The sequence below is a fragment of the Candidatus Pelagibacter sp. HIMB1623 genome (assembly GCF_052047695.1).
GTDB lineage: Bacteria > Pseudomonadota > Alphaproteobacteria > Pelagibacterales > Pelagibacteraceae > Pelagibacter.
The window spans coordinates 459,847-511,039 of the sequence record NZ_JBNAJN010000013.1 but is presented as its reverse complement, the minus strand read 5'-3'; the positions used below and the strand labels follow the sequence as shown (position 1 = coordinate 511,039).

At 28.4% G+C, this 51,193-nt stretch carries 48 protein-coding genes, 2 tRNA genes and 1 other RNA gene (1 of these 51 cut by a window edge); 21 read left to right on the top strand and 30 right to left on the bottom strand.

What is annotated here, in order from left to right; translation table 11 throughout:
- Nucleotides 1–136: 136 nt before the first annotated feature.
- From ACTTBN_RS07145 to ACTTBN_RS07070, 16 genes are all read right to left on the bottom strand, one after another.
- A complete protein-coding gene (locus ACTTBN_RS07145) occupies nt 137–805 on the bottom strand; it encodes a cell division protein FtsQ/DivIB (protein WP_440681718.1) in 669 nt (222 codons plus the stop codon).
- Nucleotides 786–1,700: a D-alanine--D-alanine ligase gene (locus tag ACTTBN_RS07140; RefSeq protein WP_440681716.1), complete on the bottom strand. Its 915-nt coding sequence runs from the start codon at nt 1,698–1,700 to the stop codon at nt 786–788. Before ACTTBN_RS07140 ends, ACTTBN_RS07145 begins: the two co-directional genes overlap by 20 nt.
- 1 nt (nt 1,701) lies before the next feature.
- Nucleotides 1,702–2,607: a UDP-N-acetylmuramate dehydrogenase gene (gene murB, locus ACTTBN_RS07135; RefSeq protein WP_440681715.1), complete on the bottom strand. Its 906-nt coding sequence runs from the start codon at nt 2,605–2,607 to the stop codon at nt 1,702–1,704.
- Nucleotides 2,607–4,001, bottom strand: a complete 1,395-nt coding sequence (gene murC / locus ACTTBN_RS07130) for a UDP-N-acetylmuramate--L-alanine ligase (protein WP_440681713.1) — start codon at nt 3,999–4,001, stop codon at nt 2,607–2,609. The genes murB and murC overlap by 1 nt, the downstream gene beginning before the upstream one ends.
- Nucleotides 3,991–5,058, bottom strand: coding sequence for a UDP-N-acetylglucosamine--N-acetylmuramyl-(pentapeptide) pyrophosphoryl-undecaprenol N-acetylglucosamine transferase (locus ACTTBN_RS07125; RefSeq protein ID WP_440681711.1), 1,068 nt, complete (start codon nt 5,056–5,058; stop codon nt 3,991–3,993). The genes murC and ACTTBN_RS07125 overlap by 11 nt, the downstream gene beginning before the upstream one ends.
- Before the next feature lie 3 nt (nt 5,059–5,061).
- Nucleotides 5,062–6,183 carry an FtsW/RodA/SpoVE family cell cycle protein gene (locus tag ACTTBN_RS07120; protein WP_440681710.1) on the bottom strand — a complete coding sequence of 374 codons (1,122 nt, stop codon included), beginning with the start codon at nt 6,181–6,183 and terminating at the stop codon, nt 5,062–5,064.
- Nucleotides 6,173–7,456, bottom strand: a complete 1,284-nt coding sequence (gene murD / locus ACTTBN_RS07115; protein WP_440681709.1) for a UDP-N-acetylmuramoyl-L-alanine--D-glutamate ligase — start codon at nt 7,454–7,456, stop codon at nt 6,173–6,175. Before murD ends, ACTTBN_RS07120 begins: the two co-directional genes overlap by 11 nt.
- Complete coding sequence (gene mraY, locus ACTTBN_RS07110; RefSeq protein ID WP_440681708.1) at nt 7,456–8,541, bottom strand: phospho-N-acetylmuramoyl-pentapeptide-transferase; 1,086 nt, start codon at nt 8,539–8,541, stop codon at nt 7,456–7,458. The genes murD and mraY overlap by 1 nt, the downstream gene beginning before the upstream one ends.
- Nucleotides 8,542–11,385 carry a UDP-N-acetylmuramoyl-L-alanyl-D-glutamate--2,6-diaminopimelate ligase gene (locus ACTTBN_RS07105; protein ID WP_440681706.1) on the bottom strand — a complete coding sequence of 948 codons (2,844 nt, stop codon included), beginning with the start codon at nt 11,383–11,385 and terminating at the stop codon, nt 8,542–8,544.
- Between the two features lie 2 nt (nt 11,386–11,387).
- Nucleotides 11,388–13,076: a peptidoglycan D,D-transpeptidase FtsI family protein gene (locus tag ACTTBN_RS07100; RefSeq protein ID WP_440681704.1), complete on the bottom strand. Its 1,689-nt coding sequence runs from the start codon at nt 13,074–13,076 to the stop codon at nt 11,388–11,390.
- The gene (locus ACTTBN_RS07095; RefSeq protein WP_440681702.1) at nt 13,073–13,381 is read right to left on the bottom strand and encodes a cell division protein FtsL; all 309 of its coding nucleotides are present in this window, start codon (nt 13,379–13,381) and stop codon (nt 13,073–13,075) included. The genes ACTTBN_RS07100 and ACTTBN_RS07095 overlap by 4 nt, the downstream gene beginning before the upstream one ends.
- A complete protein-coding gene (gene rsmH, locus ACTTBN_RS07090) occupies nt 13,378–14,388 on the bottom strand; it encodes a 16S rRNA (cytosine(1402)-N(4))-methyltransferase RsmH (RefSeq protein WP_440681700.1) in 1,011 nt (336 codons plus the stop codon). The genes ACTTBN_RS07095 and rsmH overlap by 4 nt, the downstream gene beginning before the upstream one ends.
- A gap of 18 nt (nt 14,389–14,406) precedes the next feature.
- Entirely contained in the window at nt 14,407–15,882 is a 1,476-nt protein-coding gene (gene ftsZ / locus ACTTBN_RS07085) for a cell division protein FtsZ (protein ID WP_440681699.1), read from the bottom strand.
- 1 nt (nt 15,883) lies between these two features.
- Complete coding sequence (gene mraZ, locus ACTTBN_RS07080; protein ID WP_440681697.1) at nt 15,884–16,351, bottom strand: division/cell wall cluster transcriptional repressor MraZ; 468 nt, start codon at nt 16,349–16,351, stop codon at nt 15,884–15,886.
- Between the two features lie 257 nt (nt 16,352–16,608).
- Nucleotides 16,609–16,965: RNase P RNA component class A (rnpB, locus tag ACTTBN_RS07075), an RNA gene on the bottom strand.
- Nucleotides 16,966–17,011: 46 nt separating this feature from the next.
- Complete coding sequence (locus ACTTBN_RS07070; protein WP_440681696.1) at nt 17,012–17,737, bottom strand: N-acetylmuramoyl-L-alanine amidase; 726 nt, start codon at nt 17,735–17,737, stop codon at nt 17,012–17,014.
- A 106-nt stretch (nt 17,738–17,843) separates the two neighbouring features.
- Here ACTTBN_RS07070 and ACTTBN_RS07065 point away from each other — a divergent pair, with 106 nt between their 5' ends.
- Both ACTTBN_RS07065 and ACTTBN_RS07060 read left to right on the top strand, forming a co-directional pair.
- Entirely contained in the window at nt 17,844–18,644 is an 801-nt protein-coding gene (locus ACTTBN_RS07065) for an MlaA family lipoprotein (RefSeq protein WP_440681694.1), read from the top strand.
- Nucleotides 18,645–18,652: 8 nt separating this feature from the next.
- Nucleotides 18,653–19,237, top strand: coding sequence for an MlaC/ttg2D family ABC transporter substrate-binding protein (locus ACTTBN_RS07060; RefSeq protein ID WP_440681693.1), 585 nt, complete (start codon nt 18,653–18,655; stop codon nt 19,235–19,237).
- Between the two features lie 5 nt (nt 19,238–19,242).
- Here ACTTBN_RS07060 and ACTTBN_RS07055 read toward each other — a convergent pair.
- The 5 genes from ACTTBN_RS07055 to ACTTBN_RS07035 all read right to left on the bottom strand — a co-directional run bounded on the left by ACTTBN_RS07055 (nt 19,243) and on the right by ACTTBN_RS07035 (nt 23,585).
- Nucleotides 19,243–19,319 (bottom strand) — tRNA-Ile (locus ACTTBN_RS07055).
- 59 nt (nt 19,320–19,378) lie between these two features.
- Nucleotides 19,379–19,453, bottom strand: a tRNA-Val gene (locus ACTTBN_RS07050).
- 4 nt (nt 19,454–19,457) lie between these two features.
- Entirely contained in the window at nt 19,458–21,281 is a 1,824-nt protein-coding gene (gene rpoD, locus ACTTBN_RS07045) for an RNA polymerase sigma factor RpoD (protein ID WP_440681692.1), read from the bottom strand.
- Between the two features lie 67 nt (nt 21,282–21,348).
- The gene (gene dnaG / locus ACTTBN_RS07040; protein ID WP_440681691.1) at nt 21,349–23,124 is read right to left on the bottom strand and encodes a DNA primase; all 1,776 of its coding nucleotides are present in this window, start codon (nt 23,122–23,124) and stop codon (nt 21,349–21,351) included.
- A complete protein-coding gene (locus ACTTBN_RS07035; protein WP_440681690.1) occupies nt 23,124–23,585 on the bottom strand; it encodes a GatB/YqeY domain-containing protein in 462 nt (153 codons plus the stop codon). The genes dnaG and ACTTBN_RS07035 overlap by 1 nt, the downstream gene beginning before the upstream one ends.
- A gap of 127 nt (nt 23,586–23,712) precedes the next feature.
- Between ACTTBN_RS07035 and carA the strand changes: the two genes are divergently transcribed.
- Complete coding sequence (gene carA / locus ACTTBN_RS07030) at nt 23,713–24,909, top strand: glutamine-hydrolyzing carbamoyl-phosphate synthase small subunit (protein ID WP_440681689.1); 1,197 nt, start codon at nt 23,713–23,715, stop codon at nt 24,907–24,909.
- A complete protein-coding gene (gene carB / locus ACTTBN_RS07025; protein WP_440681688.1) occupies nt 24,887–28,111 on the top strand; it encodes a carbamoyl-phosphate synthase large subunit in 3,225 nt (1,074 codons plus the stop codon). The genes carA and carB overlap by 23 nt, the downstream gene beginning before the upstream one ends.
- Here carB and ACTTBN_RS07020 read toward each other — a convergent pair.
- Together ACTTBN_RS07020 and ACTTBN_RS07015 are read right to left on the bottom strand one after the other, a co-directional pair.
- On the bottom strand, nt 28,108–28,773 hold the full coding sequence (locus ACTTBN_RS07020; protein ID WP_440681687.1) for a hypothetical protein: 666 nt from the start codon (nt 28,771–28,773) through the stop codon (nt 28,108–28,110). The two genes, carB and ACTTBN_RS07020, sit on opposite strands and share 4 nt — an antisense overlap.
- Nucleotides 28,773–29,717, bottom strand: coding sequence for a mitochondrial fission ELM1 family protein (locus ACTTBN_RS07015; RefSeq protein WP_440681686.1), 945 nt, complete (start codon nt 29,715–29,717; stop codon nt 28,773–28,775). The genes ACTTBN_RS07020 and ACTTBN_RS07015 overlap by 1 nt, the downstream gene beginning before the upstream one ends.
- A gap of 21 nt (nt 29,718–29,738) precedes the next feature.
- Here ACTTBN_RS07015 and trxB point away from each other — a divergent pair, with 21 nt between their 5' ends.
- Entirely contained in the window at nt 29,739–30,683 is a 945-nt protein-coding gene (gene trxB, locus ACTTBN_RS07010) for a thioredoxin-disulfide reductase (protein WP_075506369.1), read from the top strand.
- Between the two features lie 41 nt (nt 30,684–30,724).
- The gene (locus ACTTBN_RS07005) at nt 30,725–31,747 is read left to right on the top strand and encodes an NAD-dependent epimerase/dehydratase family protein (RefSeq protein WP_440681685.1); all 1,023 of its coding nucleotides are present in this window, start codon (nt 30,725–30,727) and stop codon (nt 31,745–31,747) included.
- A 3-nt stretch (nt 31,748–31,750) separates the two neighbouring features.
- Here the strand turns inward: ACTTBN_RS07005 and ACTTBN_RS07000 are convergent, their stop codons facing one another.
- Nucleotides 31,751–32,404 carry an NmrA family NAD(P)-binding protein gene (locus ACTTBN_RS07000; protein ID WP_440681684.1) on the bottom strand — a complete coding sequence of 218 codons (654 nt, stop codon included), beginning with the start codon at nt 32,402–32,404 and terminating at the stop codon, nt 31,751–31,753.
- A 3-nt stretch (nt 32,405–32,407) separates the two neighbouring features.
- The gene (locus ACTTBN_RS06995; RefSeq protein WP_440681683.1) at nt 32,408–33,595 is read right to left on the bottom strand and encodes a pyridoxal phosphate-dependent aminotransferase; all 1,188 of its coding nucleotides are present in this window, start codon (nt 33,593–33,595) and stop codon (nt 32,408–32,410) included.
- 36 nt (nt 33,596–33,631) lie between these two features.
- Here ACTTBN_RS06995 and uvrB point away from each other — a divergent pair, with 36 nt between their 5' ends.
- Genes uvrB through pgsA form a run of 5 tightly spaced genes read left to right on the top strand, consistent with a single transcriptional unit; the run spans nt 33,632 to nt 39,371 of the window.
- A complete protein-coding gene (uvrB, locus tag ACTTBN_RS06990; RefSeq protein WP_440681682.1) occupies nt 33,632–35,806 on the top strand; it encodes an excinuclease ABC subunit UvrB in 2,175 nt (724 codons plus the stop codon).
- Nucleotides 35,788–36,540 (top strand): SDR family oxidoreductase, encoded by a 753-nt coding sequence (locus ACTTBN_RS06985; RefSeq protein ID WP_440681681.1) that lies wholly within the window; start codon nt 35,788–35,790, stop codon nt 36,538–36,540. Before uvrB ends, ACTTBN_RS06985 begins: the two co-directional genes overlap by 19 nt.
- Nucleotides 36,537–36,962 carry a dihydroneopterin aldolase gene (locus ACTTBN_RS06980; RefSeq protein ID WP_440681680.1) on the top strand — a complete coding sequence of 142 codons (426 nt, stop codon included), beginning with the start codon at nt 36,537–36,539 and terminating at the stop codon, nt 36,960–36,962. The genes ACTTBN_RS06985 and ACTTBN_RS06980 overlap by 4 nt, the downstream gene beginning before the upstream one ends.
- A complete protein-coding gene (gene uvrC / locus ACTTBN_RS06975; protein WP_440681679.1) occupies nt 36,949–38,784 on the top strand; it encodes an excinuclease ABC subunit UvrC in 1,836 nt (611 codons plus the stop codon). Before ACTTBN_RS06980 ends, uvrC begins: the two co-directional genes overlap by 14 nt.
- Nucleotides 38,785–38,786: 2 nt before the next feature.
- A complete protein-coding gene (pgsA, locus tag ACTTBN_RS06970; RefSeq protein WP_440613807.1) occupies nt 38,787–39,371 on the top strand; it encodes a CDP-diacylglycerol--glycerol-3-phosphate 3-phosphatidyltransferase in 585 nt (194 codons plus the stop codon).
- Here the strand turns inward: pgsA and ACTTBN_RS06965 are convergent.
- Entirely contained in the window at nt 39,368–40,249 is an 882-nt protein-coding gene (locus ACTTBN_RS06965) for a branched-chain amino acid aminotransferase (protein WP_440681677.1), read from the bottom strand. The genes pgsA and ACTTBN_RS06965 overlap by 4 nt on opposite strands.
- Before the next feature lie 72 nt (nt 40,250–40,321).
- Here ACTTBN_RS06965 and ACTTBN_RS06960 point away from each other — a divergent pair, with 72 nt between their 5' ends.
- Genes ACTTBN_RS06960 through ACTTBN_RS06950 form a run of 3 tightly spaced genes read left to right on the top strand, consistent with a single transcriptional unit; the run spans nt 40,322 to nt 42,729 of the window.
- Nucleotides 40,322–40,759: a MarR family winged helix-turn-helix transcriptional regulator gene (locus ACTTBN_RS06960; RefSeq protein WP_428080895.1), complete on the top strand. Its 438-nt coding sequence runs from the start codon at nt 40,322–40,324 to the stop codon at nt 40,757–40,759.
- Nucleotides 40,752–41,429, top strand: coding sequence for a response regulator (locus ACTTBN_RS06955; protein ID WP_440681676.1), 678 nt, complete (start codon nt 40,752–40,754; stop codon nt 41,427–41,429). Before ACTTBN_RS06960 ends, ACTTBN_RS06955 begins: the two co-directional genes overlap by 8 nt.
- Nucleotides 41,410–42,729, top strand: a complete 1,320-nt coding sequence (locus tag ACTTBN_RS06950; RefSeq protein WP_440681675.1) for an ATP-binding protein — start codon at nt 41,410–41,412, stop codon at nt 42,727–42,729. The genes ACTTBN_RS06955 and ACTTBN_RS06950 overlap by 20 nt, the downstream gene beginning before the upstream one ends.
- Here the strand turns inward: ACTTBN_RS06950 and ACTTBN_RS06945 are convergent.
- Nucleotides 42,707–42,958 carry a hypothetical protein gene (locus tag ACTTBN_RS06945; protein WP_075506383.1) on the bottom strand — a complete coding sequence of 84 codons (252 nt, stop codon included), beginning with the start codon at nt 42,956–42,958 and terminating at the stop codon, nt 42,707–42,709. The genes ACTTBN_RS06950 and ACTTBN_RS06945 overlap by 23 nt on opposite strands.
- Nucleotides 42,959–42,990: 32 nt before the next feature.
- On the opposite strand from ACTTBN_RS06945, the gene lgt reads away from it, so the two are divergent.
- The 7 genes from lgt to ychF are packed head-to-tail and all read left to right on the top strand — an operon-like array spanning nt 42,991 to nt 48,908.
- Nucleotides 42,991–43,770, top strand: coding sequence for a prolipoprotein diacylglyceryl transferase (gene lgt / locus ACTTBN_RS06940; protein WP_440681674.1), 780 nt, complete (start codon nt 42,991–42,993; stop codon nt 43,768–43,770).
- Nucleotides 43,754–44,803, top strand: a complete 1,050-nt coding sequence (locus ACTTBN_RS06935; RefSeq protein ID WP_440681673.1) for an SAM-dependent methyltransferase — start codon at nt 43,754–43,756, stop codon at nt 44,801–44,803. Before lgt ends, ACTTBN_RS06935 begins: the two co-directional genes overlap by 17 nt.
- Nucleotides 44,796–45,554: a peptidoglycan editing factor PgeF gene (gene pgeF, locus ACTTBN_RS06930; RefSeq protein WP_440681672.1), complete on the top strand. Its 759-nt coding sequence runs from the start codon at nt 44,796–44,798 to the stop codon at nt 45,552–45,554. Before ACTTBN_RS06935 ends, pgeF begins: the two co-directional genes overlap by 8 nt.
- 9 nt (nt 45,555–45,563) lie before the next feature.
- Nucleotides 45,564–46,496 carry a ribose-phosphate pyrophosphokinase gene (locus ACTTBN_RS06925; protein ID WP_440618924.1) on the top strand — a complete coding sequence of 311 codons (933 nt, stop codon included), beginning with the start codon at nt 45,564–45,566 and terminating at the stop codon, nt 46,494–46,496.
- A 45-nt stretch (nt 46,497–46,541) separates the two neighbouring features.
- The gene (locus ACTTBN_RS06920) at nt 46,542–47,234 is read left to right on the top strand and encodes a 50S ribosomal protein L25/general stress protein Ctc (RefSeq protein WP_440681671.1); all 693 of its coding nucleotides are present in this window, start codon (nt 46,542–46,544) and stop codon (nt 47,232–47,234) included.
- Between the two features lie 40 nt (nt 47,235–47,274).
- Nucleotides 47,275–47,835 (top strand): aminoacyl-tRNA hydrolase, encoded by a 561-nt coding sequence (pth, locus tag ACTTBN_RS06915; RefSeq protein WP_440681670.1) that lies wholly within the window; start codon nt 47,275–47,277, stop codon nt 47,833–47,835.
- The gene (gene ychF / locus ACTTBN_RS06910; protein WP_440681669.1) at nt 47,835–48,908 is read left to right on the top strand and encodes a redox-regulated ATPase YchF; all 1,074 of its coding nucleotides are present in this window, start codon (nt 47,835–47,837) and stop codon (nt 48,906–48,908) included. The genes pth and ychF overlap by 1 nt, the downstream gene beginning before the upstream one ends.
- On the opposite strand, the gene ACTTBN_RS06905 is transcribed toward ychF, so the two are convergent.
- The 3 genes in view from ACTTBN_RS06905 to petA are tightly spaced (at most 22 nt apart) and all read right to left on the bottom strand, a layout consistent with a single transcriptional unit that may run on beyond the window.
- Nucleotides 48,885–49,643 carry a cytochrome c1 gene (locus tag ACTTBN_RS06905; protein WP_440681724.1) on the bottom strand — a complete coding sequence of 253 codons (759 nt, stop codon included), beginning with the start codon at nt 49,641–49,643 and terminating at the stop codon, nt 48,885–48,887. The genes ychF and ACTTBN_RS06905 overlap by 24 nt on opposite strands.
- Before the next feature lie 22 nt (nt 49,644–49,665).
- Nucleotides 49,666–50,928, bottom strand: a complete 1,263-nt coding sequence (locus ACTTBN_RS06900) for a cytochrome b (protein ID WP_440681668.1) — start codon at nt 50,926–50,928, stop codon at nt 49,666–49,668.
- Nucleotides 50,929–50,938: 10 nt separating this feature from the next.
- Nucleotides 50,939–51,193 carry the 3' portion of a ubiquinol-cytochrome c reductase iron-sulfur subunit gene (gene petA, locus ACTTBN_RS06895; RefSeq protein WP_440681667.1) on the bottom strand. 258 nt of this gene lie beyond the right edge of the window, so 255 of the gene's 513 nt are visible here — the last part of the coding sequence; the start codon falls outside the window, past its right edge — the gene reads right to left on this strand; the stop codon is at nt 50,939–50,941.

The window sequence follows — 51,193 nt, the reverse complement described above, 5'->3', positions numbered from 1 at the left end:
AAATCTAAATCATTAATTTTATTTTCTAAGTCTAACTTTTCATAATATAAAGTTTTCAATTTTTTTTTATCAAATAAATAAATAACAAAATTTTTTTTTGATATTATTAAATAAGTTTGTACTTCTGAAACATCAATCATTTTATAGTTATCTGATTTTTAATTCTTGCATCAATTAATTTAATTTCTTTAAAATTAGTATTATTAAAAAATTCGAATGCTTGATTTAAAGACTCTTTAATATTTTTTTTTGATAGCTTTAGAAGTACCTTGTTATTTAGCTCCACATCCCATCTTTTGGAGGGAAAGAAATATAAATTTTTAATTTGATCATAGGAAAATTTTGATTCATCAATTAATTTTTTAAATTTAAGAAATTCATCAATTTCTGGTTTGCCAAATATGAATGGTAAATTATCATTTTTATAATTATTATTTATTAGTTTTCCATTTGAGCCAACTATATAAATTTTATTATTTACGTTTATCTTTGCCAAAAAGTTTGTATCTTTAATTTGAATTGTAAGATTAGAGGGATATTTTTTAAATACACTATAATTTTCTACTAAAGTGTCTGACTCAATTACTTCAGAAATTTTTGATTTATTTAAAAAAAAAATATTTTTAATTTTTAAATTATTTAAGTTTTTAGTCATGTTTAAAATATTTGAGTTATCCAACCCTACAATAGTAAATTGGACTTTTTTGAAAGAATTAAAACTAATTAAATGATAATTACCTATAGAACTTACTAAAAAAAAAATTAAAAGATAAATTACAATTTTTCTACTTATTCGTTGATGCATCTTTTAAAATCCATTCAATTAATTTTATAAAATTAATTCCTTTATAAGCTGCAATTTCTGGAACTAGAGACAATTTAGTCATTCCAGGCTGAGTATTAATTTCAAGTAAATAAAATTTTCCTCTATAAAATTTAAAATCTGATCTAGTCACACCACGACATCCAATCAACTTGTGAGCTTTAAATGCTATATCCATCAATTCTCTAAATTTTTTATCTGGAAGCTTCACTGGAATTATATGTTCTGTTTTTGCTTTTGAATTATACTTTGCCTGATAATCGTAAAATTTTCTTTTTGGTTTAAGTTCAATCGCTCCTAATTTTTTATTTCCCAAAATTGCAGCTTGAATTTCCCTGCCACCTATAAATTCTTCAATCATTATCTTTTTATATTCTCTAAGTAAATCTAAGTTTTTAATAATATTTTTTTCATTACAAATATAAACATTTACACTCGAACCTTCATTTAAAGGTTTGATAACAATAGGAAATTTTAATTTTTTTTTTATTTTTTTTATTAATTCAAATTTATGTAAATCATAAGAATAAATAAAATATTTAGGTGTCTTAATTTTATATTTAATGAATATTTTTTTTGACAAATCTTTATCCATTGCAATAGATGAAGAAACTGGACCTGAGTGAGTGTATGGAATTTTAAATTTTTCAAGAATCGTTTGAATGTAGCCATCTTCTCCAAACTGACCGTGTAATGCATTGAAAATTATATTAGGTTCAAAGTTTTTAATATTTTTTACCAAATCAATGTTGGGTTCAGAGATTTTAGCTTTATACCCATATCTTTTTAGTTCTTTATAAACTTGTAATCCTGTATCAAGACTTATTAATCTTTCTTTTGAAACCCCTCCAGAAATTATAAGTATTTTTTTTTTCAATTTACTCTAATATTTTTATTTCTTTTTCTAACTTAATACCTGTTTTCTCAAAAACACTATTTGATACATATTCAATTAGTTTTTTCATATCTTCAAATTTTGCATTTCCATTATTTACAAAAAAATTACAATGTTTTTCTGAAATAGATGCATCACCAAATGATTTGTTTATTGGAACTGATTCTTTAATTAATTGCCAAACTTTTTTATCAGTTTGATCTATAGGATTTTTAAAAGTGCTCCCACTTGTTTTTATTCTAGTAGGTTGAGCTTTTTCTTTTTTAACTTTTAAGATTTCCATTTCTTTTTTTATTAAAGTTTTTTCCTTTTTATATCCTTTCAAAGATGCACTTAAAAAAATCAGATCATCTGGTAATCTACTATCTCTATATTTAAAATTAATGTCTTTTGCTGGTATTGTTAATACTTGCCCTGATTTATTTACCGCCTGTATTGATATTAGAATATCTTTAAATTCTCTATTAAAACAACCAGCATTCATTTTAATTCCACCTCCAACTGTTCCTGGAATACAGGATAAAAATTCAAAACCACCTATCTCATTTTCCATCGCAAATTCTGATAAAGATTTATCAGTAACCGCACTACCTGCTATTAAAATTTCTTCAGACAATTTTGAAATATTATTAAAATTTTTTGAGAGTTTTATTACTATTCCATTATATGTTTGATCAGATATTAAAGTATTAGAACCTCCACCCAGGATAAATACTTTTTCTTTATTTTGGATTTTTTTTAAAAATTTTATTAATTCTTTTAAATCATCTGCTTTAAAATAAATTTTTGTTTTTCCACCTATATTGAACCAATTTTTATTTTTTAAGTCATAATCTAATTTTATGTTATTTTTAAATTCCAAAAAAAAATCTTGTTTATCAATACTCATTATAAATATTTTGGTAGCTCTCTCATCCAACTGGAAATAGTTCCTGCACCCATCCCTATTACTATTTTTTTACCGTATATGTTACTTTTAATAAATTTTGCTAATTGAAATCTATCTTCGACAAGAAATAGTTGAACTTTAGAATTTTTTATAATTTGTTTTGCAAAATTAATATAATTAAATCCAAGTCTAATTCTTTCACCAGCCGCATAAATTGGAAACAGAAGAACTTTATCAGCATTCTTAAAAGCAAAAGTAAATTCTTTTTTTAAATCTTTAGTTCTCGATATTCTATGTGGTTGAAAAATGCATATTTTTTCGTAGTCTCGATAAACTTGATTTACACCCCGTAGAACTTCTTTTATTTCAGTAGGATGATGAGCATAATCATCAAAAAAATCCACATTATTGTAAGAAAAAATTTTATTAAATCTTCTTTGAACTCCTGAAAAATTCTTTAAACCTTTTTTTATATTTAAAATAGGCAGACCAACAGTCAAACCTAATGCTAAAGCTGCAACTGAATTTTTAATATTATGAATTCCCAATAAAGGGATTTTAATATTTTTAATAATTCTTTTTTTTTTATTTGGTAGACTTATATTTAAATTAAATTCTGAGTATTCTTTAGTTTGTTTGATATTTTGCACACAAAAATTTGACCTTGAATCTAATCCATAAGTATAAAAATTTTTATTTTTGAGATTTTTTATCATACCTTTGTTGTTCTTATCATCTAAGCAAATGAATGATTTTCCAAATGAAGGAACTTTATTTACAAAATTGATAAAATATTTATTTAAATCTTTCATTGAACGATAGTAATCCATATGTTCCCGATCAATATTTGTAATTATAGAATACGTTGGAGATATATGTATAAAACTTCCATCAGATTCATCAGCCTCTAAAATAGACCAATCACTTTTACCAAGTTTAGCAGAATGATTAATTGAATTAATTACTCCTCCATTTATTATTGTTGGATCTATTTTAGTTTCTTGGAATATTGAAGCGATTAACGATGTGGTTGTTGTTTTACCATGTGAACCAGCTACTACTATGTTTTTAGTTAAAGAAACTATGTTTGCTAACATTTCTCCACGTTTATAAATAGGTAATTGTCTTTTTTTAGCTTCTAATAGCTCTGGGTTATTTTTCTTTATTGCCGAAGATATAACTAAAATTGTAGCTTTATTAATATTTTGTTTTTTGTGACCAATTGAAATTTTAATTTTTTCTTTTTTTAATCTTTCTATATTTTTATTTATTGAAATATCACTTCCTTGAACTTTAAATCCTTTACTCTTCATTATTAAAGATAGACCGCTCATACCTATTCCACCAATACCAACAAAATGTATAAGTTCTGACTTTGCTAATTTAATATTCATTAAAAGTTTCTAATAATTTTTGATTAACACTATTCCAAGTATTTTGATAATTTAATTTTTTTAAATTAATTTTTTTAGCAATAAATTCATTATTTTTTCTACAAATAACTGACAATAATTCCTCAAACTTTTTTTCATCAAAGTTATTTTGATCAAATATCCAACATGCATTTTTACTCTCATAGTATAAAGCATTTTCATACTGATGATTATCTTTTGAATTAGGTAAAGGTATAACTATAAATGGAAGATTTATCAGAGATAGTTCTGCTAAACTTGATGCTCCACCTCTAGTGATACATAAATCAGACTCAATCATGAGGTTATTTAGGTTTTGATCAAATGTGAAAACTTTACTTAATATATTATTTTTTTTATAGAATTGTTTTAATACATCAATATTTTTTTTGTTAGTTTGATGAATAATTTTTAAAGAACAAATTTTAGATATATTAACAAGTGTATTATTAAATAGAGTATCAAATATATTTGCTCCCTGACTACCACCAATAATTAAAATTGTGAATAAATTATTATCTTTTTTATTAAAAAAATTTTCATAATATTTTTTTCTAATTAATGGTTTGGATAAAGTTATTTTGTGCTCGAACTTTTTAGGAAAATTTTTTAAATTTTTTGAATAACAAATTATTTTTTTTGAAAAATTTAAAAAAAATTTATTTGCTCTTCCAAGGACCATGTTTGGTTCAATTGAAAAAATCTTAATGCTTAATAATTTTGCAGCCAAACAAAGTGGTAATGACATATAACCACCTGTGGAAACTAAGATTGATATGTTTTCTTTTTTTAATATTTTGTAAGACTTAAGTGTTAAGATAAAAATTTTTATTATTGAGATAGGAAAAAAATATAAATTACTTAATTTTGGTGTGTTAATAATAATTGTGTTATAATTTTCTTTTTGTAAAAATTTTAATCCTCTTAGATCAGTTGATATTATTATTTCATGACTAGATTTTAAATGATCATGAACTATTACTGCAGGCAAAACATGTCCCCCAGATCCACCCGTTGAAATCAAAACTTTTTTTTTCATAAATTAAGTTAATTTTCTTTTAGTCAAATTAAGAATTATTCCAGCTAGAATAGATGTGCTTATTATTGAGGATCCTCCATAACTTAAAAAAGGTAAAGTCATTCCAGTAGTTGGAAATAATCTTATATTCACTCCAATGTGGATTGTTGCCTGCATCAATATTAAACTAACAGAACCAATTAAGATAAGTTTAATCCTGTCATTTTGCTCAAAACGGATTTTTTTAAACACCATGTGTAAAAATATTAAAAACATTAATATAATTAAAATTATGGCAACTACTCCAAACTCTTCCGAAATTACAGAAATTATATAATCAGTGTGAGCTTCTGGCACTCTATTTTTAAGAGTTCCTTCACCAATTCCTTTTCCAAAAAATCCTCCGCTGGTTATAGATTCGATAGCTTTATCAGATTGGAAATTGTGAGTTCCTACTTCTTGGTTAAAAAACGAGAAGATACGGGCCTTTATATAGCTAAACTTAGGAATATAGATAACTAGGTAAACCATTAGAGTAGCACCAGCTACAAATATACTAGTAAGAAAATAAATATTAATTCCTGAACAAAAAATTAAAACAGCCCAAGAAAAAACAACCAACAAAGTCTGACCAATATCAGGTTGAATTATCAAAAGTAAAGAAATTGTCACAATTAAAATTGTTGTAATTGTATATTTTAATAAAATATTTGCTTTTTCATTACATAAAATAATTACTAAAGTAATAATTAAGAAAGGTTTCAAAACTTCTACCGGCTGAAATCGTGGAAGAAAGAAAAGATCGATCCACCTTCTTGAGCCTTTTACTTCAATTCCAACTAAAGGTACTAAAAATAGACATATTAATGAAATAATGAATAAAATTATTGAATATTTATACAATTTATCCTTATTTAACGAAGAAAAAATAAAAATAAGAAAAATTCCAATCAAAACATAAATGAAATGTTTAAAAAAAAAGAAATAACTATTGGTATTCAATTTATCTGAAGCAATTAAAGAAGTAGAAACTAAAGAAAAAAATAAACCAATTGCAAATAGTAAGCTGATTAATGTGAATAAAGATTTATCAATATTTTTCCACCAACTGTAATAAAAATTATAAATTAAATTTTTATTTTGCATTAATAAACCTCTTAACTAAATTATTAAAATACCTTCCCCTGTCTTCAAAATTTTTAAAATTATCAAACGATGCACCTGCAGGACTAAAAAAAATTATATTTTTTGTAATTTCTTGATCTTTTATCTCTAAGAAAATTGCACGTAAGGTTTCATTTAAAGTTTTATATTTTTTAACTTTTAATTTATTTCTCAAAACTTTACTAAACTTATTTCGATATGAACCAAAAATGAACGCTTTGATATTTTTACATTTTATTTTAGATAATTTAAACTTATCATTTTTTTTTGGTATTCCTCCCAAAATCCAATAAACATCATTCAAATTATTTAATATATTTTCTGAAGAAGCGAAGCTAGTTGATTTGGAGTCGTTTATTATTGTTAAATTTTTTTTATCAAAAACAATTTGTTGTCTATAATTAAGACCTTTAAAATTATTAATTGTTTGGATTAATCTGTTTTTAGATAGTTTCAATTTAGGTGCAATTTCAAAAATAAATGAGAGATTTTCTCTATTACCGTCGGAAGCAAAGTATTTATTGCTAATCTTATCAATTATGTTTTTCAAATTTGAGATATCAACTTTATAAATTTTTGACTTAAATTTATTTTTTTTAATTTTTTTTGAAATTAATGAATCATTTTTTTTAACATACGCAAAATTTCCCTTAACTTGAGACTCGATTAATTTAAATTTTGCATTAACGTAATTTTTTAGGTTCTTATGTCTTTCAATGTGATCTGCTGAAATATTTAGAATTAAGCTATATTTTGATCTAAAAATCTTCGAATAATCTAGCTGATACGACGAGGCTTCAATCACAAAAATCGTTTTTTTTGTTATTTTTTTCTCTGCAAGTGCTGGATTTCCTATGTTCCCAATCAATCGAGCATCTTTTTTTTGATCAACCAAAGCATCATGTAGTATTTTTGCTGTGGTTGATTTTCCGTTAGTACCTGTGATTGTTATGCTCAAATTATCATAAAAAGAGTACAAAACATCAAGATCTGTATAAATTTTTTGTAAATTTTTTTTCAAGAACATCGATAATTTACATTTTGAAATATCTATTCCTGGACTAATAATAATTACATCAAAACTTATTTTTGAAATTTTACTTAAACTAACTAATTTTTTATTTATTTTTGAATTGTCATCAAAAAGATAAACATCTGCTTTTTTTTTTAAAAATTTATATGAAGATATTCCACTTTTGCCTAATCCATATATTAATATTTTTTTTCTTAAAAAAATATTTTTTTTATTTTTCATTATCTTAATTTTAACGTTGCAAGTCCTATCATTGCTAAAATTATTGAGATAATCCAAAATCTAATAACTACGGTAGATTCATGCCAACCTTTTTTCTCAAAATGATGGTGTATGGGTGCCATTCTAAAAATTCTTTTTCCTGTAAGTTTAAATGAAATTACCTGAACCATTACGGAGACTGCTTCTAAAACGAAAAGACCTCCCGTTATTGCTAAAACAATCTCATGTTTTGTTATAATACCTACCGCTCCTAAAGAGCCACCTAAAGACAAAGAACCTGTATCTCCCATAAAAATTTTAGCTGGAGGAGCATTAAACCATAAAAATCCTAAGCAAGCTCCAATTATCGCACCACAAAAAATTGCAACTTCACCTGTTCCTTCAATGTAAGGAATTTGTAAATAGTTTGAAAAAACAATATTTCCAGTTACATAGCTTATGAATGCAAAACAAGCTGCCACCAATATAACTGGTACTGTTGCTAAACCGTCTAGACCATCTGTAAGATTTACAGCATTAGAAGAACCTATTATTACAAATACAGCAAAAGGTATAAAAAACCATCCAAGATTAATTATTAAATTTTTAAAAAAAGGAAAATATAAATTATTTAAATCTTGATAATCATTCAAATAGACAAACAAACTTACTCCTAATAACGATAATATAATCTGTACGATTATTTTAAACTTTGATGAAATACCAGAGGAATTGCTTTGCTTAATTTTTTTATAATCGTCAAATGCACCGAGTAATCCAAATGAAATAGCAATGTATAAACAAAATAAAATATTATTATTTGATAAATCTGCCCATAAAATAACTGAAATTATAAGACCAAGTAAAATAATAATTCCACCCATTGTTGGAGTTCCAATTTTTTTAACTATGTGATCTTCAGGTCCATCATCTCTAATTGGATTAAAAATTTTTTGATTTGAAAAAAATTTTATAAAAGGACCTCCAATAAACAAAACTATTACTAATGAAGTAAAAAAGGATAAACCAGTTCTGAAAGTTAAATATTTAAAGACGTTTAAAAAGCCAAAATTATCAACAAAATTTAATAGAAACTGGTATAGCATTTAATTTAAACCTTTTATTTCATTAACTATCTTATTGAAACCTGTCGCAAGTGAGGCTTTAATCATTAGATAATCGTTGTTTTTAATATCATTTCTAATCAAATCATCTATTTGAGAATTATTAATTAATATTTTACCTTTTTTACTATTCGATATTTTTTTATATATCAAAGCAGCTAGTTTTCCTTTAACAAAAACTTTATCAATTTTAGTTTGATTTATTAATGGAGCAATAGACTCATGAAGTTTTTTAGAATAACTACCAAGCTCCAACATATCTCCAATCAATAAATATTTTTTAGACTTATTTGATTTTATTTTATCAAAATTTTTAATAGCAGAACTTAATGATAGTGGATTTGAGTTATAACTTTGATCAATTAAATTTATTTTTTTATTATTTATTTTTATTGTTGAATGGTCCCCTCTTCCATCAGGAATTTTAAAATTCAAAAAAATATTTTTATTTAAATTAAATATATTTAAATTCACACTAATAACTGCTAATGCAGATAGAATATTGTAAATATTGTTTTGATAGTCATTAGATATTATAAAATATTTAATCTTATTCATAAATTTAATTTTAATTTTAAAATTTTTTCCAAACGATTTAATATCTTTTAACTTAATATCCGCTCTATTACTTTTTATACCAAATGAAATTAATTTTAGATTTTTCTTTTGAGAAATTTGTTTATGAAGTTTAAAAAATTTATCATCTGCATTTAAGATGATAGAACCATTTGATTTGATATTATTTATAATTTCTGATTTTGCTAAGGCAATCTGTTTAATATTTTTAAAATTTTTTGCATGGGCATAATTTATATTTGTAATAACTCCAATATTTGGCTCAATTATTTTTGTTAGATAATCAATCTCACCCTTTTTATCCATTCCCACTTCTAAAACTCCATATTGATCATTTTCTTTAATATTAAGAAGACTTAAAGGAACTCCAAATTTATTGTTATAAGACTTTGGTGATATACTTGTAATTGAAATTTTTCCTAACACACTTCCCAATAATTCTTTGAGTGTAGTCTTCCCGCAACTACCTGTAATAGCTATAATGTTAGTGCTTATATTTTTTCTGTATACTTTTGAAACATTTGTTAAAAATTTTAAGGTGTTTTTAACTTTTATCTGCCTTTTAATATCAAGATTATTTTGAATTTTGTTTACAATTGCGAATGATGCTTTTTTCTTAAATGATTGTGAAACAAATTTATTTCCATCATTTACTTTTCCTTTGATAGCAAAAAATACATCATTTTTGCTTACTTCATTAGAATTAATACTCGCATTATTTATAGAAATAAACTTTGATAATTTTTGAGTTTTGGAAAGTTCTTTAATTATATTTATCTTTAATTGATCAGATAAATTTTTATTTTTTTTATTGATTTCTTTAAGAATTTTTATTCTATCAGAAAATTTGATTTTCTTTTTACCAATTTCCTGTGTGTTTTCGTGCCCTTTTCCTGCAACTAATAAAACATCTCCACTTTTTAAATTTTTAATGGCCTCAGATATTGCCATTGCTCTATTAGAAATTTCTGTAATTTTCTTAGCATTGATGCCCTTTTTAATATCATTTCTTATATTTACTGGGTTTTCGTAACGAGGGTTATCATCAGTTAGATAGATATTATCTGCATAAATACTTGCTATTTTACCCATTTTCATTCTTTTATTTTGGTCTCTATTCCCCCCACAACCAAATAAAAGGTTTAACTTTTTATCAGGAAATTGCTCCTTAATATTTAAAAGACAAACTTTTAAAGCATCAGGCGTATGTGCATAATCAAGAATAACAATTGAATTATTTTTAATTTTTCCAATTTTTTCTAATCTACCTTCAACTGGTTTTAATTTTGGTAAGACTTTTAAAATATTTTCAAAATTTAAATTACTTTTTTTTGATGCCATTGCAGCCATCAAAATATTCTTTATTTGAATTTTACCTATTAAATTTAAATTAATTTCCTTAATTAAATTTTTATGTTTAAATTTGATTATTTGATTTTCATTATCATATCTATGAGATAATATTTCAAAATTACTTTTCTTTTCATTTATTGCTGATAATTTTAATTTTTTCTTTAAAGAGATTTTCTTGATTGCTTTATATTGAGGTATATTTTTATCTGTAATTATATTTCCTTTTTTTTCTATTAAATTCTCAAATAAATAAAGTTTTGCTTTTAAATAATTTTTTAAATTTTTGTGATAATCAAGATGATCTTGTGATAAATTTGTAAAAATTCCAGATTTAAAATTTAATCCATCTAATCTATTTTGTGTTAGTCCATGACTGGAAGCTTCCATGATAACATTTTCAACTTTTTCTTTTTTTAATTTTTGCAAGATCTGGCCTAATTTAATTGGATCAATTGTTGTATTAAATAAATTTAAATTAATATTTTTTGATTTAACTCCTAATGTTCCAATTGAAGCTACTTTTTTTTTATTTAATTTCATTATTTGAAGATAAAATTCAGCAACTGAAGATTTTCCATTGGTTCCTGTAACAGCTACTAAATTTTTTGGTATTTTGTTGTAAATTTTAAATGAGACTTCTGCTAATAATTTTCTTATATTTTTTGTTCTTATAAAGAAAATTCCTTTACGAAAATCTTTTATTTTTTGTTCTGTTACAATTATTTTAGAACCCTTTTCTATAGCTTCAGAAATGAATTTGTTTCCATCTATATTGTTTCCCTTAATTGCAAAGAAAATATTATTTTTTTTTAATGATCTAGTATCAAAAGAGATACCTGAAAAAAATAGTTTTTTATTATTTTTGTGGATACCATCAAAATAATTTCCAAGTAACATTACTAATTAACCTGTATATATTTTGTGGCTAAAATAGGCCCAATCTTATCTATAATTTTACCTACAACTTCCACTGATGTCCAGCCAGCACTATTTTTTAAAGTTCCTCTCCATCCTCCATCTCTATGTCTGTATTTGTAATAATAGTCTTTTGATTTTTGAGGATCATCGAACATAACAATAAATACAAATTTAGGTTTTGAAGTTGGAAATACTGATGCAAAAGTATTCACTTTTCCATTAGAATATTTCCCATTTAAAACTTTATCTGCTGTACCTGTTTTTCCACCAATTTCATAATTTGGTACATTAGCAAATTTAGCTGTACCCTCATCTGTATTAACAATTTTTCTAAGTGTTGTTACTACTTGATCTGAAACTTCTTTTCTAATTAATCTTTTTCTTTTTATCGATGTATCTTTTCTGCTGATTAAAGTTGGTGAAATTTCAAAACCACCATTAGATAAAATTGAATATCCTTTAGCCAATTGAAGAATTGTTGTTGCTATCCCATGGCCATAAGATGCCGTAGCTAATTTACATTTTTTAAATTCGTAACTATTTTGTGAAGCTACTTCTTCTATGTCAAAATTAATGTTTTTTAAAACTCCTACTTTTTCTAAAAAATCCTTAAATTTTTCTGGCCCAATTTTTTGTGCAATTCTAACTGAACCTATATTTCCTGACCTAACTATAATTTGTTCTGCAGTTAAATTTGGAGGAATATCGTCATCGTATTCACCTATCCTAAATTTGTCACAACGTATAGATTTTGGTAAATCTAAAAATTCAGTGTCTGGTTCAATTAAATTTTCATTTAACGCATTGGCATAAGTAAATATTTTAAATACTGATCCCAATTCATAAGTACCTTTAGTAACTCTATTTATATAATTTACATCTTTTATATTTTTTCTTTCATTTGGATTAAAATCAGGCAATGAAACTAACGAGAGTATATTGCCATTATTAACATCCATTAAAATTGCTGCACTTCCTTTGCTTTTAAAAATTTCCTGATATTTTAACAATTCCTTTCTAATTAAAAATTGAATGTCTGTATCAACAGTTAATTTAATTGGATCTCTAGATGTTCTAAGATTTTCATTTAACGATTTTTCTAGTCCAGAAATACCATTGTTGTCATTATCTATTTGTCCTAAAATATGACTAAAAAGATTTTTTTGTGGATACATTCTCAGCACTTTTTCTTCAGGGATAAGAGATTTATCTCCCAACTTCATAAGTTGCTCATATTTTTCCTCTGAAATTTTTTTCTCTAAATAAAAAAACTTTTTGTTTTCTATTTTTTTTTCAATTTCATTAAAATCTTTATCTGGGAAAATAATTTTTAGGCTTAAAAGTAATTTTTCTTTATTAATTATATCTGAAGTTTTGAGACCAACATCAATAGATTTAACCGTTTTTGCTAAATAATTTCCATTAATATCTAAAATATCTGCCCTATAAAGATCGTCACTGAAAGGAAGTGTGTTGTTTGTATTTTCAAACTTTGCCTGTCGAGACCCTAAATGAATTAAATGTATTGTGTATATTAAATAAATAACAAAAAAGATAAAAAAAACAAAAGCAACTCGATTAAATTGAATATTTAATCCAGTATTGCTTTTTTTATAAACAAAATCATTTTTGTGATCTTCAATTGTTAATCTTTCTTTAAAATTACTCATTTTTCTTTAGTTATTTTATAATCCTCTAATTTATTTACATTTTCTGAAATATTATAAATTTTAATATCTTCTATTTTTTTTTGAACTAATTGATCTTCAAAATATAAAGATTGGTATTCCAATAATTTTTCAGCAGAGCTTAGATAATCATGCTCCAACTGAATGTTTTCTAAATCTGACTTTAAAAGTCTTATACTTTCTTTATAGGCAAATATTTTATCTTCAATTTTTTTTGTAGTATTTTTGATGATTGCTGTAGTTAAAACTAAAATTATAATCGTAAATACTAGAAATAATTTTTTCAAAGTTTATCTCCAAACTTTTCAATTTCTAAAAAATTTTTAAATTTTTCCTCTATATCTGTATCAAAATTAAAGAAATCACTTTTCTTAATTGCATATCTTAGTTTTGCAGACCTCGAAGGAGGATTTTCTTTTATCTCAAGATCAGATGGAACAATTGGTTTTTTTTGACTTAAATAAAAAAGAGTTTCCTTTTGATCTATAATAGGTGAATACCTCGAAATACTTTTATTTTGAGAAAGGTTTTTTAAAAAATATTTTACAATTTTATCTTCTAAAGAGTGAAATGTAACAACAGCTAAAACACCTCCCTTTTTTAATACTTTTGTAGCATTTATTAGTCCATAAATTAATTCACTTATTTCTTTATTTACAAAAATTCTAAGAGCTTGAAAAACTTTAGTTGAATTGTGAACTTTAAAATTTTTTCTTATTTTTGATTTATCAACAATTTTAATTAAACTCTGTGTATCAATTTTTTTATTTAATCTTTCTTTAACAATATTTTTAGAAATATATTTGGCATCTTTTTCATCTCCAAAGTATTTAAAAATTTTCTCCAACTCTTTTGCATCAAGCTTATTGACAGCATCATCTGCGGAATAGTTATTTAAACCCAATTGCATATTTAAATCTGTCATTGAGTTGAAAGATAATCCTTTTTTTGGATCTTTCATTTGTGTTAATGAGTATCCAAGATCAAAAATAACACCTTTGATATTTTCGTTTTTAATTTTTAAATTAGTTAATTGACTGAATTTTAAATTTTTGAAAATAAATCTATCTTGAAAATCATCTAAAATTGAATTTGCAATTTTTTGACTTTCAATATCCCTATCAAGTCCTATTACCTTTGTATTTTCAAACTCTAGTATTTTTTTTGAATAGCCACCTTGACCAAAGGTACAATCAATAAATGTGCCACCATGTTGAGGGGTGATAACGCTAATAATTTCTTTTAGCAGTACTGGATAATGCTTTTGTACATCCGGTACTATGGTGGCTTCCATTTATTTCTTTGAAGACCATTAATTTTTTTGTCTTCTTAAAAATGCGGGTATCTCAAGATCGTCCTCTTCCTCTTGATCACTTGATGAAAGCAAATCCTCAGGAGAAGAATTCTCATTATCTGAGCTAAATAAATCTGGTGAATCTGATTCAACACCAAATTCTTTCAAATCATTTGAAGCTTCTTCTTGAGTATTTTCAGTTTCATTATTTTCTTCAAATGTTTCTATGGCTTCTTGTGTAAAAGATTTTTCCTTTTCATTTACTGTAGTATCTTCGACAACGCTCTCTGTTTGAACTTCGTTTTCTGAAGAAACTTGCTCACTAATCATATTATTTTCCACATTCATTTGCTCTTGTTCTTGAATCATTTCATTTTCAATTTTTAGAGCATTTGCACCATGCGAGATTGGGCTTGATGTATTAGAAAAATTAAAAGCTGGAGATCCCATGTTTGAAAAATCAGAGTAACCAGGATTTCGATTTTGAATACGATGAACCATGTTTACTACCGATTTTGACTCAGGCTGCTGTCCATCTAACGAGGTTGCAACAATTGAAACTCTCATTTTGCCATCTAAATCTGCATCTGTGATAGCTCCAATAATTAGCTCTGCTTCTGGATCTACTTCTGCTCTTACTTTATTTACCGCTTCATCTACTTCAAAAAGTTTTAAATCTTTGCCACCAGTTATATTTACCAATAATCCTTTAGCTCCCTTCAAAGTATAGTCATCAATTAATGGGTTGCTAACTGCCATCTCCGCAGCTTTAAGTGCTCTTCCTTCGCCCTCAGCCTCTCCTGTTCCCATCATCGCTTTACCCATTGAAGCCATTACAGTCTCAACATCAGCAAAGTCTAAATTAATTAAACCAGGTCTTACCATTAAATCAGTAATACTCTGAACACCATGCATTAAAACATTATTAGAAAGATTGAATGACTCCTCAAATGTAGTTTGTTCATTAGCAATTTTAAATAAGTTTTGATTTGGAATAACAATTATAGTGTCAACATGTTTTCTTAATTCTTCTAATCCTTGTTGTGCTCTTCTCATTCTAGAGGGGCCTTCATATAAAAAAGGAAGAGTCACAACGCCTACAGTTAAAATATTTAATTCTTTAGCAGCTCTTGCAATCACATGTGCAGCACCAGTACCTGTTCCACCACCCATACCAGCTGCGATAAAAACCATGTTTGCACCTTGTAAAGTATTTACTATTTCGTTTAAAGATTCGTCAGCTGCAGCTTGACCTATATCTAATTTTGCACCTGCACCTAAACCTTTTGTTAAATTTAAACCAATTTGAATTCTTGTTTTTGCTTTACTTAACTTTAAATCTTGAGCATCTGTATTTACTGCAATAAATTCTACACCCTGAAGTTTGTTATCAATCATTTCATTTATTGCATTACCTCCAGCTCCTCCAACTCCTAATACTAAAAGTCGTGGCTGAAGTTCTTTTATCTCTGGTGCTTTAAAGTTAATTGTCATCTTATTTCCCCTCGTTGTTGTTTAAATGTTTTTCCCATTTAAGACTTGCTCGATTTAAATTGGCTTTTTTTCTTGCAGTTATCTTAAATTTTTCAAATGCTGTTGGTTCCCATATTTGAAACGTTTGACCTTGACCAACAAACAACATGCTATTTTTTATTTTTGCATGTTTTAATAATTTTGATGAAAGTGAAATTCTACCTTCACTATCAAATTGTAAATTAATACTTTCTGCTAATATTGATGTTGCAAAATAATCCCTTTTTTCTTCAAAAGGGTTTAAAGAATCTATCGCAGATGAAATTTTTTCAATTCTATCCTGAGAACATGCTTCTATAGATAAATTATTGAAAGATGGATAACAAATAACACCATTGTAACCTAAATTTGATAAATGAGACCTGAAACTAGCAGGCACAGATACTCTTCCTTTTTTGTCCAGCTTGTTCTCGAAGGTAGATAAAAACATACAATTTTAAATTTCTAAATTCCATAAATGGGAATATATGGGAATATATGGGTATTTAAATTGATAGTCAAATATTGATTCTAAGCTTTTTTCAATTCAATTTTTAAGTGAAATTTGACAGTATTCTTGCATAAAGACTAGCTCATGATGTTTTATTTATTCGCCTAAATAATTAGAAACAGTTTTGTGCACTATTAAAATTTACAATTTTAAATGAAACAATATTTCGTTTATTGCTATATTTTAATTATTCTTGGAGCGCCAGATAAACTATAAGCCGGGTTCTGTCATTTAAACCTATCATTTGTCTAGGCTTAAGATCACTCTTAAGCTCAAGCAACTAACCCTGATGACTAGCCAAGGACGGCTTTTAGTTTTGTAACAATGTCATCTCTACTTAGTCTTGCTCCCAGTGGGGTTTTCCAGCGTTCATTGTTACCAATAGAACCGGTGTGCTCTTACCACACCTTTTCACCCTTGCCATGTTATGGCGGTATATTTTCTGTGGCACTATCCCTAGGGTCTCCCCCGCCAGGAATTACCTGGCACTGTGTCCTTGTGGAGCCCGGACTTTCCTCTTTAAAAAATTTTAAAGCGATAAGTCATTTATCTGGCAAACTAAACATATTACTAAACTTAAAAATTACAAGAAAATTAAATCTATTTTTTTAAAAGGTTTTCGCTAATAATTAAACATTCCTTATCAATAATACCATTAATTAATTCTTGCCTAAATCTTCTTTGAAAAGCTTTGATTAAAAATTTTTTATATTTTGTTTTTTCAAGTTTTTTGTTTACTGGATAACCAATCTTGTAAAGATTAGATATAAATTTTTTTTTATCAATATAATTGGTTTTATTATTTCTTTCCTTAGCAAGTATTTTTGAATTTAAATTATGCCAAATTCCAATTTTTTTTTTTGATAATAATTTCCAGGGAAATTTTTCACCTGGGTCTCGTTTTCTATCAGGCGCAATATCAGAATGACCTAAAATGAAATTAGATTTAATTTTAAATTTTTTAATAAGATAATTAGATAATTTTACTAATGATATTATTTGTTTTTTTGAAAAATTTTTATAATTATGTTTATGACCAGGATTACTAATTTCAATTCCAAGTGAATTTTTATTTAAGTTTTTATAATTTGACCACCCAGATATTCCTGCATGCCAAGAAATATATGGCTCAGGAACCAATTTAACTACATCTCCATTAAATTTAATTAGATAGTGGCAACTTACTTTAGATTTTATATTGGTTAATTTCTCAATTGCTTTTTTTTCTATCTTCATTCCAGTATAGTGAAAAATGATAAATTTAATTTGATTTAACTTTCTTTTATTGGGATCAAAATTTGGAGAATAATTTAAGTTTATTTTCATATTCATGTAGGTTCAAATTTAGGCTAGTTATAAACACTTTGTGGACATTTTTTCAAATTAAATGCTATCTTACTTATTTAAATTATATGTTATACAATTCAAAATAATGAAAAAAATTTTAATAGTACTATTTTCAATTTTTCTTCTATCTTTAAATGCAAATGCTGGTTCTGATGGAGAATTGGTATTAAAAGAAAAAGAAAGTGAAACAAAAAAGATTAAAGACTGCTTTGAACCACTTAATAGAGCAACATTTTCTTTCAACCAAGGTTTAGATAGAGTAATCATAAAACCTATTGCAAAAGGGTATAGGAAATTGCCTGATCCAATTCAAAAAGGAACAAGCAATGCTGTAAAAAATATATCCACTTTAGTGACTATACCAAATAATATTTTACAAGGTGATGTAAAAACAGCAATTATAAATACTGGACGATTAGCATTAAATACAACTATTGGATTATTAGGCACAGTGGACGTTGCAAATAAAATGGGTTTTCCTAAATATGTAAAAGAGGATTATGGACAAACGTTAGGCAAATGGGGCTTTGGTCCAGGTTGTTATTTGGTTTTACCTGTCCTTGGACCTTCAACAATTAGAGATACGTCTGGATCGTTTGTTAATATTTTAGGTGGAGACCCTTGGTACAACGCATCTGTTCATGGTAACAATGAGTTTTTAAGTGAAGGACTTTATATAACGTCAAGAGCTGTTGAAGGCATTGATTTTAGGGCAAACAATATCGAGTCTTTTGACAATCTTGAAAAAAATTCAATAGATTTTTATGCATCTGTTAGAAGTTTATATTTACAAGATAGAGAAAATAAAATTAATAATAATCAAAGAGGAAATATAGACGTCATATACAAAGACGAAGAGGACTGGGAAGAAATAGAAAACAAATAGTCATTAAAATGAAAAAAATTCTTTTTATATTATTTTTATTTAATTTTAATCTTGGAAATGCATTTTCAATGGCTGCAGATGTTTTTGTTCAGTCTACTGTAAACAGAGCATCCAATATACTCTCAAAAAATATTTCTAAAGAAAAAAAAATAGAAGAATTAAAAGCTATAGCTAAAGAAACTGTTGATATTGAAGGGGTGGGTTTTTATTCATTAGGTTCTGCAAGAAAAAATTTAGATGATAATCAAAAGAAAAAGTATTTAGATTTATTTGAAGGATATTTTTTGAAAAGTTTTTCAAGTAGACTTTCAGAATATACTAATCCTGAAATCGAAGTAAAAGATAAAGAAGTTTTAAATAAGAATTATACAATTGTTAATAGTATATTAGTTGCTACCTCTGAAAGGCCTGAAATAAAAATTGATTGGAGAGTTTATACAAAAAATCCCGAGAACCCTCTCATTAGAGATTTAATTATTGAAGGACTTAGTTTGGCAAGAACTCAAAAAGAAGAGTTCGCGTCAATTTTAAATTCAAATGATGGTGATATAAATTCTTTATATCTTGCTTTAGAAAAGTTTTCACAGAACTAAATTTTTGGTGGGCCCGCCAGGACTCGAACCTGGGACCAATACATTATGAGTGTACTGCTCTAACCAACTGAGCTACAGGCCCAAAACTCATAATTAGTTATATCATTTTTTTAAAGTTATCAATTAAAGATAATTCAATAATGGTGGGCCGTGTTGGTTACGCTCCAACTACCCCTGCAATGTCAATGCAGTACTCTACTATTGAGCTAACGGCCCAGTATTAACTTTCTAAGAAACTTTTTAGCTGTTTTGAACGACTTGGATGTTTTAATTTTCTAAGTGCTTTAGCTTCAATCTGTCGAATTCTCTCTCGAGTAACTGAAAACTGTAAACCAACTTCTTCAAGTGTGTGATCTGTGTTCATTCCAACACCAAATCTCATCCTCAAAACCCTTTCTTCTCTTGGTGTTAATGTTGATAGAATTTTTGTAGTTGCTTCTCCAAGATTTGACTTAATTGCCTGCTCTAATGGTGCCAATGCTTTAGTGTCTTCAATAAAATCACCCAAACTACTGTCCTCTTCATCTCCAACCGGTTTTTCTAATGAAACAGGTTCTTTTGAGATTTTTAGTACTTTTCTAACTTTATCTAAGGGCATTCTTAATTTTTGAGCTAATTCTTCTGGAGTAGCTTCTCTACCAAACTCACTAAGTATCAATCTTTGAGTTCTAACTATTTTATTAATTGTTTCAATCATGTGCACTGGAATACGAATGGTTCTTGCTTGGTCAGCAATTGATCTGGTGATTGCTTGTCTTATCCACCAAGTTGCATATGTTGAAAATTTATAACCTCTACGATATTCAAATTTATCAACTGCTTTCATCAATCCTATATTTCCTTCTTGAATTAAATCTAAAAACTGAAGACCTCTGTTTGTATATTTTTTAGCAATTGAAATAACTAATCTTAAATTAGCTTCAACCATTTCTTTTTTTGCTATTCGTGACTCTTTTTCACCTTTTTGAACTCTGCTTACAAGTTTTTTAAAATCAGTTACTGATATTCCAAGTTTATGACTAATTTCTATGAGTCTTTCTCTTATATTTTTGAATTCTTCTTTATTTTTTGTAAAGAATTGTTTCCAAACATTATTAGTATCTAAAAACTTTTTAAGATTTGGATTAATTTCATTACCAACATAAAATTTAATAAACTCATTTCTTGGGATTTGGTGATCCATTGCAAGTCGAAGAAGATTTCCTTCTAAGGATATAATTTTTTTGTTTTCTGCGTAATGTTTCTGTACCAATTCTTCTAGCACTGATGGAGATAACTGTAATGATTTTATATTTTCCAAAATATCATTAACAATTTTTTGATATCCTTTTTCTTTTGCTGGGGAAAAATTACTTGAATTTAAAACACATTCTAATTTTTCATTTTGATATTTAATTAGTTTTGTATATTCTTTTGTCAAAGTATTAACTGTTTTTAAAACTTTAGGTTTAATCTCTGTTTCCATGGCTGCAAGAGTCGGATTAAAATCATCTTCATCATCCGAGGATCCCTCGTCCTTATCTGTTTCTCCTGCATTTTTTTGTTTTGCACTTGGGCCTGTAGTTTCATCTTCCATATAGTTAGTATCGATATCAATAATTTCTCTAACTAATATTTCATCTTTTTGTAATTTTTCGTTCCATTCAAAAAACTGCTGAGCAGTAATTGGACTTTGTGAAAGTGCAATTAACATTACATCTTTCCCAGCTTCTATTCTTTTTGCAATTGCAATTTCACCTTCACGAGATAAGAGTTCTACCCCACCCATTTCTCTTAAATACATTCTTATAGGATCATCACTCTTCTCAATTGTTTTGCCTTCTTCTTTATTTAAATTTTCTTTTTTTCTTAGTACTTTAAAATCTGATTTTTTTTCAACTAAAGTAATATTTTCATCTAAAATATGAATAAATGCTTGAGCTAGATTTTCATCAGATAAATTCCTCTTTCCTAAAGATTTACTTAGTTCCTCATAAGTTATGAAACCTCTATGGGTTCCACGACCCATTAATCTAGCAAATGATTTTGTTATAATTCTTTCCACAGCAATTTAAGTTTGGAAGTCTTATATAATGTCAAATCTGCAAAAATCCATTGTTAATTTAGTCTGATTAATTAAGATTCTGCTTTTTTTTTAACTCTTTCAGCTCATTAAAAGTGGACTCACTCATGTCGACTGAAAATTTTGATTCTAATTCCTGAATTCTAAACTCAAGATCATAGTTCATTAGATCTCTAGAAATATCTTCTAATAATTCAATGATCTTTTGTTCATCATTAAGATGATTTTTTAAAATATGTTTTATTGGAGCAAATTTATTTATTTTATCTAACAGTTGATTGTCTAAATTTAAGTCTTGCATTTCAATTTGTTGATTTGCTTTTAGTTTTTCAATCATATGTTCAAATAATTTTTTATTAACCTCAGTAAATAATTTTATATTTTCAACTAAATGAATATTTGCTTGTAGTAAATTAAGATTATTCATTAACAAATATAATAAAGAGTATTCTTTAAGTTCAACCCCAGTGAGTGATTGACTTTCGTTGATATATTTTTTTGTACTATCTAAAGATTTGGTTTTTTTAACATAAGCTCTTTTTTTATTTTGATTTGAATGCGGTGTTAATTCTGCAATTTTTTCTAAAAAATATTCTAAAACATACTTTTTAATAAAATCATCTTTAATTGTGTTCACAATATTTCTAAGTTTTTTTTCAAATATTGCTAAAGAAGAAGGGTTATTTTCAGTCTGTTTTTTATAATGGCTAAAAATAAATTGATGTATTGAAATCTTACTTTGTTTTGTAAAATCTATGAAATTAGCCTTGCCATTTTTATTAACGAAACTGTCAGGATCTTCTTTATCTGGTAAAAATAAAAAAGAAATTTGTTTTTCAGGTTTTAATTCTTTGATTGAATTTTCTGCAGCTCTTAATGCTGCTTTATAACCACTTTCATCACCATCAAAACATATAATTATATCATCAAAAAATTGGTTAAGAATTTGAATTTGTTTATCAGTTAGTGAGGTACCAAGATTTGCAACAGCATTATCAATTCCGTTTTTACTTAAACCAACAACATCCATATAACCTTCAACCAAATAAATATGATCTACTTTGTTTGATAATTTTCTAGCTAAATCTAGATTATATAAGTTTGATCCTTTTTTAAAAAATAAAGTTTCTGGCGAGTTAATATATTTTGCAAGATAATCTAAGTTCTCTATTATTCTTCCACCTAAAGCAATCGGTTGACCAGTTATGTTGTTAATTGGAAAAATTAATCTTCCTCTAAATCTTTCTAGATAAGTATTCTTTTTTTCATCTATATAAAACAATCCAGTTTCAACTAAGGTTTGTTCACTATATTTATTTTTTAATTGTTCAAATATAATTGGATTTTTTTCTACATATCCTATTTTAAATTTTTTTACATCCTCTTTAGTTAAAGATCGGTTTTTTAAATATTCTCTAGCATTTGAATATTGTTCGTTTTTGATCAGCTCATTATGGTAAAAATCAACATATTCATTATAGATTGATTTATATTCATTCCATTTTTTTTCTCGTTCTTCATCTTTTTTTGAAAACAAATATGGCTGCATACCTGCTAATTGAGCCAAATGCTTCACAGCTTCTCCGAACTTTAAATTTTGAGTTTTCATTACAAAATCAAAAATATTTCCATGTTCTGAGGTAGCAAAACAATGATAAAATTCTTTCTCATCATTAACTGTAAATGAAGGTGTTTTTTCGTTTTTAAATGGAGATAAACCTACAAATTCTTTTCCTCTTTTTTTTAATGAAACTGTTTTTGAAACAACTGTTGATACCTTCAACCTTGTCTTAATTTCATCTAAATACTCTTTGGGGTATTTCATTAAGTATTCAATAATTCCTTGATTATTGATCCAGCTTTAGAAAAATCAATTTCATCAGAATGAGATTTTTTTAACTCACCCATTATTTTGCCCATATCTTTTATTGAACTCGCGCCTAATTTAGAGATTAATTCGGCACATAGTTTTTTGGTGTCTTCTTCGCTCATTTGTTTAGGTAAGAAACTTGTTAAAATTTCATATTCATTTTGTTCAACTTCCAAAAGATCAGTTCTGTTATTTTTTTTATAGATTTCAATAGATTCGGCTCTTTGTTTAACCATTTTTTTAAGAAGCTTTTTTATATCTTCATCATCTGTGTCTTTTTTGTTGGGGCCAGAACGATTGGCAATGTCTAAATCTTTAATAGAAGATAAAATTAACCTGTAGGTTGATATTTTATTTTTATCTTTTGATTTTAGAGCATTTTTATATTCGTTTTCGATAGTGTTCTTTAATGACATAATTTTTTTAATCTACTTCAAAGAAAAAATTCTTCAAAAGAAAAATTGTTTTTTTACAATTTTATAATACATCTCTGTTGCGATAATAAAGCAATTATTGTATTAACCTTTAACTCATGAGTTGTAATTGATCAAAAATTCAAAAAAAATAAACTCAAAAAATAATCATCAAATTAATACAGGCGTTTTAGTTCTTGAAAACAAGAAGGTATTTAAAGGAATAGGTATTGGCCATGAAGGAGAAGCTACTGGAGAAGTGTGTTTCAACACTTCTTTAACTGGTTACCAGGAAATAATCTCAGATCCATCTTATGCCGGTCAAATTATTAATTTTACCTTTCCGCATATTGGAAACGTTGGAACTAATAAAGAAGATATAGAGTCTGATAAGATATGGACCAAAGGAGTAATTTTTAATTCTGAAATAACTGATCCATCAAACTATAGAGCTTTTTTACACCTAGACGTGTGGCTAAAGAAAAATAAAATTGTTGGTTTAACTGGTCTTGATACTAGAAGTTTAACTAATTTTATTAGAGACGAAGGAGCACCAAAAGGAACAATTGCTTTCTCAAAAAAACAAAAATTCAATATAAGCAAATTAACAAATACGACTTTAAAATGGAGTGGATTAAAAAATCTAGATCTCGCTAAAGAAGTATCAACTCCAAAAAATTATATTTGGAAGGGTTTTAAAACTTGGAAAAAGAAAGATGGATTTTTAAAAAATAAAAAAAATCAATTTCATGTTGTTGCGATAGATTATGGAGTCAAAAAAAATATTTTAAGATATTTTTCTGATTTTAATTGCAAAGTGACAGTAGTACATTGCAAAACATCTGCTGAAAAAATTTTAAGTCTTAAACCAAATGGAATATTTTTGTCAAACGGACCTGGCGATCCTGCTGCAACTGGAAAATATGCAATAAATATTATCAAAGAACTTATTAAAAAAAATTTACCAATATTTGGCATTTGTTTGGGTCACCAGATTCTCGCTTTAGCACTTGGCGGTAAAACAAAAAAAATGAAGTTAGGTCATAGAGGTGCAAATCATCCAGTAAAAAATTTAATTCATGACAATGTAGAAATCACTAGTCAAAACCATGGCTTTGAAGTTGTTAAAGAAACTTTACCGAAAAATATTCAAGTCACTCATAAATCATTATTTGATAATAGTATTGAGGGTATTAAGTTAAGAAATAAACCCGTATTTTCAGTTCAATATCACCCCGAGTCTAACCCTGGACCACAAGATAGTGTCTATTTATTTAAAGAATTTATTAACAATATGAAAAAAAATGCCAAAAAGAAAAGATCTTAAAAAAATATTAGTTGTTGGTGCTGGTCCAATTATTATTGGCCAAGCATGTGAGTTTGATTATTCAGGAACACAAGCTTGTAAAGCTTTAAAAGATGAAGGTTATAAAGTTGTTTTAATTAATTCCAACCCTGCAACCATCATGACAGATCCAGATGTTGCAGATAAAACTTATATAGAGCCAATCACATTAGAGGTTCTAGAGAAAATTCTTATAAAAGAAAAACCAGATGCAATTCTTCCAACAATGGGAGGCCAAACTGCTCTAAATCTTGCAATGGAGGCAGAGAAAAAAGGGATATTAAAAAAATACAAAATAGAACTTATTGGTGCAAATTCTAAAGCAATTTCTAATGCTGAAGATCGAAAGAAATTTAGAAAAAATATGATTGATATTGGTTTAGATTTACCAAAATCTGAGATTGTTAATAATATCAATCAAGCTTCTAAAGTTCTAAATAAAATTGGTTTGCCTGCAATCATTAGACCTGCATTTACCCTAGGTGGTCTAGGTGGTGGAATAGCAAAGAATAAAAAAGAATATCTTAAAATTATAAAAAATGGATTACACGAGTCACCAGTTAGCCAGGTTCTTGTAGAAGAGTGTTTAGAGGGTTGGAAAGAATTTGAGATGGAAGTTGTAAGAGATAAAAAAGACAACTGTATCATCATTTGCTCAATAGAAAATATTGATCCGATGGGAATTCACACAGGAGATTCTGTAACTGTTGCTCCAGCTTTAACTCTTACTGATAAAGAATATCAAGTTATGAGAAATGCCTCTATTGCATGTTTAAGAAAAATTGGAGTTGAGACAGGTGGATCCAATGTTCAATTTGCAATCAATCCAAAAAATGGACGAATGGTTGTTATTGAAATGAATCCAAGAGTATCTAGATCATCAGCACTTGCATCTAAAGCAACTGGGTTTCCAATTGCAAAAGTAGCGGCTAAGCTCGCGGTTGGTTATACTTTAGACGAACTTAAAAATGAGATTACAAAAGTAACACCTGCTTCTTTTGAACCAAGTATTGATTATGTAGTAACTAAAATACCAAGGTTTACTTTTGAAAAATTTTCTACCTCGCCAGCGACTTTAGGTACTTCAATGAAATCTGTTGGTGAGGCAATGGCTATAGGGAGAAACTTCAAAGAATCTGTTCAAAAAGCATTGGTTTCTCTAGAAACTGGTTTTTCTGGTTTTGACCAAATATTCAATTTAAATAAAAAACAAATCGAAAAAAAACTTAAAGATCATATTCCAAATAAAATGCTTCTTGTTGCGGAGGCTTTAAGAAAAAAAATTAGCTTAAAAAGAATATATAGTTTATCTAAAATTGATCCTTGGTTCTTAGGACAAATTAAAGAAATTGTTGATAATGAATTAACTATTAAAAAAAGAGGTCTTCCAAAAGATTACAATGAATTTAATAGAATTAAATCTATTGGTTTTTCAGACAAAAAATTAGCAGAGCTTACTAATTCCTCAGAAGATACGGTAAGAAGAAAAAGAACAGCTCTTAAAGTGCTACCTGTATACAAAAAAGTCGATACCTGTGCTGCTGAATTTAAATCATTTACGCCTTACATGTACTCAACTTATCAAAGAAATTTTTCAATAACTTCTGAGTGTGAAGCAGATCCATCAAATAAAAAGAAAATAATAATTTTAGGTGGTGGACCTAACAGAATAGGCCAAGGGATTGAGTTTGATTATTGTTGTTGTCAGGCAAGTTTTTCTTTGAAAGACGCAGGTTTTGAGACCATCATGGTTAATTGTAACCCTGAAACTGTATCTACAGATTATGACACAAGTGACCGGTTATATTTTGAACCCTTGAAAGAAGAGTATGTATTTAACATTATTAAAAAAGAGCAAGAAAAAGGAAATCTAATAGGTGTTATTGCTCAGTTTGGAGGACAAACTCCAATAAAGCTTGCTAAATTTTTAAATGATAACAAACTTCCAATTTTAGGAACACAATATAACTCAATAGATTTAGCAGAGGATAGAGATCAATTTAGAAATTTATTAATTAAATTAAATTTAAAACAAGCTGATAGCGGGATTGCAAAGACATTTAAAGAAGCAATCAAAATATCAGAAAAAATTGGCTTACCACTAGTGGTTAGGCCTTCATATGTTCTGGGTGGAAGAGCAATGGAAATTGTTCATGAAAAAAGTCAGTTAAAAAACTTTGTTGAAGAAGCATTTAAAGCTGCTGAAGAAAATCCAATTCTAATTGATAAATTTCTAGATCATGCAATGGAAGTTGATGTGGATGCTATTTCTGATGGTAAAGATGTTTATGTGGCAGGTATCATGCAACATATTGAAGAGGCAGGAATTCATTCTGGGGACTCAGCTTGTAGTTTGCCACCAGTATCTATTAAACCATATCTAATAAAAGAAATTGAAAACCAAACAAAGAAACTAGCTCTAGCCTTAAAAGTAAAAGGTTTTATGAATATTCAATATGCAATCAAGAAAGATGAAATTTATATTATTGAAGTAAACCCTCGTGCTAGTAGGACTGTGCCTTTTGTATCAAAAGCAAAAGGAATTCCACTTGCAAAGATTGCATCAAGAATAATGGCTGGTGAAAAACTTTCTAAATTTAATCTTAAAGATAAATCAAAAGGAATGTATGCAGTAAAAGAAGCTGTATTTCCTTTTAATAAATTTCCAAATAGCGATTTGCTGTTAGGACCTGAGATGAAATCTACAGGTGAAGTGATGGGATTTGATAAAGATTTTGGAATGGCTTTTGCTAAAAGTCAGATTGCTGCAGCTAATTCTCTTCCAAAAGAAGGACTTGCATTTATATCTTTAAAAGACTCTCACAAAGATGAGGGTATTGATCTTGCAAGAGAGCTAATTAAAAATAATTTTAAATTATGTGCAACCAAAGGTACTGCTGAATACATACAAAAACATGGCATGAAATGTAAAATTATTAACAAGGTAAGCAGTGGTAGTCCTCATATTGTTGATGTTTTAGACTCGAAAAAGATCGCACTTGTAATTAATACAGGTGGTGGAAATAGTGAGCACAGATTAAATGATGCAATTGCACTTCGAAGAGCAACTCTTAAAAATAAGGTTCCTTATTGCACCAATATGTCTACTGCTCTTGCATGTTTAAATGCTATCAAGTCTCTTAAAACAAAGAAACTAGAAGTTAAATCTTTGCAAGATATTTAGGAATTTACTTTCCAATCAGTTTCGAAAGTTACATAGTTTACTTGTAAACATCGTCTTTCTTTAAGAATGCTCTTTTTTTCCATGCCGTGCCAAGTATTTGGTCCACTGGTAAAAAAATAACCATAGTTATTTCTATAAGGCAGTGTTTTAACTTTCTCTAATTTTTCATTGTAAAAATCAGTCCCTAAATCTTCGGACTCATTTGTTTTATTTACAAAAATTAATCCTGACATTAATTTTTCTTTGATATCACAGTGTGGTTTGAGCCAAAATCCCTCTCTATCACAAATTACTTCGACTCTAACATATGAATTAGATAAATCTTTATTGATCATTTTAGATATTGTTTCATGTGTATCTTTAGACTGTAGCTCATTAATAAATTTTACAAGATTTGGAAATTGTGAACTATTTTCTTTAGTGACAAAACATCTAAATTTAATTGCTTTACCACCAGACGAAATACCTTCTCTAAACTCAGCGGCACCACCATCTATTGCACGGGTTCCATCATAATTTAAATTATGCTGACTTAAATCTGGGATATCAGCTTTAACTATCTCTTCAATTGCTCCTTCATTTAAAGCATCACTATATTCCCAATGATCAAATGGTGTTTCATATTTTTTTGAATTATTTTTTATAGAATTTAAAAATGACATTAAGGTTGAATTTTTTCTTTTATTATTTTTGCTACTCTATTCGTTTCATCTAGTTTTTCATAGTTCCATTTTTCTATTTCTTCACCTAAGTTTCTAGTGATATTTAATTCTCTAAATAAATTTCTAAATCTTTGGAATCTTTTGTCATTCTTTTTTGGTAAAATATTAGCAACATAAATTGGTTTACCAGTCAAAGCGGCTTCTGAAATCATTGAACTAGAGTCACATGTAACAACAATATTTTCAGATAAAGCTAATGCAGATAAATATGCCTTTTTATCTACATTCATAATCACTGTATGATTTTCTCCAAAAAACTCTTTAGCATAATGAATTGTATTTATTGGGGTTCTCATTGAGGGGATTACTACTAATTGAAAATTATATTTCTTCATTAATTTATAAAACATTGAGAAAATATGTTTCATATTCTTGGTTGAATAATCATAGTATTTTGTTGGTCCACCCACAATTAAGCACCAAACTTTTCTTTCATCTTGTTTGATAAAGGGCTTTAAATAATCTTTATTGTCCTCAATTTCTTTCTCTGAAAGATAATGAATAGCTCCTTTAGTGCTAATAACATTTTCGCCACTTATTCCATCATGTTCAGGTGCAACAACAACATCAAAATATTTAAAATCTATTTTTGGATCTTGGATATGAATATTAAAAACCTTTTTTTTAGAAATACTTTTTAAGTGAATAGATGGAATTACGCTTTTTCTTCCACATGAGATTATTATATCAAAATCGTTATCTTCAATCTTTTTATAAACATTTTGAGAAATTGGAGTAAATTTAGGCGGAACAAGTTTCCAAATACTTTTTAGTTCAACCTTGTGGTGTGTAAAATTAATATCAAGCGCTTTTGCAAGTCCCTCGACCTGACTAATCATTCCATGCATCCCTTGAGTTAATAATAAACCTTTTAATTTAGACATTAATCACTATATAGCTTTCATATGAGTCAAAATCCAACTAAACACACAAAAGTGTTAATAATTGGATCTGGTCCTGCCGGATACACAGCTGCCGTTTATGCTGCACGAGCAATGCTAAATCCTATCCTTGTTCATGGAGCTCAACCAGGTGGACAATTAACAACAACAACAGATGTAGAAAATTTTCCAGGCTTTGCAGAAGTAATACAAGGACCATGGTTAATGGATCAAATGCGAGATCAAGCAAAAGCTGTTGGAACAGAAATGATAGAAGACCATATTGGTTCTGTAAATTTAAAATCTACACCATTTGAAGCTGTCGGTGATAGTGGTCAAAAATATACTGCAGATAGCATAATTATTTCAACAGGCGCACAAGCAAGATGGTTAAACATTAAATCTGAACAAGAATTTAGAGGATTTGGAGTTTCAGCATGTGCTACATGTGATGGTTTCTTTTTTAAAGATAAAGAAGTTGCTGTAGTTGGGGGTGGTAATGCTGCAGTAGAAGAAGCCATGTTTCTTACGAAATTTGCATCAAAAGTAAAATTAATACACAGAAGAGATAGTTTGAGAGCAGAAAAGATGCTTCAAAAGAAATTGATGGAAAATAAAAAAATTGAAATAGTTTGGGACTCTGTTGTTGAGGATGTTTTGGGTGATAGTGAACCCAAAAATGTTAAAGGTATAAAAATTAAAAATTTGAAAACTGAAAAAACAGAAGAAGTAAAATTAGATGGTTTATTTATTGCTATTGGTCACGATCCAGCAACTCAGCTTTTCAAAGATCAATTAGAAATGGATAAAGAAGGTTACTTAATTACAAAACCAGATTCGACTGAAACAAATATTCCTGGAGTTTATGCTGCAGGTGATGTTAAAGATAAAACTTTTCGACAAGCAGTTACAGCAGCTGGTATGGGATGTATGGCTGCATTAGAAGCAGAAAAATTCTTATCTCATTAGTTTGAGATTACAATTAATAACAAGTTAAATGGAGAAATGTTATGACTGATAAAGTGCTATTAACTGGAATAAGTGGATGGATAGCAAAACATACTGCAATAGAATTATTAAATTCAGGTTACGAAGTTTTGGGTACTGTTAGAAGTGATGATGTAATTTCTCAGACAAAAGAAACCATTAGCAAATATGCTTCGATAGATAAGTTATCTTTTATTAAACTTGATCTTTTAAGTGACGAAGGTTGGGAAGAAGCTGCAGAGGGATGTAAATATATAATTCATATGGCTTCCCCTTTTCCTATGAAGGTTTCAAAAAATAGAGAAAATTTAATCCCAGTTGCAAAAGATGGAACTTTAAGAGTTTTAAAAGCTGGCATAAAAGCAAATGCAGAGCAATTTGTGGTTACATCTTCGATAGCAGCAATGTTTAGAAAGCCAAATAGATCAAATCCTTATTCATTTAGTGAAAATGATTGGACTGATGAAAATTGGGTTGAAGGAGTTAATGATTATTTTCTATCAAAAACAGTTGCTGAAAAAGCAGCCTGGGAATTAATGGAAAGTAATGGAATTAAAAATAATCTAACTTGTATAAATCCTGGTGGTGTATTTGGAGATGCTTTGGATACTAAAGGTGGAACCTCGATTGAATATGTAAAACAATTTTTAAAAGGTAAGTTTCCAGCAACTCCTAAATGGGGAATATTAATATCCGATATTAAAGATGTTGCAAAATCTCATGTGGCATGCTTGGGAAACTCAAAAGTTGGTGGCAGAAGATTAATTATTGGTAAAGAAGTTAAAACACTACTTGAAACATCAAAAATTTTAGCTGAAGCATTACCAGAGTATGCAAAAAAACTACCTAAAAAAACTTTACCAAATTTTATGGTTAAGATTATTAGCATGTTGGACTCGAGCGCAAAAACTATGATACCCGATCTTGAACTAGAGATGAAACCAGAGACAAAATATGCTGAAGAATTAATTGGTTTTGAGTTTAAACCAGCAAGTGGTGCTTTGGTTGATGCAGGAAAATCTGTAGTTAGATTAGGTTTAGTATAAAGTTTATTTTACCAAATCTGAAATTTGATCTGACTCAAAGATTTTTTGATCAATATTATTATTCGCAAGTTTAATCATAGCTTTTGCAATTGTTTCTGAATGAATTGATCTCATTTTCTTTAATGGTCCAACAAATAAAGGGTTTAGAAGCTTAAAAATTATTATTCCTATTTTCTCACCCAATCTAAATTCTTTTCTGTTACCCAATATAAATGAGGGTCTCATAATTCCTATTTTAGAAAAACCTAAACTAAGGATCTCTTCCTCTACCAAACCCTTATATTTTAAATAATCTCCTGAACTTTTAGAATTAGCATATCCTGAAGATACAAAAAAATAAGATTTAATATCATTAGATTTTGCAATTTGGGCTACTTGTTTTGGGATATCTAATTCAATTCTTTGATATTCATTTTTATCAGGAGAATTTTTTTTTGTTGTGCCAATACAAAAAAAACATTCATCTCCTTCAATTTCTTCTTTGTGTTTTTCTAAATTATTAAAATCAGTTTGAATTACTTCAATTTTTGAGTTGTTTATTTGAATTGAAGAACGCACAAATATTTTAATTTTAGAGTAATTATCATTCTGAATAAGTTGATTTAAAACATGACCTCCAACCAATCCAGTTGAGCCAAATACTAGTGCTGTTTTCACTTCTTAAGAAAGGCTTTCGCAAAAGGATTTTATTCTATCCATTGCTTTCTTCAAATTTTGCATTGAAGTAGCATAAGAAATTCTAAAGTATCCATCTAAACCAAATGCAGATCCTTGAACAACTGCAACATTAGATTGCTCAAGTAGTTTTTGAACAAACTCGGTGTCAGTTTTCAATTTAGTTTTTTTATTTAACAATCCCTTACAACTTGGAAATACATAAAATGCCCCATTAGGGGTTAAACAATTTATACCTTTAATGCTGTTTAAACTTTTAACTACAAAATCTCTTCTTTCTTTAAAAGCTTTAGATCTCTTTTTTATGAAACCTTGGTTTCCATTTAAAGCTTCAACTGCAGCAGCTTGACTGATAGATGATGGGTTTGATGTAGATTGAGATTGAATTTTACCAATTGCTTTAATGATATCTTTTGGTCCAGCGGCATACCCTATTCTCCAACCTGTCATTGCATACGATTTACTAACCCCATTCATTGTCAAAGTTCTATCTTTTAACTTTGAATTTTGAGCAATCGTATAAAAATTAAAATTATCATATGCTATATGTTCATATATATCATCACTCAAAATATGAACTTTTTTATTTCTAATTAAAACTTTTGCTAAATCTTCAATTTCTTTTTTTGAATAACCTGCCCCAGTTGGATTGGAAGGTGAATTTAAAATCACCCATTTTGTTTTTTTAGTAATAGCTTTTTTTAATTTACTTGCAGTAAGTTTAAATCCTTCTTCTTCTGTACACTTTACTATCTTTGGTTTGCCGCCCGCTAATAAAACCATATCAGGATAAGAAACCCAGAAAGGTGCAGGAATAATTACTTCATCACCTTTATTTAAAGTTGCCATGAACGCATTATAAAGAACTTGTTTTCCACCTGTTCCAACAGTGATTTGATCAGTAGTGTAATTAATTTTGTTTTCTCTTTTAAACTTATCTACGATTGCTTTTTTTAAAGCAGGTGTTCCATCTACAGCTGTGTATTTGGTTTCTCCACTTTTGATAGCTTTAATTGCAGCATTTTTAATATTATCTGGTGTATCGAAATCTGGTTCTCCAGCCCCAAGTCCAATTACATCTTTTCCTGCTGCTCTAAGTTCTCTTGCTTTTTGAGTAACTGCAATAGTTGGTGATGGTTTAATTCGTTTTAAACTGTCTGATATTATGCTCATTGAAATATAAATAAATTCTAATACGCTGTTTAATATATGGAAAATACTTATCAAGATTTAATTACAGATATTCAGAGTAAAAATCCTAAAATTGGTGGAAAACTCGAAGGTGGAAAAAAATTCAAAATTAAGTCTGATTTTAAACCTGCAGGTGATCAACCAGAAGCTATTAAGAAATTAGTAAATGGTGCAAATAAAGATCAATTTAATCAAGTATTACTTGGAGTTACAGGATCTGGAAAAACTTTTACAATGGCAAAGGTAATCGAGGCCACTAATAGACCAGCATTGATACTTGCTCCAAACAAAACGCTAGCAGCACAACTCTATGGAGAAATGAAAACATTTTTCCCAGATAATGCAGTTGAATACTTTGTTTCTTATTATGACTATTACACTCCAGAAGCTTACGTTCCAAGATCTGACACTTACATAGAAAAAGAGGCATCGATTAATGAACAGATTGATCGAATGAGACACTCGGCCACCAGATCTCTTTTAGAAAGAGATGATGTTTTAATTGTAGCAAGTGTTTCATGTATTTATGGATTAGGTTCCGTTGAGGCGTACAGTAAGATGACGCTAACTCTTCAAAAAAATTATGATTACAACAGAGAAGAAATAATTAAATCTTTAGTTGCTTTACAATACAAAAGAAATGATCAAAATTTTTATAGAGGAACATTTAGAGCAAGAGGAGAATATTTAGAAATATTTCCCTCACATCTAGAAGATAGAGCTTGGAGGCTTTGTCTATTTGGAGATAAATTAGAGCAAATTGAAGAGTTTGATCCTTTGACAGGGGATAAAGTTAGAGAGCTAAGTTTAGTAAAAGTCTATGCGAATAGTCATTACATAACTCCTAAGCCTACAATCGAGCAGGCAGTTATTAATATTAAAAAAGAATTAGAAATAACTTTAAAAAAACACAGAGCAGAAAATAAATTATTAGAGGCTCAAAGATTAGAGGAAAGAACTAAGTTTGATTTAGAAATGATTGAAGCAACTGGTTCTTGTGCAGGAATTGAAAACTATTCAAGATTTTTATCTGGAAGAAAACCAGGAGAACCTCCTCCTACTCTATTTGAATATTTTCCAGATAACACTTTGATATTTGTTGATGAATGTCATGTAACTGTTCCACAACTTAATGGAATGTACAAAGGAGATAGATCAAGAAAAAGTACTCTTGCAGAATATGGTTTTAGACTGCCATCATGTATGGATAATAGACCATTAAAGTTTGAAGAGTGGGATTTAATGAGAACTCAAACTGTATTTGTATCTGCAACACCAGGACCGTGGGAACTAGAGCAAACAAAAGGGAAATATATTGATCAGGTTATAAGACCAACCGGTCTAATTGATCCTGTAGTTGAAATTAGACCTGCAAAAAACCAGGTAGATGATTTGATGCATGAGTGCAAAAGAGTAGTTGAAAATAATTATCGAGTTTTGGTCACAACTCTTACGAAGAAAATGGCAGAAGATTTAACTGAATACCTTCACGAAAATGGAATTAAAGTTAGATATCTTCACTCAGACATCGATACTTTGGAGAGAATTGAAATAATGAGAGATTTGCGGATGGGTGTATTTGATGTTTTAGTTGGTATTAACTTATTAAGAGAAGGTCTTGATATACCTGAATGTGCATTAGTTGGAATTTTAGATGCAGATAAAGAAGGTTTTTTAAGATCAGAAACATCACTTATTCAAACAATAGGAAGAGCTGCAAGAAACGTGGACGGAAAAGTTATTTTGTATGCTGACAAAGAAACTAAAAGTATAAAAAAAGCAATTGCTGAAACTGACAGAAGAAGGAATATTCAATTAGCTTATAATAAAAAACATAAAATTAGCGCTACATCAGTTAAAAAAGAAATAAGCGATGTTTTAGAAAGTGTTTATGAAAAAGACTATGTGAAAATAAGTGAAGGCTCTAATGTTGGTGGAAACTTAAAAAAACACCTTAAAGCACTAGATAAAAAGATGAAGGAAGCTGCTTCTAATCTTGAATTTGAAGAAGCCGCTAAAATTAGAGATGAAATAAGAAAGTTGGAAAGCAGTGAATTAGAAATTACATTAAATCCAAAAATAAGGCAGTATGATGTAAAAAATAAACTTTATCCAAAAGGTCGGTCAACAATGGGCATGCCCGGAACAAAAGTTACAAAGAAAAGAGATAAAAAATGGAAGCACGGAAAATAATTATAACAGGTGGAGCAACAAGAATTGGTGCTGCAATTGCAAAAAAATTATCTGGTTCTAATAAAGAAATTTTAATTCATTTTAATAAATCAAAATCAAAAGCTGAGAATTTAAAAAAAGAACTATCAAATAATGGTACTAGAGTTTACTTGGTTAAAGGTGATTTAAGTAAAGAAAATGATGTAAATAAAATTGTAAAATATGCAAAATCAAAACTTAAATATTTTGATTGTCTAATTAATAACGCTTCTTTATTTGAAAATGATAAATTGGAAAACTTTACAACAGATAGTTGGGGGCAACATTTAAGAACAAATCTAAGAACACCTGCATTGTTATCAAAAGAATTTGCAAAAAATGTCAAAGGAACAAATAACAATATAATTAATATTATTGATCAAAGAGTATTTAAACTAACCCCATATTTTTTTTCGTACACAATTAGTAAAACTGGACTGTATACTTTGACTAAAACTAGTGCTATGAGTTTAGCTCCAAAGATTAGAGTAAACGGCATTGCACCTGGGCCTACTATTAAAAATCAAAGACAATCTGAAAAACATTTTAGAAAACAATACCTAGCAACTCCTTTGAAAAGACAAGTAGATGTTGAACAAATATGTAATGCTGTTGACTTTTTTATAAAAAATATATCTATTACAGGACAAGTTTTAGCAATAGATAGTGGGCAGAATTTAAACTGGCAAACACCAGATATAATGGGCAAAGAATGAAAAGAAGTAGTTTTAAGATTGTAAGAATAAATAAAAACAAAAATCTTTTTAATTACGAAAAGAAAATTCTAATTAATGAACTAATTTTAAATTTAAAACTTGGCTATTATGACTTTGAAAAGAAAAAGCCTCAAAAAGTTAAATTTAGCCTAGAAATTGATTACGAGGATAAAAAGCCATCAAATGATAAAGATATAAAATCGATTGTTAATTATGGAACAATTGTAAAATTGATCACAAAACTAGTTAAAAAAAAACATTACAACTTTCTTGAAACATTGGCTGAGGCTGTATTTGATGAATTATTCAAAGATCAAAGGATTGCTAAAATAATGTTGAAAATTGAAAAATTAGAAATTCTTAAGCAATGTTCCTCTGTTGGTATTCAAATTACCAAAAAAAGAAGTCATGATAAGCTCTGAAATAGGAAAAGAAGTAATTAAAAAAGAGCTCTCGCTAGTCCCTAAACTTCCTGGTGTCTACAGGATGCTAAATGAAAAAAATGAAATCCTTTATGTAGGAAAAGCAAAAAATCTTCCTAACAGACTTAAAAGTTATGTATCTGAAAAAAACCATATAATTAGAACAGAGAGAATGTTGTCTCAAACTAGAAAATTAGAGATAACAACTACTTCAAATGAAAGTGAAGCTCTACTTCTAGAAGCAAACCTAATTAAAAAATTTAAACCAAAATTTAATATTTTATTAAGAGATGATAAGTCATTTCCATTCATCTTTATTGGCAACAAAGATAAATGGCCACAAATTAAAAGACATAGAGGAAAAAAGACAAAAGAAGGATTTTATTTTGGACCTTTTGCATCAGCAGGTTCAGCTAACTGGACTATAAAGATGATCCAAAAAATTTTTCATCTAAGAGTTTGTGATGATACTGTTTTTAAAAATAGAGAAAGACCTTGTATCCTTTATCAAATAAAAAGATGTTCCGGACCATGTGTTGGTTATGTTGAAAAAAATGATTATCAACAAACAGTTGATGATGCTATTGAATTTGTATCAGGTAAATCAAGAAAAATTCAAAAAAATCTCTCAAGCCAAATGGAAAAGGCAAGTGAAGAATTAGATTTTGAAAAAGCAGTAATTTTAAGGGACAGAATTAAAGCTTTAAATATTATTCAATCTTCTCAAAGAATTAACGAAGCGAACTTAGTAGAGGCGGATGTTATAGCTGGATACAAAGAATCTGGCAAAACTTGTATTCAAGTATTTTTTTATCGATCAAAACAAAATTGGGGTAACCAAGCTTTTTTTCCAAAACATGACCCAGATGAAAAATTAGGAGATATTTTAAATTCATTTGTTTCACAATTTTATGAAAATAAAAGTGTGCCTTCTGCAATAATTTTATCTGAGGAAATAAAAGAAAAAGTTTTAATTGAAAAAACTTTAACTCAAAAAGAGGGAAAACAAATTAACATTAGTGTTGCTAAAAAAGGCTCAAAATTAAAAGTAGTTAATCAGGCAATAAAAAATGCAAAAGACAGTTTGAATAGAAAACTTTATGAAAGTCAGAATAATCGAGAACTTTTTGATGAAGTTGCAAAAAAATTCAATCTTGAAACAAATGTAAATTTAATTGAGGTTTATGATAACAGCCATATCCAGGGTACCAATAGTGTTGGAGCTTTAATTGCTTATGGTGATGAGGGATTTATTAAAAAAAGATATCGAAAGTTCAATATCAAGCACAAAAAAAATGAGCAAGATGATTATGGAATGATGAGAGAAGTATTAAACAGAAGATTTAAACGTGCTGTTCAAGAAAAAGATAATTATCTCACTTTTCCTGATTTAGTATTAGTTGATGGAGGAAAAGGACAATATTCAGTAGCTAGAGAAAGTTTAAATGAATTGGGACTTCACGACATTCCAATTATTGCAATAGCAAAGGGTAAATTTCGTAATAGTGGAAATGAAACATTTTTTCACAATGGCAAAGAATATAAATTCTCAAAAAATGACCCTACTCTATTTTTCCTTCAAAGGATAAGAGATGAATCGCACAGATTTGCAATCAGTGCCCACAGAGCAAAGAGAAAAAAAGGAATTAGTAAATCTTTACTGGACCAAATTGAAGGTATTGGGGCAATTAGAAAAAGAGCGCTACTAAACCATTTTGGGTCAGCAAGATCTGTTGAGTCTGCTAGTTTAGATGAAATTAAATCTGTTGAAGGTGTTGAAGAAAAAGTAGCAAAAAAGATATATAACTTCTTTCACGAATAATTATGTTAAAAAAAATTCCAAATATTCTAACAATAGGGAGAATAATAATTGTACCCTTCTTTGTTTTAGCATTTTATCTTCCAGGTTTTTATGGTGATTTAACTGCTTTGATTTTATTTATAATTGCTTCATTTACAGATTTTTTAGATGGCATGTTAGCTAGAATGTTAGGTCAAGAATCTAAATTAGGAGAACTATTAGATCCAATTGCAGATAAAATTATAGTTGCTACAGCTCTAATTTTACTGGTGATGGATGGAACAATCAGAAATTATGAGGTTATTGCAGCTATAATTATTTTAACTAGAGAAATTTTAATTTCAGGATTACGGGAATTTTTAGCAAAAGGTCAGATTAAACTTCCAGTTTCAAATCTTGCTAAACTCAAAACAGTTTTGCAAATGGTTGCCATCGGTCTTCTGCTTTCAGGAGATACTGGAAATAAAATAATCAACTTTGAAAATTATAATGCTCAAACTATTGGGATTATTCTTTTATGGTTATCAGCTGCGCTTACTTTATTTACAGGTTATGATTATTTACGAAAGGGTATTGATCACGCAATATCAGAAGATAACAAAGATTAAGCTGCTTTTTTCTTTCTCACCAGCGCTTGATAGCTTTCATTAAGATCGATGATGGTATCACAAACTTTGAATTGATTTTCTGCAATACAAGATACAGGTGTAACTTCAGCAGCAGTTCCTGTTAAAAAGCATCCTACAAAGTTAGGAAGTTCTGTTGGACTAATTTTTCTTTCATTTACTTTGATATTTTTTGATTTTGCAATTCCAATTACAGTTCTTCTAGTAATTCCATCTAAGAATGAATCTGGAATTGGTGTGTGAATTTCTCCATCTTTATCTTTAAAAAATACATTGGCCCCTGTTGCCTCAGCAATATTTCCTTCGTGATCCAACATTAAAGAATCAGTGTAACCTTGTTTTTCAGCTTCATGTTTTGATAATGTGCAGATCATATACAAACCTGATGCTTTAGTATCCCAAGGTATAGTATTAGGAGCTGGTCTTCTCCAGTTTGAAATATTTAATTTAATGCCTTCGACTTTTAGTTTTGGATCAAAGTAAGATCCCCATTCCCAAGTTGCTATTGCAACATGAATTTTTGTTTGTTGTGCTGAGATAGCCATCATTTCAGTACCTCTCCAAGCTACTGGTCTTACATACCCATTTTCTACATTCTGAGTTGCAATTATTTTATTTGAAGCAGTATTTATTTGCTCTTCAGTATAAGGAATTTCAAAACCCATTCTTCTAGCAGAATGAAAAAATCTAGATGTATGTTCCTCTAATTTAAAAATAGAGCCATCATAAACTCTTTCACCTTCAAATACACAGCTCGCATAATGCAAACCATGACTTAACACATGTAGTTTTACATCTCCCCAATCAACAAGTTCATCGTTGTACCAAATTTTTCCAGATCTTTTATCGTACGGTATCATTAGTGAAAATATTTTAAAATATCAGTGAAAAATATCTTTGTATCTTTGATATGTCAATATAACTTACCCATTATGAAAGAACTTTTATATCTTAAAGACGATCAACTTAAGGGTTTAATTGAAAAATTATTTGTTAGTTACAGAGAGACATTTTCTGACTCTAAAAAAATTTTAGATAAATATTCAATTGGTGTAGCCCACCATAAAGTTATTCACCTAATTTCATCTTATGAAGGTATCTCTATTTCAGATCTTCTAAAAAAATTAAAAGTAACTAAGCAGAGCCTCAACAGAGTTTTAAAAGATTTAATAAAGTTAGATATCGTCATATTTAAGAAAAATGATCAGGATACAAGGGTTAAACATGTGTTTTTAAACGAAAAAGGGAAGAAAATATTTGAAGAAATTTTTAATTTACAAAAAAAAAGAATTTATTCTGCTCTTTTAAATTCAACTTCAGAAGAAGTTGTTAATTTTGACAATGTATTAAATAAAATAATTAATGGATAATTTTTTAGCTCATATTTTAGTAGTTGATGACGACGATGGTATTAGATCATTAGTAAAGAAATTTTTAAACGAAAATGATTATTTAGTAACTACAGCTGACAGTGCTGAAGATGCCTCAGAGAAAATAAAAATAATAAAGTTTGATTTAATTGTACTAGATATAATGATGCCTGGAAAGAGTGGATTAGAATTTATAGAAGAAAATAAAAAAAATCTAGATACTCCAATAATACTTCTTACTGCTAAAGGAGAAGCTAAGGAAAGAATAGAAGGTCTTGAAGTTGGTGCAGATGATTATTTGCCCAAACCATTTGAACCTAAAGAATTAATTCTAAGAATAAAAAACATTTTAGATAAGACACAAAAAACTGAGCAAAAAAGAATTATTGAATTTGAAAATGTCAAAATCGACTTAAATAAACTTTTAATTATTAGAGATCAAAAAGAATTTAAAATTAACAATACTGAAAAGACAATTTTAGAAAAAATGATTAATAGTCCTGGAAAAACATTTTCAAGAGAAGATATAGGAAAATTGATTAGTCTAGATAAAGAAAGATCTATCGATGTTATTATTACTAGATTGAGAAAAAAAATTGAAATAGATCAAAAAAGTCCTAAGTTTTTGCAAACAATTAGAGGTGCAGGATATGTTCTCTGGATTGAGTAATTATTTAAAAAAAGTTTTACCAAAAAGATTATTTTATAGAGCACTTTTAATAGTTGCTGTCCCTGTAATTACTATCCAATTAATAATAACCATTGTTTTTTTTGATAGTTTGTGGATTAAAACTAATAAAGGTATGACCAGAACCCTGGTTAATGAAATTAGTGCTTTTGTAGAAGCTTATCAAAATGAGGAAAATGATAAACAAGAAGTGACAAACCTATTTTCATTATTTCTAGATTTAAATATTGAATTAGTTGTTGATGAAAAATTAAGTGATCAAAATAAAGAAAGATGGTTTAGTCCAATTGATCGAACTTTAAGAAGAGAATTGAAGTCTAAATTTTCTCCTGAGATCTTCTGGTTTAATACTACAAACTATAAAGAACTAGTTGATTTAAGAATAAAGTATGAAGATGGATATTTTAAATTTTTAGTTCCAAAAGATCGAGTCACTAGTACCTCTGCAAGAATATTTGCACTATGGATTACAGTTCCTGCAATTATAATGGTTATTATTTCACTAATATTTTTAAAAAACCAAACAAGACCAATTACAAATTTAGCTCGCGCTGCTGAAAGATTTGGAAAAGGAGAAGACATAGAAGAATTTAAACCCTCAGGAGCACTCGAGATACGTCAAGCAGGTCATGAATTTGACAAAATGAGAAAGAGAATTGAAAGACATCTTAATCAGAGAACTGAAATGTTGTCAGGTATTAGTCATGATTTAAGAACTCCTTTAACAAGAATGAAGCTACAATTAGCTTTTCTTAAAGATAAAGATGCAGTTGATAAGTTAACAGATGATATCAACGAAATGGAAAAAATGCTTAATGAATACCTGCAATTTACAAGCTCGTCATATGTTGAAAAAGACGAAATGTTTAATCTTTCAGAACTAATAGAGGAAATTATAAAAAAATATAATAATAAAAACATTTCTCATAATTTAATTCCTAGAATTTACATTAATGGCAGAAAGAACCTTATCAATAGATCTTTAAATAACTTGATTGATAACGGATTAAAATATGCAAACAAAGTTGAAATAAGCCTAACCAAAAAAAATACAAACCTATTTATAATTATCGATGATGACGGTCCAGGGATACCTAAAAAAGAACATGAAAACGTATTTAAACCTTTTTATAAGATGGACAAAGGGAGAAACGATTCAAAATCTAGTGTTGGTCTAGGACTGTCAATTGCTTCTGATATTATCAAATCCCATGGTGGTAACATTATGCTGGAAAAATCAAAATTTAATGGTCTAAGAGTTAAGATCTTTTTGCCGGTCTAGTTTTCTTCTTTTTTTTTGTTTCTAATTTTGAAATTTTATTTTCTAAATTTTCTACTCTCTTTGAAAGAATCTCAAATTCATCCTTGCTTGTAAGTTTCATTTTAAAAACAAATTCGTCTCTCTTTGACTTAAATATATTTAAGATTTCAGATGATAAATCTTTCGAAGTTATTAATCCCTGCTCTAGTAGTTTTGCAAATTTATCAATTATAAATTTAGAATTTTTCATATTTGAGATATACAATATAGATATAATTTAAAATGTTCATCAATAATTTTGACCCAGTTGCAATAGAAATATTTTCTTTAGAAATTAGATGGTATTCTCTAGCTTATATAGCTGGTATTTTATTTGGATGGTTAATAGCAAAAAAACTATTCTTAAAGAATTCTGAAATAAATAAAAATTTTGATGATTATATAACCTACTTAATCATTGGAATTATTTTAGGTGGAAGAATTGGATATGTATTATTTTATAATTTTGAATTCTATATCAATAATCTATTAGATATTTTAAAAGTATGGGAAGGTGGCATGTCTTTTCATGGAGGAGTAATTGGTATTGTTATCGCAACTATATTGTTTGCAAAAAAAAATAATCAAGATGCGTTTTTATATTTAGACGTCGTCGCTCTAGTTGCACCTATTGGAATATTTTTTGGAAGAATTGCAAATTTTATAAATTCTGAACTTTATGGAACTATAACTAATTTACCTTGGGCAGTTACATTCATACAAATAGATAATCAATCAAGACATCCCTCACAAATTTATGAGGCATTATTAGAAGGTTTAATTCTATTTTTAATTTTACTTTATTTTAGAAATAGAGGAAATTTTGCTATAGCTGGATTGATTTCTGGATTATTTTTAATTTTCTATTCAATCTTTAGATTTATTGTTGAATTTTTTAGAGTTCCAGATGATCAATTGGGATACCTAATATTCAATTTAACTATGGGTCAGTTAATAAGTTTTATCTTTTTGATAATTGGATTAATTATTTTCTTTTTGAAAAAAAATGAACAAGTCGACTAATTTACCTCTAGATCAATTTATAAATCACGCTCTTTACGATAAAGAAAATGGTTATTATATGAAAAAAAATCCCTTTGGAAAGGAAGGTGATTTTATTACGTCTCCCAACATCACAAGACTATTTTCAGAAATAATTACGATTTGGGTAATAACTTTTTGGAAAAGCATTGGTTCACCTAAAAAATTTAACTTAATTGAACTTGGCGCTGGTAATGGAGAGATGATGAAAGTTGTATCTGAAACATTAAAGAATTTTCCAGATTGTTTTAACTCCTGTAATTTAATGATTCATGAAAAAAGCTCATATTTAATCAATGAACAAAAAAAAAATTTAAATTCTGAAAAAATAATCTGGGTAAATGAAGTTGAAATCGATAACACATTTCCTTGCATTTATCTTGCAAACGAATTTTTTGATGCACTTCCAATAAAGCAATTTTTTAAAAAGGAGAATAATTGGTTTGAAAGGTATGTTAATTTAAAAACTTACAAAAAGGCTGAGTTCAATGATAAAGAAGTTAATATTAAAACAATAGAGCAAGAACTTAAATTTGAAATATCTAAGGACCAAGATGTTATTGAATACTCTCCGGAAGCGTTTAAATATCTAGAGAAAATTTGTAAAATTATTGAGAACAGAAATGGTGGACTTTTAATAATTGATTATGGATATTTAGATCTGAAAATAAAAAATACTATTCAAGCAATAAAAGATCATAAATTTTCAAACATATTAGAAGATATCGGCGACTCTGATATTACATACAATTTAAATTTTAATTTATATGCCAATTATATTAATCAGTTTGAAAAACTAGATCATCTAATTACTAATCAAAAAAAATTCTTAACAAGTATGGGAATTTTGCAGAGAGCAGAGATCGTAAGCAATAATATAGCCTTCTCAAAGAAAACAGATCTATTTTATAGAATCAGACGTTTAATTGATGAGAAACAAATGGGAGAGTTGTTTAAGGTAATGTTGATAAAAGTTAAAAACAATAAATTTAAAACAGGTTTTCAAATTGATTAAATCTAAAAAACTTTCAAAATATAAAGCTATTAAACATGGTTTTTTTAATAGCATCGGTGGTGTATCAAAAAATATTTATAAAAGTTTAAATTGTGGTCCAGGTTCAAATGATAATAGTGCAAGTGTAAAAAAAAATTTAAATATTGTCAGGAAAAAAATTTCTAAGAACTCAAAAAATATTTTTTTAGTTAATCAAATTCATAGTAATAAATTCGTGTTTATTGACAAAAAGTATAAATCAAAAATAAAACCCAAGGCTGATGCAATTATTACTGACCAAATAAATTTACCTATTGCGGTTTTGACTGCAGATTGTGTACCAATACTTATTTTTGACAATCAGAGAAAAATGATAGCTGCAATTCATTCAGGATGGAAAGGTGCCTTTAAGGGAATTATATCAAAAGTGATTAAATTTATGGTTAAGAGAGGGTCTAAAACAAAAAATATTACAGCAGTTATAGGTCCATCAATATCAGTTAAAAATTATGAAGTTCAAAAAGATTTTTATAAAAAATTAATAAGAAAAGACAAAACTAATCATAAATTTTTTAAAATGGGTAAAGAAAAGTTATATTTTAACTTATCTAGTTATGTTAAATCATTACTTCTTAAGTCTGGTGTGAAAAAAATAGAAAAAATTGACGTTGATACATTCGATGCTAAAAATAAATTTTTTAGTGCTAGAAGATCAAAAAGTTTAAATCATGCTGATTATGGTAGAAATATTTCAATAATTATGCTTAATTAGGTTTTTTTCATGAAATTATTATCAGGAAATAGCAATAAACCTCTTAGTAAGAATATTGCTAAATATTTAAAATCTAAATTAGTCAATTCAAGTATTAGAAATTTTTCTGATGGTGAGATTTATGTTGAGATTAATGAAAACATAAGAGGAAACAGTATTTTTATTATTCAATCTGTTTCTTCACCAGCTAATGATAATTTAATGGAACTTTTATTATGCATAGATGCTTTAAAAAGATCATCTGCCAAAAATATAACTGCTGTAATTCCATATTTTGGTTATGCAAGACAAGATAGAAAAGTTGTCCCAAGAACTTCAATTTCAGCAAAACTAGTATCAAACTTAATTACAAAAGCAGGAGCAGATCGTGTTGTAACAGTAGATTTGCATGCAGGACAAATTCAAGGATTTTTTGATATTCCAGTAGATAACTTGTTTGCTACTCCTATTTTTGCAAGACACGTTAAGAAAAAAATTAAAAGTAAAAATATGATTTGTGTTGCTCCAGATGTGGGTGGCACTGAAAGAGCAAGATCTCTTGGAAAACTTTTAAATGTTGGTCTAGCTATAGTAGATAAAAGAAGACCTAAGCCAGGACAATCTCAGGTTATGAATGTAATTGGGGATGTAAAAGGTAAGACATGTATAATTGTAGACGATATCATCGACTCAGGTGGAACAATTGTAAATGCAGCTAAAGCTCTAAAAGATAGAGGTGCAAAAGAAGTTTACGTTTATATTACTCACGGTGTACTTAGTGGCGAAGCGGTCAAAAAAATTAAAAATTCTGTTATCAAAAATTTAGTAATTACAGACACAATTGATAATAGTGACAAAATAAAAGGTGCAAAAAACATTGAAGTTTTATCTATTTCAGGGCTAATGGGTGAAGCGATAAAAAGAATATCAAATTCTACTTCTGTATCTGATTTATTTAAATAATTACCTTGTGTTATTAAGGATCTTGAGCTAAAAACCCTTGTTTTTATGAATACTTTAGAAGCTAACATCAGAGATACTAAAACAAAAGGCGAGCTTAACTCACTAAGAGATAATGGAGAAGTTCCGGCTATAATTTACGGCGGTGAAGCTCAAAATGAAAAAGTTTCTATATCTAAGAAACTGCTAAAGTCGATGTTAGAAGACTCAAATTTTTTATCTACAATTCTTACATTAAATGTAAACGGTAAACCACAAAATGTACTTCCAAGAGAAGTAAAATATCACATCTTGTCAGACGAACCTATACATGTTGATTTTTTAAGAGTTGTGCCTGGTCTAAAAATTAGAATTGAGGTTCCAGTTAAATTTATTAATCACGAAAAATCACCTGGATTAAAAAAAGGTGGAGTATTAAATATTGTAAGAAGAAAAGTTGAATTAAAATGTCCAAGTGAAAAAATACCTGACAATCTTTTAATTGATTTAGATGGTGTTGATATTGGAGTAAGTTTTAAAATTTCATCAATTAATCTAGATCCTGAAGTTGTACCAACTATTCAAGGTAGGGATTTCGTTATTGCAACACTTGCGGCTCCAACTGTAATGAAAGAGCCAGAAAAACCAGCTGAAGCTGAAGCTGCAGAGGGTGAAGCAGGTGGTGCCGATGCTGCTGCACCAGCTGAAGGCGATAAAACAGCTGCTGAAGGCGAAGAGAAGCCTGCTGAAGAAAAAAAATAAATTATTTAGACTGAAGTTTGTTTTCCATTAAAAAATTTTTATGCTTTTATTTGTAGGACTAGGTAACCCAACGCCCGATAGTGAAAATAATAGACATAATGTAGGTTTTAAAATTATAGACTCGATAAATAAAAAATTTGGTCTATCAAAACAAAAACCTAAATTTAAAGGTTTGCTTACAACAGGAAATGTTGGAGACAAAAAAATATATGCAATTAAACCTTTAACTTTCATGAATAATTCAGGAATTTGTATAAGAGAATTAATAGAATATTTTAAAATTGATGCCGAGGATGTCATAGTTTTTCATGATGATTTAGATGTAGAATTTGGAAAAATAAAAGCTAAGTTTGGTGGATCTAGCGCAGGTCATAACGGTATAGCATCAATAGATAAATTTATTGGTAAAGATTATTCTAGAGTTAGAATAGGTATTGGAAAACCAAAAGATAATATGGAAGTTAGTGATTTTGTACTTCAAAATTTTGATGATGATGAAATGGTCGGATTAGAAAAAATTACAAATAATATTACTGAATCAATTTCAATATTAATTGATAAAAAATTAGATCTATTTTCAAGTACAGTTAATAATAAATAATGAGTTTTAAATGTGGAATTGTTGGTTTACCAAATGTTGGTAAGTCTACACTTTTTAATGCACTAACAAATTCTAGTAAAGCACAAGCAGCTAATTTTCCATTTTGTACAATTGATCCAAATGTTGGTGTAGTTCCCGTACCAGATGAAAGATTGTCCAAATTATCAAAAGTCTCTAACTCTAAAAAGGTAATTAACACTACAATTTCATTCGTTGATATTGCTGGTCTTGTAAAAGGAGCTTCAAAAGGAGAAGGATTAGGAAATAAATTTCTTTCTCATATCAGGGAAGTTGATGCAGTAATTCATATGATTAGATGTTTTGACTCAGATGATATCCAAAATGTTAATCCTGACGTAAACCCAGTGAGAGATTTGGAAATTATTGAAACTGAAATGATGCTTGCAGATCTTGAAAGTATTCAAAAAAGATTGGAAAAAAATAACAAGAAAAATGTAGATGAGGAACAACTTAAAATTTTAGAAATTGCTCTTGATTGCATAAATAATGACAAAGATATTTCGGTTCTAAAAACACAATTTGATACCAAACAATTAAATCAAAGTGGTTTGTTATCAATTAAGCCAAAAATATATGTTTGCAATGTTGATGAACAAAGTGTTCAGAACGGTAATAAATATACAAATGATTTTATAGAAAAATTTGGAAATGAAAATGCACTAATTGTATCTGCTGATATTGAAAATCAAATTAATGAACTGCCTGCTGAAGAGAAAAAAAACTATATGGAAATGATAGGTTTAAAAGAGACCGGATTAAATATGTTAATTCAAAAAGGTTACAATATACTAGAGCTGGATACTTATTTTACATCAGGTCCTGAAGAAACAAGAGCATGGACAATTAAAAAAAATTGTACAGCTCCTAAAGCAGCAGGTGAAATACATACTGATTTTGAAAAAGGCTTTATTCGAGCTGAAACTATTTCCTATGAAGATTTTATAGCAAATGATGGCTGGGTAAATTCTAAAGCAAATGGGAAAATGAGATTAGAAGGAAAAGATTATATTGTTAAAGATGGAGATGTATTAAACTTCAGATTCAACACGTGACCAAATTTTCTTCATACTAAAGTAAACTAAAATAGTTAAAATAATCAAATATACTATAGCTTTAAAACCCATTTGGTGTCTTGCTTCTAAGTGAGGCTCCGCAGCCCACATTAAAAATGTTGTTACATCTTTTGACATCTGTTCAACTGATGCATTAGTTCCATCCCCGTACTCTACTATTCCATCTGATAATGGTGCTGCCATTCTAATCTTATTACCATACATATATTTATTATAATAAACTCCATCATCCAAAGTTACTCCACTTGGTGGATCTTCATAACCTTGAAGTAAAGAATAAATATAATCAACTCCACCACCTCTAGCTTTAACTAAAACAGACATGTCTGGTGGATACGCTCCTCCGTTAGCGGCTTGCGCAGCTTTTACATTTTCGTAAGGCATTACAAATTTATCTGAAAGTTTTCCAGGTCTAGTAAACATTTCACCATCAGCGTTTGGTCCATCTGTAACCTCAAAAGAAGCAGCGATTGCTTTTGCAGCTGCCTCTGAAAACTCTGGTCCACCCTCTTCTGATAAATTTCTATAGCTCAAATATTTCATTGAATGACAAGAAGCACAAACTTCCGTATAAACTTGATACCCTCTTTGAAGAGCTGCCCTATCAAATTTTCCAAAAAGACCCTTAAAACTCCAGTCTGTTTTAAGATAATCTACTTTTTCTGCAGCAAATGTTTGAACGCTATTTAGAGAGAAAAATGAAAGTATTAAAATTAATTTAAATAACTTTTTCACTTTATTTTATTTTACTTTCTCTGTGTTTTGCGGCTGCTAAGTTCGGTGATCCACCTAAAATAGGTTCTGTTATACTTAGTGGGACAGGTAATGTTCTTTCTTTAAACCCGAGTACTGGGAGAATAACCAAGAAATGTAAGAAATAATAAGCAGTGGCTACTCTTGCGATTAATAAATAGAGACCTTCTGCAGGCATTGCTCCCACGTAACCGAGGATTAAAACGTCTGCTACTAAAATCCAGTAAAATTGTTTGTACAATGGTCTAAATACTGCTGATCTAATTTTTGAAGTATCTAACCAAGGTAAAGCTGCAAGTATTAAAATTGCAGATAGCATTGCAACTACTCCAAGTAGTTTATCTGGTACCGATCTTAATATTGCATAAAAAGGTAACAGGTACCATTCTGGAACTATATGAGCTGGGGTTACCATTGGATTTGCCTCTATGTAATTATCTGCGTGTCCTAAAATATTAGGCGTATAGAAAACAAAAAATGCAAAAACAATCATAAACATTAATAATGCAAAACCATCTTTAATAACAATGTATGGATGGAATGGGACAGTATCCTTTGAAGGTTTTTTAATATCAATACCAACTGGATTGTTATTACCAGGTACATGCAGAGCCCAAATATGTAAAACTACTAGACCTAAAATTAAAAATGGAATCAAGTAATGTAGAGTGAAAAATCTTGTCAATGTTGGATTATCAACTGAGTATCCACCCCATAACCATGTTACAATTCCCTCACCTACTAATGGGATTGCACTAAATAAATTTGTAATAACAGTTGCTCCCCAGAAACTCATTTGTCCCCAAGGTAAGACGTAGCCCATAAATGCAGCTGCCATCATTAACAAGTAAATTACTATACCAATAATCCAAATTATTTCTCTTGGTGCTTTGTAAGAACCATAAAATAACGATCTAAAGATATGAATATACACAGCAAGAAAAAACATCGATGCACCATTTGCATGTATGTATCTAATTAACCATCCGTAGTTAACATCTCTCATTATATGCTCAACACTTTCGAATGCCATGTCAGCATGAGCAATGTAATGCATTGCCAAAGTTAATCCTGTTATAATTTGTGTGATTAAGCAAAAAGTTAAAATTCCTCCAAATGTCCACCAGTAATTTAAATTTTTTGGAGTAGGATAATCCGTTAAATGATTTGCAAGAGTTAGTAACGGTAATCTATCATTAAACCATTGACCAACTTTTGATTTAGGTTGATAATCGTGATCACTCATAACAACTGTACTATCCTATTTTAATTGTGTTTGCGTTTACGAATTCATATTTTGGAACTTCCATATTCCAAGGAGCCGGTCCTTTTCTAATTCTTCCAGACGTATCATAGTGAGAACCGTGACAAGGACAAAACCATCCATTATAATCACCTTTGTCATTCAAAGGCACACATCCTAAATGAGTACAAACTCCAATCATGACTAACCATTCAGGATTTTTTGCTCTATCCTCATCTTTTTCTGGATGAATTAATTCTTCCATTTT

Coding starts and splice junctions, on each gene's coding strand:
- pth (WP_440681670.1), top strand. CDS start 47,275: ATGCTTTTATTTGTAGGACTAGGTAACCCAACGCCCGATAGTGAAAAT.
- uvrB (WP_440681682.1), top strand. CDS start 33,632: ATGGAAAATACTTATCAAGATTTAATTACAGATATTCAGAGTAAAAAT.
- ACTTBN_RS07120 (WP_440681710.1), bottom strand. CDS start 6,183: ATGCAAAATAAAAATTTAATTTATAATTTTTATTACAGTTGGTGGAAA.
- ACTTBN_RS07105 (WP_440681706.1), bottom strand. CDS start 11,385: ATGTTACTTGGAAATTATTTTGATGGTATCCACAAAAATAATAAAAAA.
- lgt (WP_440681674.1), top strand. CDS start 42,991: ATGTTCATCAATAATTTTGACCCAGTTGCAATAGAAATATTTTCTTTA.
- mraZ (WP_440681697.1), bottom strand. CDS start 16,351: ATGTTTTTATCTACCTTCGAGAACAAGCTGGACAAAAAAGGAAGAGTA.
- ACTTBN_RS07035 (WP_440681690.1), bottom strand. CDS start 23,585: ATGTCATTAAAGAACACTATCGAAAACGAATATAAAAATGCTCTAAAA.
- ACTTBN_RS06980 (WP_440681680.1), top strand. CDS start 36,537: ATGAAAAGAAGTAGTTTTAAGATTGTAAGAATAAATAAAAACAAAAAT.
- ACTTBN_RS06960 (WP_428080895.1), top strand. CDS start 40,322: ATGAAAGAACTTTTATATCTTAAAGACGATCAACTTAAGGGTTTAATT.
- ACTTBN_RS06995 (WP_440681683.1), bottom strand. CDS start 33,595: ATGAGCATAATATCAGACAGTTTAAAACGAATTAAACCATCACCAACT.
- ACTTBN_RS06920 (WP_440681671.1), top strand. CDS start 46,542: ATGAATACTTTAGAAGCTAACATCAGAGATACTAAAACAAAAGGCGAG.
- murC (WP_440681713.1), bottom strand. CDS start 4,001: ATGAATATTAAATTAGCAAAGTCAGAACTTATACATTTTGTTGGTATT.
- trxB (WP_075506369.1), top strand. CDS start 29,739: ATGAGTCAAAATCCAACTAAACACACAAAAGTGTTAATAATTGGATCT.
- ACTTBN_RS06900 (WP_440681668.1), bottom strand. CDS start 50,928: ATGAGTGATCACGATTATCAACCTAAATCAAAAGTTGGTCAATGGTTT.
- ACTTBN_RS06945 (WP_075506383.1), bottom strand. CDS start 42,958: ATGAAAAATTCTAAATTTATAATTGATAAATTTGCAAAACTACTAGAG.
- mraY (WP_440681708.1), bottom strand. CDS start 8,541: ATGCTATACCAGTTTCTATTAAATTTTGTTGATAATTTTGGCTTTTTA.
- carB (WP_440681688.1), top strand. CDS start 24,887: ATGCCAAAAAGAAAAGATCTTAAAAAAATATTAGTTGTTGGTGCTGGT.
- ACTTBN_RS06985 (WP_440681681.1), top strand. CDS start 35,788: ATGGAAGCACGGAAAATAATTATAACAGGTGGAGCAACAAGAATTGGT.
- ACTTBN_RS07065 (WP_440681694.1), top strand. CDS start 17,844: ATGAAAAAAATTTTAATAGTACTATTTTCAATTTTTCTTCTATCTTTA.
- ACTTBN_RS07015 (WP_440681686.1), bottom strand. CDS start 29,717: ATGTCTAAATTAAAAGGTTTATTATTAACTCAAGGGATGCATGGAATG.
- pgsA (WP_440613807.1), top strand. CDS start 38,787: ATGTTAAAAAAAATTCCAAATATTCTAACAATAGGGAGAATAATAATT.
- ACTTBN_RS06935 (WP_440681673.1), top strand. CDS start 43,754: ATGAACAAGTCGACTAATTTACCTCTAGATCAATTTATAAATCACGCT.
- ACTTBN_RS07060 (WP_440681693.1), top strand. CDS start 18,653: ATGAAAAAAATTCTTTTTATATTATTTTTATTTAATTTTAATCTTGGA.
- ychF (WP_440681669.1), top strand. CDS start 47,835: ATGAGTTTTAAATGTGGAATTGTTGGTTTACCAAATGTTGGTAAGTCT.
- ACTTBN_RS06925 (WP_440618924.1), top strand. CDS start 45,564: ATGAAATTATTATCAGGAAATAGCAATAAACCTCTTAGTAAGAATATT.
- ACTTBN_RS07005 (WP_440681685.1), top strand. CDS start 30,725: ATGACTGATAAAGTGCTATTAACTGGAATAAGTGGATGGATAGCAAAA.
- ftsZ (WP_440681699.1), bottom strand. CDS start 15,882: ATGACAATTAACTTTAAAGCACCAGAGATAAAAGAACTTCAGCCACGA.
- dnaG (WP_440681691.1), bottom strand. CDS start 23,124: ATGAAATACCCCAAAGAGTATTTAGATGAAATTAAGACAAGGTTGAAG.
- rsmH (WP_440681700.1), bottom strand. CDS start 14,388: ATGGAAGCCACCATAGTACCGGATGTACAAAAGCATTATCCAGTACTG.
- ACTTBN_RS06955 (WP_440681676.1), top strand. CDS start 40,752: ATGGATAATTTTTTAGCTCATATTTTAGTAGTTGATGACGACGATGGT.
- ACTTBN_RS07125 (WP_440681711.1), bottom strand. CDS start 5,058: ATGAAAAAAAAAGTTTTGATTTCAACGGGTGGATCTGGGGGACATGTT.
- murD (WP_440681709.1), bottom strand. CDS start 7,456: ATGAAAAATAAAAAAAATATTTTTTTAAGAAAAAAAATATTAATATAT.
- ACTTBN_RS06965 (WP_440681677.1), bottom strand. CDS start 40,249: ATGATACCGTACGATAAAAGATCTGGAAAAATTTGGTACAACGATGAA.
- ACTTBN_RS06950 (WP_440681675.1), top strand. CDS start 41,410: ATGTTCTCTGGATTGAGTAATTATTTAAAAAAAGTTTTACCAAAAAGA.
- ACTTBN_RS07145 (WP_440681718.1), bottom strand. CDS start 805: ATGCATCAACGAATAAGTAGAAAAATTGTAATTTATCTTTTAATTTTT.
- uvrC (WP_440681679.1), top strand. CDS start 36,949: ATGATAAGCTCTGAAATAGGAAAAGAAGTAATTAAAAAAGAGCTCTCG.
- ACTTBN_RS07100 (WP_440681704.1), bottom strand. CDS start 13,076: ATGAGTAATTTTAAAGAAAGATTAACAATTGAAGATCACAAAAATGAT.
- ACTTBN_RS07070 (WP_440681696.1), bottom strand. CDS start 17,737: ATGAAAATAAACTTAAATTATTCTCCAAATTTTGATCCCAATAAAAGA.
- ACTTBN_RS07020 (WP_440681687.1), bottom strand. CDS start 28,773: ATGTCATTTTTAAATTCTATAAAAAATAATTCAAAAAAATATGAAACA.
- murB (WP_440681715.1), bottom strand. CDS start 2,607: ATGAGTATTGATAAACAAGATTTTTTTTTGGAATTTAAAAATAACATA.